This window comes from Sphingopyxis sp., from assembly GCF_025869345.1.
Lineage (GTDB): Bacteria > Pseudomonadota > Alphaproteobacteria > Sphingomonadales > Sphingomonadaceae > Sphingopyxis.
Window position 1 is genome coordinate 11,975 of the sequence record NZ_JAOZVW010000036.1, and the last position, 55,627, is coordinate 67,601.

A 55,627-nucleotide genomic window follows, 5' to 3' on the forward strand; every position below is an offset into this window, starting at 1 on the left:
CATAGCGCTTGGCTGCCTGCGGCCCCCGCCTTCGCGGAGGCGACGACTTGTTCAATGCACGTTGCTTAGTGCACGAAGCGCGCCACCACATCGCGATAGCTGCGGCTGACCTTCACCTGCGCGCCCGAGCCGAGCACGAGGAAGCATTCGCCGTTGGTGTGCGGCTTGACCTGCTTGACCTGCGACAAGTTGACGATCGTCGAGCGGTGGACGCGCTGGAAGTTGCGCGGGTCGAGCCGCTTTTCCAGATCCTTCATCGTCTCGCGCAGGATCAGGCTGTTGTCGGCGGTGTAGATGCACATATAGTCGCCCGCGGCGTCGATGCGTTCGATGCTGTCGACATCGACGCGGAAAATCTGGCCGCGATCCTTGATGTTGATCATCTTTTCATAGCGGTCGGCGGCGTGCGCGTCGGGCTGGACCTCCGCATCATAATCGTCGGCCGCTTCGGGCGCGACCTCGGCAAGCACGGTCTTGAGGCGTTCGACCTCCGCCGCGCCGCGCTTTTCGGCCAGCCGCTGGCGCACGCGGTCGAGCGCGTCGGCAAGCCGTTCGGGTTCGACCGGCTTGACCAGATAATCGACCGCCTGCGCCTCGAAGGCGCGGATCGCATGGTCCGAATAAGCGGTGACAAAGACGACGAGCGGCGGCTCGACCTCCATCAGCCCCTGGATCACCGAAAAGCCGTCGAACCCCGGCATCTGGATGTCGAGGAAGACGAGGTCGGGCTTGTGGGTCTTGATCTTTCTTATGGCCTCGCGGCCGTTCTGGGCGGTGTCGACGATTTCGACATCTCCGTGCGCTTCGAGCCGCAGTTGCAGGCCCTGGGTCGCCAATTTTTCATCATCCACCAGGATGGTTCTGATCGTCATGTGCGTTCGGTTCCAATCGTCACTTGTCCGTCGGGCTGGAACGGAATCTCGATAATCACCGTGAAGCCGCCATCGGCGCCCGACTGCACCTCGAACCGTTGCTGGTCGCCATAAGCCTGCGCCAGCCGGTCCCTGATATTGGCTAAACCCACACCGGTCGATTCCGTTGCAGCGCCCGTCGTGGGATCGACCGCCCCCTCTGACAATCCCGACCCCGTGTCGGACACGGTGATCCGGACGTTTTGACCGGCAAGCTGAGCCGAGAGCGTGATATCGGCGCCTTCCTCCTGCGGGGTGACGGCATATTTGATCGCATTTTCGATCAGCGGCTGGAGCAGCAGCGACGGCAGCCGCGCGCGCTGCGCGGCGGGATCGATGTTGAAATGCGGGCGCAGCCGGTCCTCGAAGCGCATCTTCTCGATATCGAGATAGAGCTTCAGCGTCTCGACCTCCTGCGCCAGCGTCACCTGCGCGGTCGGCTCATTGGCCAGCGTGTAGCGCAGGAAGGCCGACAGGCGCGACAGCATCGCGTTCGCGGGTTCGGACTGTTTGAGCAGCACCAGCGTCGAGATGCTGTTCAGCGTGTTGAACAGGAAATGCGGATTGAGCTGATAGCGCAGCATCGCGAGCTGCGCCGAGGCGGCCTGCGCCTCGAGCCGCAGCATCCGGTCGTTCTGCTCCTCGAGCTGGAGGAAATAGTTGATCGCGAAATAGAGCGCCGACCAGGCGCCGAGCGAGGTCGCGTCGATATAGATGGCGCCGAGCAGCAGGCTGGTGAAGCCCGCCTCGCTCGCCGGATTCTGGATCTGCGAAACCCAGGCGTCGATGAACGCCCAGAGCATCGTCGCCAGCCCCGCGAGGCCGAAGCTGACGCCCCACATCAGGATCGGACGCCGGCTGATCAGCGCGCGATAGCAGACCGACAGGATCAGCGTCAGCGAAAAGCCGGTGATCGCCGAGATCACCTGCGGGATGAGAAAGGTGAAGGATTGACCGTTGGCGAGCCCCGACACCCCGCGCAGGCCGAGCCACGCGGCCCAGCCGAGGAACTGGAGGTTCCAGAACGCCCGCACCTTGTTGCCGAAAAAGGGGCCGGGCGAGGAAAAGCCGAACAGCGGCATCGACGCCGGCTGCGATGCTGGCTGGCTCGCCATGGTCAGCCTCCGGGAGGTAAAATGCGAAGCGTGCGCGCGGCGCCGGGTGTCATTCGGCCGCGACCGGAGCCATCCGTACGCGCGCCTGTCCGAGCGGCTGCAGCTCCGAGCGATGCTTCCACACCAGCTCGCCATAGCCGAGCGGCCGGCCGTCGTGCGCGGTGATCGTCACCGGGCCGATCGGCTGCTCGTCGCTCGTATCGACGAGCACCGGGGTCGAGGCCACGCCGGCGCCCCATTTTTCGCCCCACTGGCGCAGCGCGATCATCGCGGGCAGCAGTTCGACGCCCTTCTGCGTAAGCTGATACAGCACCTTGCGGCGATCCTCGGCCATCACCTCGCGCTCCATGATGCCATGGTCGACGAGTTTCGACAGCCGGTTCGACAATATGTTGCGCGCGATGCTGAGTTCTTGCTGGAACTCCTCGAAATGATGGACGCCGTTGAAGGCGGCGCGAAGGATCATGAACGACCAGCGCTCGCCCATCGCCTCGAGCGCGAGCGGCAGCGCGCAATTATTGCCGTATATGTCGTTCAACGGTTCGCGTAATTTTCCCATGAGCCTAGCCCTAACGTAAAATCGCCCCCCGCACAAAAAATATATGGCGTCCGTTGCAATTTGCAACTCATGTCTTACATCGCATCGTGCAGCGCTTTGCGCTGCCCAGGAAAACAGGAGGACTCCCCATGTCGAAGCTTTCAATAGCGGCGTTTGCGCTGCCCTTTCTCGCTGCCGCTTTTGCGCCGGTTGCCGCCGGCGCGGCGGGCAGCGCCTATTATCGCGCCGAACTCGCCAATCCGGCGCCGAAGGCCAAATTCGTCGCGCGCGATGTCGTATGGGCCTGCGAGGGCGTCCATTGCGTCGCCGGCCGCGGGACGAGCCGCCCGCTGATCATGTGCGCGAGCCTCGCCCGCGCAGCCGGCGAAGTGAAGAGCTTCACGGTCGACGGCGCGGCGATCACGCCCGAAGACCTCGCGCGCTGCAACGGCAAATAACCGTCCGGGCGGGCGCTTCTCCCCTCTATCCCGCCCGGACCATCGAAGGCCGCCCGCTCCGCCCGGAGCCGGCGGCCTTTTCAATGCGTGCGCCGTTGCAGGCGATCACGAACGATGCTTCCAACAGGCTTTGTCAAAATTGCCGGGGTTCGCGAACACGCGACAGCAAATTTCGCATTGCAATTAAGTTCGCATGAACGACATTGATAGCGATGCTGAGGCAATATGAACTTGTCGAGCGCGTGCGCGCCTATGATCCCGACGTCGACGAGGGGCTGCTCAATCGCGCCTATGTCTTCACCGTGCAGAAGCACGGCAGCCAGAAACGCGCCTCGGGCGACCCCTATTTCAGCCATCCGGTCGAGGTTGCGGGCATTTTGACCGATCTTCACCTCGACAGCGAGACGATCGTCACCGCGCTGCTCCACGACACGCTCGAGGACACGCTGACCACGCCCGAGGAGATCGAGCGGCTGTTCGGCAGCGACGTGGGCCGCCTCGTCGACGGCGTCACCAAATTGAGCAAGATCGAGGCGCAGACCGAAAATGAACGCGCGGCCGAGAATCTGCGCAAGTTCCTGCTCGCCATGTCCGACGACATCCGCGTGCTGCTGGTCAAGCTCGCCGACCGGCTGCACAATATGCGCACGCTCCATTTCATCAAGAATCCCGACAAGCGCCGCCGCATCGCCAAGGAGACGATGGACATCTATGCCCCGCTCGCCGAGCGGATCGGCATGTATGAATATATGCGCGAGATGCAGCTCCTCGCCTTTCGCGAGCTCGAGCCCGAGGCCTATGCGACGATCACCGGCCGCCTCGCCAAGCTGACCGCGGGGGGCAAGGATCAGGTCGCCGCGATCAGCCGCGATTTCAAGGAACTGCTCGCGAAGAACGGGATCGAGGCCGAGGTGTCGGGACGCGAGAAGCATCCCTATTCGATCTGGCGCAAGATGCAGGAGCGCCACGTCAGCTTCGAGCAGGTGACCGACATCATCGCCTTTCGCATCGTCACCCCGACGACCGCCGACTGCTATGCCGCGCTGGGGCTGATCCACGGCAAGTGGAAGATGGTGCCGGGGCGCTTCAAGGATTATATCTCGACCCCCAAGCGCAACGGCTACAAGTCGCTGCACACGACGATCATGCACCAGCAGAATATGCGGATCGAGATCCAGATCCGCAGCCTTGGGATGCATCAGCAGTCGGAGTTCGGGCTGGCGGCGCACTGGGCCTATAAGCAGGGCGGCGCGGCGCCCGACGGGCAGGCGGGGTGGATTCGCGACCTGCTCGAAATCCTCGAACAGACCCACGATCCCGACGAGTTCCTCGAGAATACGCGCATCGCGATGTATCAGGACCGCATCTTCGCCTTCACCCCGAAGGGCAGCCTGCATCAGCTCCCCAAGGGCGCGACGCCGGTCGATTTCGCCTATGCCGTCCACACCGGGCTGGGCGACCGCACCGTCGGGGCCAAGGTCAACGGCCGGCTGGTGCCGCTGCGCACCCAGCTCGCGAACGGCGACACGGTCGAGATTCTTTCATCGGACAAGCAGACACCGCAGCCCGCGTGGCTGGGCTTCGCGGTCACCGGCAAGGCGCGCGCCGCGATCCGCCGTCACGTCCGCTCGAAGGAGAAGGTCGAGCTCGCCGCGCTCGGGCGCAAGATGTACGACGAAATCGCCCGCCGCCTGCCCAACAAGGTCGGCGACAAGGCGCGCGCCGCCGCACTGACCCGCCTGAAGCTGGAGGACGACAGCGCGCTCTACGTCGCGATCGCCAAGCAGCGCGTGTCGGACAATGCGCTGCTCGAGGCGCTGGTCCCCGGCATCACCGCCGACATGAAGAGCAAGCCCGGCAAGCTCGTCCAGGGCGCCGCGGTGTCGATCGCGGGGCTGACGCCAGGGGTCGCCTATCAGCTTGCCGACTGCTGCCACCCGGTGCCCGGCGACCGCATCGTCGGCCTGTCGCGTCCCGGCGAGGGGATCGAGGTGCATGTCATCGACTGCCCGAGCCTGGCCGACGGGGTCGATGCCGACTGGATCGACCTCCGCTGGCAGGAGGCCAGCGAGGGCGGCAATGCGCGCCTTTGCGTCGTCATCCTCAACGAGCCCGGAACGCTCGCCGAAATGTCGGGCATTCTCGCCGCCAATTCGGCGAACATCACCAATTTGCGGCTGTCAAACCGCGAGGGCGATTTCCACACCTATGACGTCGTCGTCGAGGTGCGCGACGTCCAGCATGTGATGCGCATTCTGTCGGCGCTGCGCGCGTCGGACAGCGTGGTGCAGGCGGAGCGGTTGTAGGCGGTCAGTTCAGGCAGCTTTGGGGTGGTGGGCGGCCCCTCCCCACCTTCGTCATTCCCGCGAAAGCGGGAACCCAGTGTGGGGTCAGCCGACGCACGCTCTGGGTCCCCGCTTTCGCGGGGATGACAAAGTTAGGAAAGGCCGGGCGACCGCAATCGGTCGTTTCCCGTCATTCACCACAATATGTCATCCCCGCGAAAGCGGGGACCCAGTGTGGGGTATGCCGACGCACGCTCTGGGTTCCCGCTTTCGCGGGAATGACAAAGTGAAGGGATGAAGACTGTCGCTTTCCTGCTGCCTGCAAACTCTCGTCATCCCGGACTTGATCCGGGATGACGATGTAAGATAGGCCGACTTCACGCCGTTAGCTGCTTTCGCCTTCAATTCGGATAAGCCAGCGGCGGGCGCCAGGCGCTCTGGTCGACCGCGTCGCTGACCTTGTAGACCAGCCCCTTGCTGTTCAGGAAGAATTTCTCCATCTCGCTGCGCGTGAAGGGGCGCGAGCCGACGCGGCCGAAGATCGCGATCTGGCCGCCGGTCTCGTCGACCGCGCGGTCGCGGTCGAGCCCCTTCGACAGCGCGAGCGCCGGCGACGGGGTCTTCGCCCAGGCGATCAGTTCGGGGGTCGGTTTCGGCGAGAAGCCGTAGAGGCCCGGATTGTCGGGGCTGGTGAGCTGGAGTACCTTGATGCCGTTCCGCCCGTCGGCGACATAGGCGAAGAGCGAGGCGTTGGTCGATCCGACGATCACATCCTCGGCATCGTTCATCGCGCCGTCGAAGGTCAGCCCCGGCCAGACGATCGGCGCCGCGGGGCGCGTCACGTCGACGATGACGAGCCCGTCCTGCTTCGCCGCAACATACATGTAAGTGCGCGCGACATAGATTTTCCGCGCATCGGCAAGCCGCACCGTCCCGCTCGGCACCGGCACCGGCCGGTCCATATGGGTGATGTCGAACAGGCTGACGCCCTCGGCATCGGTGACCCAGAGGTAGCGGAACTGCACCGCGCTGGCGCGCGCGTCGGTCAGCGGCAATTGCGCCGTGACCTTCGGCTCCAGCGGGGCCGACAGGTCGACGACGACAAGCCCGGCGTCGGTGGTGATATAGGCATAATTGCCCGCGAGCGTGACGTGCCGCGCCCCGGCAAGGACATTGTCGGGGTTCCAGGTCAACGCCCGCGTCAGCCGGTTGTTGCGGAATTCGCCGTCGGCCATCGTGTCGATGTCGACGAGGATCAGCCCTTCGACGCTGTCGGTGATCACCGCGTAGCGATAGAGCGGGTGCAGCGCCTGCTCGTGATTCTCCGGGAAATTCTTTCGGATATTGTCGTTGCGCGCCATGCTGATCGGCTGGTTGGTGCCGATCGCCATGCAGGTCGCGTTGGTGGTCTTCACGTGCGTGTCGTGGCCGAGCGGCGAGAAGGGCGCGCGGACGATGCGTTCGGAGAAGGCCTTGTTGCCGACCGCGGCGACGTCATAGACGCGGAAACCGCCCTTGCCCTCCGCCACGAACATATATTCGCCGCGCTGCTGGAGGCAGTTCACCCTGCCGCCGGTTCCCTGAACGATGTTGCGAAATTCCTCGAGCGCGTTGCTTTCGCCCGACAATTTCTTGTCGAAGGTCTTGCCGCGCACCCAATTCTTGAGCTCGCGCCCGTTCTGGTTGACGTGCAGGCTCCAATAGTCGGGATAGGCATATTTCTGCAGATAACTGCCGATCACCGCCTGCGGCTCTTCCCATTCGGTGACGCGCGTCGCCTGGAAGCTGTCCTCCTGCCCCGACCAGACGTTGAGGCCGACGAAATTGACGAAATTGGTGCCCATCAGCATGAGCTGCGACATGATCGCATTATTGTCGTCGGCCGCCGACAGATGGCAGTCGGTGCACTGCTTGGTTTCCTGGCGGCGCACCGTGTGCGGGAAATGCGGCGCAAACGCCTGGCTGGAGAAGCCGGCGGCCGAAATCGGCGGCTGCTGCACATAGATGCGCTCGCGGTTGATGTTGGTCGACGACAATATCAGCGCCGAGGAGGATCGGACCGGGGTGATGATGCCGCGCGGATTGCCGTCTTCGTCGGGCTCGCCGGGCTTGGTGAGCATATGCCGGCCGAGCTGGAACATCTCGTCGCGCGCGACCTGCGGATTATAGGTCGCGAAATTGCGCGACTCCTCGCCCTCGAAATGATGCGACGTGGTCTTCCAGTTTGCCTCGATCGGCAGATGGCAGCCGCCGCAGCTCGTCGTCCACGACAGGTGGCAGGTGAAGCAGGTCATGCGGTCGTCGCCGTGCGCGCGATCCTCCTTCGCGACCCCCGGCCCCCAGGCGAAGCTGCCGTCGTCGGCGCCCGACCGCGACATCAGCTTGGCGCGCGCCGCCTTGGCGTTGAAATGCGGCCCCGGCGTCACCGACTGCTTGACGAGGCTGACCTGCCATTCGAGCTTCGGGTCGACGATCGATCGCTGGATCAGCCCGGTGACCTCGCCATCGTCATTATACTGGAATTCGAAGCGGCGCCGGCCGTCCATGTTGCGCAGCAGCGCCAGATTGGTGCCCTGCGGCCGTGCCGCGACGTTCGAGGTGAGCAGGTTCGGATAGGCGTCGGCGGTGCCGTGGCAGTCCTTGCAGCTGATCTCGATCGCGTTCGCGACCTCGCCCTGGATATAGCCGTTGCCGTGCGCGTCCTGCGCGAAGTGGCAGTCGGCGCACTGCATCCCCTTTTCGGCATGGATGTCCATCATATGGACCGACTTGCCGGGGTTGAGGCCGGGGGGCACGAACTTGCCCTCGACCCCCGGCTTGCCGGGATCGGCGCTCGACAGGCAGAGCTCGCGTTCCTTTGCACCCTCATAATGGTCGCAACTCTTGCGCCACTTCTCGGGGTCCTTGGGATCGACGATATGCGCAGTATCGGTGCCATAGGTCGACATATTGCCGTCGGCGTCGAGCAGGTTGCCGCTGCGGTCGCGCTTGAAGATGCCGCGGAAGTTCCAGCCGTGGCCGTGATAGTCGGCGAACTGGGTATTCTGGTTGGTGTCGTTGATGTCGTAAACGTCGCGCAGAAATTCGACGTTCGACCACAGGCCGCGCGGATTCGCGCCCTCGGGATTGCGTTCGAGCGCCTGGTGAACCTCGGCCGCGGTCGGATAATGCTGCTGCTTGTAGGTCTTCTGATACTCCTCGTCGCTCATCCCCGGCGGGCGCGGCGCGGTGTTGTTCGGCCCCGGCCACATCTGCGGCGCGTCGGATTCATAATCCCACATCGTGTAGCCGAGGTAGGAGTTCAGGAAGATGTTCGGCTGGTGCATGTGGCAGGTCATGCACTGAGAGGTCGGGATCGCGCGGGTGAAGGCATGGCCGATCGGATGCCCCGATTCGAGGCGTTCCTTGACCGGTTTCACCTGCGGCCCGGCCGCCGCCGCGGCGGGATCGACGAGCGCGCCATGCTCGCTCGCGGCGGGGGCGCGGCTCGCGTCGGGGGCGTGGCTCGCGGCATCGTCGTGGCCGCCGCCGTGCCCGTCCGCATCGGGCTTCCATTTGCGTTCCGCAATCGTCGGGTCGACCGTCGCGGTCTCGCCGTCGCGACCATATTGCGCATAGATCAGGCTGTGCCGCGGTTCGCGGTCGTTGGCGTAGATGACATGGCACCCGGCGCAGCCCGAATGGCGATAGTCGCCCGGCTGGTCGTTGGTGCCCATGAACCACATATAGGGGTCGTTGAGGCGGGTCTTGTGGAGGTTGAGGATCGCGATCGCGACGCGCAGCCCGGTGCCGGGGCCGCGGTTCGACTGCTTGAGGTCGGGGCGTCCCGGCTCCTCGAGCCGCTGGATGCTGCCGGTCGGGTTGGGCAGGCCGATTTCGGAGAATTGGGTGCCGATGTTGCGCCCGCCGCGCTCGAAGACGCGGAAGACGTCGCTGGGCGGCGTCACGTTCCAGCGCGGCAGCGGATAGACTTTGGCGAGCGCGCCGCGCTTCTTTTCGGAATCGGTCAATATCTTGTCGAAGCCGAAGGCCGGGTCGCACGCCTGCTTATATTGTTCGGCGGTCAGCCGCGACGAGGGCGAGAGCAGGCACGCCGCCTTGCCGTCGCGCGTATAGGCCTCGCCGAAGATCGAATTTTTGAAGGGGACGATGCCGTTGTTATAGGCGCCGCCCGCCCAGAACATCGCCGCGGTCGACATCAGCGAGCGCTCGGCCGCCTCGATCACCTCGAGGTGGCAGGAGCCGCACGCCTCGCGCGCGACGCGATAGTCGCTGGGGTTGACGAAGCGGATGAACTCGGGCGCTTCCTTGTTGAGCAACGTATAGCTTCGCTTGGGGTTCGCCGGGCTGTCGCCCCATGCGCCGGGCAGCGTCGGCTGCGGGTGCGCGACCTTTTTCGCGGCGAGATTATAGGGGCTGTCGTAACCGAGTTCGGGCTTGCCGAACGCGGCGGGGGAGGTCGAATCGCCGCCGTGGCAATCGGTGCAGCCGAGCCGCACCGCAGGCGATTTATGCATCGTCGGCAGGTCGGTGCGGACATGGCAGCTATAGCAGCCCTCCGACTTCGTCTGCATGTCCGCCTCGCTCTGCTCCTTGGGCGCGGGCGGGGTGAAGCGATAGGTCACCTGGACCGGCTTTTCCTCTTCGGAGGCGCGGACGCCCTGCGCGCCGAACGCCGCCATCATCAGCACGAAGGCAAGAAGGGCGAAGAGCTTGCGCGCCATGGTCTAAAAACTCACGATCAGGTTGGCGAGGATCGAGACATAGGCCTTGTCGCGTTCCTGGTTGTCGAACAGATCCTTGAACCCCTTGCCGGGCAGCAGGACGGCGGCGCTGAGGCGCCCGACGATATTCTGCGTCGCCTTCGGCCGCCAGATGCTGGCGATCGAGAGGTCCCAGCCGATGTCCTTGGGGATCGAGCCCTCGACGCGCAGATTCTGGAGCACCTTCGTATTGTCGAACCAGAGGTGGTTCGCGTTGACGCTGACGCGCATCTGCGGCGACAGGTCGAAATCGCCGCCCGCCCCGACGAAGACGGTGCCGGGGTTGTTGAAGTTCGACTGCCCCTCCTCCTTCGACGAGCGTAGCGAGTTCAATATGCCGTTGCGGCCGTTGATCGATATGACGCGTCCGCCGCCCGCGAAGGGGATCGTCTGCCTGATCCAGTAGCTGGTGTCGGCGCCGCCGAAGATCGGGTTCTCGAAGATCGCATCGAAGCCGCCCTCGGTGTTGTTATAGGGATTGCGGTCGCCGCTGGCGTAAAGCCCCGACAGGCGGAAGCGCATCCAGTCGTGGTCGTAGCTGAGTTCGGCGGCGGCAAAACCCGCGCGGATCTTCGCCGGCTTGTCGGTGAAGAAGCTGTTCCGGTCCTCGCCCAGCGCGGCGTAGAAGCTGGCGGTGACGTTGATCCGCCCGATCCGCCCGTCGGCGCTGTAGCCGAGATAGGTCACGTCATATTCGCGCCCGCGCAGCGTCCCCAGCAAGGCCGGCCGCACCGGAAAGCCGTTGTGGTCGATCTGCACGTCGTTCTTTTCGCGGTTCATATTATAGGTCACGCTGACCTGGCTGGTCAGCCCGATGAACGGAAAATCCTGGCGATAGAGGTTGGCGGTGAAGATGAAATCGTCGCGCGGCGTCTGGGTGATGTCGTTGAGGCCGCTGTTGGTGTCCTTTTCCAGCCGCCAGAAGGCCGCGAGATTATATTGGAAGCGGTTGTTGTCGCGGTTGCCGAACAGGCGGACGCCGAGCTGGCTGTCGTTGAACAGGAAGCCGCGGAAGTCGCTCTGAAACGGCTGGATGCCGATGCGGATCGAGTGGAAGTCGTAACGGTCGCTGTCGTTGCCGAGATGCTTGTCGACGAAGGCTTCCTGCACGCCGATGAAATGGTCGAAGCGATGGCTCTTCTTCGATGGGCGCACGTCGAGGACGCGCCGTTCGGGCACGTCGACATAATTGGCGTTATAGGCAAGCGTCAGGCGATATTCGACGTCGGGCGGCTTGAAGGCGGTGTTGCCCTTGATCAGCGCCACCCCGCCGATGAAAGTCTGCGACAGCACGAAGCTGCGGTTCTTGCCGAAGACGTCGATGCTGCCCGGCCGCGACGTCGTCTGGACGCCGACGGGAATCGGGAAGGTGCGCGGCTCGAACACCGTGTCCGAAATCGCGTTGAGGACGAAGAACCAGTCGTCACCGTTGATCGGCAGCCATTTGACCTTGCTGCGGTCGATCGGCCGGTCGCCCTTCAGCGTGTTCTGGTGATAGGGATCGAACCAGCGTTCCTTGACCACCCCCAGGCTTTCGATCAGCCGCCAGCGGTCGGGTATCGGAAGCTGATCCTCAATCCCCGGAAAGGCCTGCGGCGGCGGTGGACGCAGCGCGCCGACATTGTCCTGGGTGAGCTGGTCGGGAAGGTCGGGGGTATAGCCGGGGCGGCGGCGACCCTCAATGATCTGGGTGACGAGATCGTCGTTGACCATCAATTGCCAGTCGACCGGCGGCGGGGGCGGGGTCAGTTCCTCGGCCGGCGGCTGGTCGGCAGGCGACGTCGCGGCGCCTTGGTCGGTCGCAGGCGGATCGGCGGCGGGCGGTGCCGGCGGCGCCTCGGCCGCGGGCGCGCCTTGCGCCGCGAGAGTCGCGATAATCGGCCAAAGGCTGACTTCGATGCTCATTTACAGCCCGTCGCAGACATTTTGCTTCGACGTGTCGAGGAAGGGCGCGAAGGGGCAATTGACATAGCGCAGGCGGACCTTCGTATTGTCCGCCAGCGTCACGACGACCGTGTCGGTCCGGATATCCTTCGGCGCATTGCCGATGGCGCCGGGGCCACTGAAACGCGCGCCGCCGTTGTTCGCGCCGAGGAAGCTGATCATGTCGTCCTGGTCGATGCCGTCGCCCGACACGCCGATCCCGCCGACAAGCTTGTCGCCGCGATAGATGGGCACCGATCCGGGGAAGATCTGGATGCCGTTCTGCAGCCGATTCTGCCCCGGCGCGACGTCGGGCAGGGTCGTGCAGCGCGCCGGCGTGTCGGCGTTCTTGTTCTGCAAGAAGCCGACATGCTGGCCGATATTGCCGATGATCAGCGCCGATTGCAGCCCGGTCGAAAAGGGATTGAACTGCGCGATCGGGCGCGAGAAGGGGCCGTTCGGCCGCCCGACCTCGCCATCGGGGAAATAGGGCCGCGACAGATTGCCGCCCGCGCGGTCGGGGAAGGCGAGCGTGCCGGTCAGCACCGTCTGATCATTGAGGAAACTGCGCACCGCGGTGACGAACTGGCGGATGTCGGCGCTCGCATTGGCGCTGAGTTCCGCCCCCGCCTGCGCGTTCGAGAAGAAAGCGGCCGTACGCGCCTTCTGCAAGGACACATCGGAGCCGAAGATCGGCGCATCGGGGGCGCGGACGATGCCGAGCGGGGCGCCGAAGGTGTCGACGACGCTGATCGTCACCTGCGCGCGGCTGTCGAGCGGCTTGCGGATCTGCGCGCGCGCGCGGCTCATCACCGTGAAGGCTTCCTCGAGCAGCGCGCGCACCTCGGCGGCGGTCAGCGGCGTGCTGTTCGCGGCGCCGTCGGTGCCGGCGCGGATCGGATAGCGGTTCGCGCCGCTGCCGTCGGTGAAGACGAAAGCGTCGCGGTTCGAAAATTCGGCGGTGGTCGAGGCGCGAACGCCCGACGCCTCGCTGCCGTAGGTGGCCCCCGCGACGATCGCGGCATTGGCATAGCCAGGAACCGCGACGAGACTGCCCGCGGCGCCGTTCAGCGATGCAAAGCTCGCGCCGCCGCCCGATTTCAGCCCCGCGGCGGTCGCGTCGGAAAAGCGCAGACTGGTCCCGTCGACGCTGATCTTGTCGGCGGTGATCGCCGCCGGCGCCTCGAATCCGCGCGTACCGGCGAGCGCGATAAATTCCTCTGCATCGTCGTCGACGTCGAGGATATTGGTGTCGAGGCCATAGACCCCGTCGCCCATCACCCCGACCGCGCCGACGAGGACGCCATTCTTGTAGAGCGGCAGCCCGCCGGGATCCGCGGCGAGGCCGAGCGGCGAACGTTTCGGCCCGATCATCGCCGCCGCACCCGCTGCGCCGAAGCGCGACGAGAAGTCGCTGCACGGAAGCTGGCTGAACTGCACCCCGAACAAGGGTCCGCTTTCGAGGCCGACGGTGGTCGGCGCAGGCGGGAAATGCTGCTGGACGATCTGGCTCGCGGTGCGGGTCGAAAAAGCGTTGCCGCCGCTGGACAGGTAAGCGCCGGTGATCGCCTTGGCGATCGCGCCGCCCTCGGCAGGGAAAGTGACGTTCTGCGCGTCCATATTGACGCCGTTCGGCGCCGGTGCGGTCGTCGCGGTCGCACGCGCGCCGGTCATGCGGAACACGGCGAGGACGTTGCCGACGCGGTCGGTCACCGCGATCACCGACGGCAGGCCGCGCGCCTGCGCTTCCGAGATCGCGTTGGCGAGCACCGTCTGCACCTCGGCGACGCTCAGCGATTCGGCGGCGGGCGGCGTGTAGAGCCCGCCGGTCGGGGTGGGCGTCGGAGCTGGGGTCGGCGTGGGAGTCGGGGTCGGCGTGCTGCCGCCCCCGCCACCGCCGCACGAGGCGAGGAGCAGCGAGCCGATCGCGGCAACGGCCGCCGAGCGGAAAAGATGGGATTTGCTTTGCATATCGCTTTACCGCAGCGCCCGGATCGCGCTGACCGCGCTGCCGAACGAGGTCTGGAAATCGGTGGGCTTATAGGCGTTGGGGTCCTTGACCGACGTATAGGCGCGGTCGATGTCGGCGCGGATTCCGGCCGCGGCGCCGACGGTGACCCGGCCCGACGAAACCATCGCGTTGAGCAGGGTGTCGATCCCCATCACCGCCTGCTGCGACCCCGCATAATCGGTGAAGCGGTCGCTGGTCGCCTTTGCCGCGATCGCATCGACCAGCGTGAAGGCGTCGGCGCCCGAAAAGCCGCGCGACGCGAAGGCGCTCTTGAGCGCCGACACCGTCTGCCCGAGCTGGGCGGCGGCGGCCACCGCGCTGGCGCGGTCGACGGTCATCGCCTTGTGGAACGCCGCGGTGCGCGCCGACAGCTGTTCGGCAAGCGCGGGCGCGGCGACGCGCGCGGCGGCGGCCAGCATGATCAGATTCTCGTCATTATAGGGCGGCATCCCTTCGGGGATGGCCCCGCGCCCCGGATTGTCGACGCTCGTCTTCACCGGCTTCGCCTGGTCGTAGATGCGGCGGTGGCAACTGTGACAGTCGAGGAAATAAAATTCGGGGAACATCCCCTCGGTCCCGCGCCGCGACTGAAAGAGCGACAGGCTGCGTTCGAGCGCGGTCGCCTGGCCCACCGCCCACATCTGGACATGGTCGGTGCGCGCCCCGCTCGCGCCGAATTTCCGCCAGCCATAATCGCTATCTTCGTGGTGATGCGCCTGGAGCGAAGAGAAGAGATCGAGCTCGAACGAGATGCGCGGGTGCCCCGCCGCCATGATGCGGTGCGTCACGAACTGCCCCTCGCCCGCCGCGCCGAAGTGGCAATCGACGCAGACGCCCGCGCGCACCACCGGGTCCTCGAGCTTGCGAAGCCCCGCGCGCAGGTTGGCGAGATGCTTTTCGCGCATTTCGCGGTCGGGATCGGCGGTGGCGGAAATCCCGGCATAGTGGCTCGCAATCCAGCCGCCCGCCGGGCCGTGGCACGATTCGCAGCCGACGCCGTCCTCGGCGGGCACCGCGCGTGCCGTCCCCGCGGTGCTGTGACAGCCGAGGCACATCGGCGCCCTTGCCGGATCGCCGATGCCGAGGTTGCGCGCGATGAACTGGCTGCGGCTGCCCTGAAGCACCGCCCAGGCGCGGCTATGCGCGCCGCCGGGGGTGGAAGGTTCCTGCCATTTCATCAGCTCGTCCTGGCGGACGACGGTGCCGTCGCCCTCCATCCGGCCGTGGCAGGTCGATCCGGCGCAGGACGCGACCCCGACATAGCGCGCCCCGCCCTCGCCCTGCGAGCGCGCGGGCGGGGCCGAAAGCAGCGCCGCGACGACCAGCGCGAGCAAAAGAAGCGCGAGCGCGCCCATGGCCGCCCATGGTCGCTCGCCGCGCTTCGCTATCGCGTCGGTCGTCATGCCCTGTGTCCCCTTTCCCGCCTGACGCCTTTGCGCCTAGACCGTCATCATACAACCCCGAAAGCGAGCATCGCGTCGGCAACCTTCTTGAAACCCGCGATATTCGCGCCCTTCACATAGTCGATATAACCGTCGCCGCGATCGCCATAGGTCAGGCAGCTCTTGTGGATGCCGTCCATGATGTCCTTGAGCATCTGTTGGAGTTCGCCCTCGCTCCACGCGCGGCGGCCGCTGTTCTGGCTCATTTCGAGGCCCGACACGGCGACGCCGCCGGCATTGGCGGCCTTGCCCGGCGCGAACATGATCTTCGCGTCGCGGAAGTGATGCGCGCCTTCGAGGTTGGTCGGCATGTTGGCGCCCTCGCTCACCGCGATGCAGCCGTTGGCGACGAGCGTCCTGGCATCGTCGCCGAGCAGCTCGTTCTGCGTCGCGCAGGGCAGCGCGACGTCGCACGGGACGCCCCACGGCGTCTTGCCGGCGGTGAAGCTCGCGCCCTTATACTCGGCGCAATAATCCTCGATCCGGCCGCGGCGGTGCGTCTTGTGCGCCTTCACCCAGTCGATCTTGTCCTGGGTGATGCCGTCGGGATCGTGGATGAAGCCGCCCGAATCGGACAGGGTCAGCACCTTGCCGCCAAGCTGGACGATCTTTTCGGCGGCGTGGGTCGCGACATTGCCCGAGCCCGAGATGACCGCGCTCTTGCCGACGAGGTCCTGCCCCTTTGCGCCAAGCATGTTGGCGAGGAAATAGACCGCGCCATAGCCCGTCGCCTCGGTGCGGATCAGCGAGCCGCCCCATTCGAGGCCCTTGCCGGTGAGCACCCCGGTAAATTCGTTGGTGATGCGCTTATACTGACCGAACATATAGCCGATCTCGCGCCCGCCGACGCCGATGTCGCCCGCGGGCACGTCGATGTCGGCGCCGATGTGGCGATAAAGCTCGGTCATGAAGCTCTGGCAAAAGCGCATGATCTCGCGCACGCTCTTGCCCTTGGGGTTGAAGTTCGACCCGCCCTTGCCGCCGCCCATCGGCAGGCCGGTGAGCGCATTCTTGAACGTCTGTTCGAACGCCAGGAATTTGAGGACGCTTTCGGTCACCGACGGGTGAAAGCGGATGCCGCCCTTATAGGGGCCGATGGCATTGTTGTTCTGAACGCGCCAGCCGCGCTGAACGCGGATATTGCCGTTGTCGTCCTCCCAGCAGACGCGGAAGGAGACGACCCGGTCGGGTTCGGCGATGCGCCGCAATATCTGCTGCGCGTGATATTCTTCCTTGTCGGCGATGAAATCGAAAATGTCCTCGGACACTTCCTGAACCGCCTGAACGAACTCGGGTTGCCCCGGGTTGCGCCGCTTCACGCCTTCCATGAACGTCGAAAAGTCGACATGATCCGAAACTGCCATGCACCCCTCCCCCTATTGCCTGGGAAAATCGGCGCGACCCCACTGACGATTTTATCGTTGACCGACCTCGCGGGTGAAAGGCTACACCATCGCGAAGCAAAGGCAAGATGCGAGCGCAGGGCGGCGGTGTTTTTCAGCGCGCCGCCAGGTGGGCAAGGACAGGGACAAAGATGAACGAGAGCAAGAAGATGGCGGGGGGGCTCGGCGGGGTCAACCGGGCGATATTGGTTGCCGCCTTTCTGTTGTTGGCGGGGGCGGTGGGCTATGCAATCTGGCGCGATTCCGCCGCTTCCACGCCATCGGCGCCCGTTGCCGCCGCCGCATCCCCCGACGACCAGCTCGCCGCGCTCGAGGCGCGGATGGTGCGCGAACCGGACAGCGCCGCGGCGTGGACCGCGCTCGGCGCAGCGCGGTTCGACATGAGCGATTATCCCGGCGCCGCCGCCGCTTACGAGAAGGCAACGGCGCTTTCGCCCGAGTCGGCGGGGCTGTGGTCGGCGCTCGGCGAAGCGCGCGTGATGGCGAGCGAACGCGATCCGATGCCCGCCGCCGCGCTCGAAGCCTTTAACAAAGCCATCGCGCTCGACGCCAAGGACCCGCGCGCGCGCTATTTCCTCGCGGTCAAGAAGGACATCGGTGGCGACCACAAGGGCGCGATCGAGGACTGGTTCGCGCTGCTCGCCGACACGCCGCAGGGCGCGCCGTGGGAAGCGGACCTGCGCCGCACGATCGAACAGGTCGCGGCGATCCACAAGATCGACGTCGGCGCGCGGCTGATGAACACGCAGGCGCGGCCGCTGAAGCCCGAGGAGATGCCGGTCGCGGCGCGCGCGATCCCGGGGCCGAGCCGCGCCGACATGGAAGCCGCCTCGCAGCTTCCCAAGGGGCAGCAGGACGCGATGATCGAGGGCATGGTGAGCGGGCTGGAGGCCAAGCTGAAGGCCGATCCGGCGAACGTCGATCGCTGGATCATGCTGATGCGCAGCCGGATGACGCTGGGCGAAACCGCAAAGGCCGCGCAGGCGCTGAAGGACGCCACCGCGGCCAATCCGGGCGCGGCGGCGCGGCTGAAGGCGCAGGCGCAGATGCTGGGGGTGCCGGGCGCGTGATTGTCGTTGGCGAATAGCTTCAAAACGGTTATAATCGCGGGGCTGCTGGGGGAACCATAATAAGAGGTCGCCGCGGCATAAGCCGCGAGACGCTTCGGGCGTATCGCCTGGGACAGCCGTCCACTCTGTATCGGGCCTCGCGGTCTTATAATCCTGCCGGTCCACCGGAGGATTTCACCCTATCCCGCCATCAGCGCCGCATTGCCGCCCGCGGCGGTGATGTCGGTCGAGATCGACTTTTCCTCGGCAAAGCGGTGGAGGTAATGCGGGCCGCCCGCCTTTGGCCCCGTCCCCGACAGGCCGCGCCCGCCGAACGGCTGCGACCCGACGATCGCGCCGATCTGGTTGCGGTTGACATAGACGTTGCCGACCTCGGCCCGCGCCGCGATGTGCGCCGCGACCCCGTCGATGCGGGTGTGGACGCCGAGCGTCAGGCCATAGCCCGAAGCATTGATCGCATCGATCAGCGCGTCGAGCTCGCCGCCCTTCCACGTCGCGACATGCAGCACCGGGCCGAAGATTTCGCGCTTCAAATCGGTGACATGGTCGAGGCGGATCATCACCGGCGGAACGAAATGGCCGCTCGCGGGGAGGTCCGTGCGCACCGCCTCGGCGATCACCCGGCCCGCCGCGCGCGCCTCGACGACATAGGCGGCGATATTGGCCTGCGCCTCGTCGTCGATGATCGGGCCGACATCGGTGGAGAGGATCGACGGATCGCCGACATTGAGCTCGGCCATCGCGCCCGCGACCATCTCGATCATCGTGTCCGCGACATCCTCCTGCACGCAGAGCAGGCGCAGCGCCGAACAGCGCTGGCCCGCCGACTGGAAGGCCGAGGCGACCGCGTCGCGCGCGACCTGTTCGGGAAGCGCGGTCGAATCGACGATCATCGCATTGGCGCCGCCGGTTTCGGCGATCAAGGTCGCGATCGGCCCGTCGCGCCCGGCAAGGCTGCGGTTGATCGCGCGCGCGACTTCGGTGGAGCCGGTGAAGGCGACGCCGATGATGGCGTCATGGCTCGTCAGCGCCGCGCCGACGGTCTCGCCGCGGCCGGGGAGATAGTGGAGGACATCACCCGGCACACCCGCTTCGAGCAACAGCTCGATCGCGGCGTGCGCGATCAGCGGCGTCTGCTCGGCGGGTTTGGCGAGCACCGCATTGCCCGCCGCGAGCGCCGCCGACACCTGCCCCAGGAAGATGGCGAGCGGGAAGTTCCACGGGCTGATGGCGACGAAGACCCCCTTGCCTTCGAGGATCAGTTCGTTGCGCTCGCCGGTCGGGCCGGGGAGCGCGATGGGGTATGTGAAATCGGCGCGCGCCTGCGCGGCATAATAGCGCAGGAAGTCGGTCGCCTCGCGCACCTCTGCGATGGCGTCGACGAGCGTCTTGCCCGCCTCGTCGATCGCGAGGCCGAGGAAGAAGGCATCGCGCTCCTCGAGCAGGTCGGCGGCGCGTTCGAGCCGCTCGGCGCGGAAGGCGCCGCCGGCAAGGCTCCAGTCGCCCTGCGCCTTGCGCGCGGCGACGACGGCTGCGTTCACCGTCTTGGCATCGGCTTCGATCACCCGGCCGACGATGGCGCCGGTCGCGGGATTGCGAACGGGCTCGGCTTGGCCATCCTGTGCCACGCCGCCGACGATCGGCGCCGCGACCAGATCGGCGCGCTTTGCCTTGGCAATCGCGGCGGAGAGCGCGTCGGGCACGCCGGGGTCGCCGAGGTCGTAGCCGCGCGAATTGCGCCGCGTGGGATCGAAGAGCTGAAGGCCGGTGGGAATCTTCGATGGCGTGCTTGCGATGCTGCGCGGATCGATCGCCAGCTCCTCGGCGGTGACGTCGGGGTCGGAGAATTGATGGACGAAGCTGCTGTTCGCGCCGTTTTCGAGCAGGCGGCGGACGAGATAGGCGAGCAGGTCGCGGTGGGTGCCGACCGGCGCATAGACGCGCACCGGGCGCGGCGGCGGCGACAGAGCGACGATCGCGTCGTGCGCGCCTTCGCCCATGCCGTGGAGCCGCTGCAGCTCGTAATCGGCGCCCGCGAACAGTTCGGCGACGAAGGCCAGCGTCATCGCATTGTGGCTGGCGAAGGCGGGGAAGATGCAATCCTGCGCCTCGCGCAACAGCTGCGCGCACTGCATGTAATTGAGGTCGGTGTGGTTCTTCGCGGTGAACACCGGGAAATCGCCGAGGCCGAGCGTCTGCGCGCGCTTGATCTCGGTATCCCAATAGGCGCCCTTGACGAGCCGCATCGACAGCTTAGCGCCACGCTGGCGCGCGCGCGCGGCGACCCAGCGGATCACCTCCGGCGCGCGCTTCTGATAGGCCTGGATGACGATGCCGAGCCCGGTCCAGCCGTCGGCGATCCCGGCGTCGATCAGCGCGCCATAAACGTCCATATGCGGTTCGAGCCGGTCGCTCTCCTCGGCGTCGATCATCAGCGGGATGTTGACGTCGCGCGCGGCGCGGGCAAGCTCGATCACATGCGGGATCAGTTCCTCGCGGACGCGCTGCCCTTGCAGATATTCGTAGCGCGGGTGCAGCGCCGACAGCTTGATCGAGATGCCGTGGTTGGCGAAGGGATCGCCCGCTTTCGCCTTGCGCCCGATGCGCGCGATCGCATTCGCATAGCTGTCGTAATAGCGCGCCGCGTCCGCGGCGGTGCGCGCCGCCTCGCCGAGCATGTCGAAGCTCGCGAGTTCGCTCGCGTCCTTGTCGGCGCGCTTGACTGCGGCGTCGATGGTCTCGCCCATCACGAACTGCTGGCCGAGCATCTTCATCGCCGCGAGCGCCGCCTGGCGGATCACCGGCTCGCCCGAACGGCGGATCATCGCCTTGAGCAGCGTGAGCGGGTTCGCCCTGCTCCCGAGCGCATCGAGCATCAGCGTCGCCGACCCCAGCGACAGCCCGCGCGCCGAGAGCGCGACAATCAGCGGGCTGTCCTCGTCCTCGCCCTCCTTCCAGTGGCGCCCGGCGATCTTGTCGCGGATCAGCGCGTTGGCGGTCGCGCTGTCGGGGACGCGGAGCAACGCTTCGGCGAGGCACATCAGCACGACGCCTTCCTCGGTCGACAGGCGGTAGCGGTTCATGAGCTGCGCGACGAGCGTCTCGCGGTCGCCCTCCGCCTTCGCCTTGCGAATCAGCGCGAGGCCGCGCTCGGTCGTCGCCGCGACGGTCGCGGGCGAGCGGGCGAGGTCGGCGCGCAGGTCGGCGACGATATCGGCTTCGGAGCGGCGGGCAAGGGCGCGGAGCGCGACGCGGTCGGTGGGCTGGGTCATGCTGCCGCCATAGCATATCCCGATCGGTCGATCCGACTTCATATGAGGCTTTAAATTTATACTTTGACCAAATTTTCTGCCCATCTTAGTCTAATCATATGAAAAATGACCGATCTATAGTCGAACTGGACGAGTTCGATCGCAAGATAGTGAGCATATTGGGACGCGACGGGCGGATCACCTACACCGACCTCGCGCAGCGCGTCGGGTTGTCGAAGACGCCGTGTCAGCAGCGGGTCAAGCGGCTGGTCGAGAGCGGGCTGATCACCGGCTTTCGCGCGATCGTCGATCCGGCGAAGGTCGGTCTCGACCATGTCGCCTTCGCCGAAGTAAAATTGTCGGACACGCGCGAGGAGGCGCTGCGGCAATTCAACGCCGCGGTGCGCCGGATTCCCGAGGTCGAGGAATGCCATATGATCGCGAGCAGCTTCGACTATCTGCTCAAGGTCCGCACCCCCGACATCCGCCGCTACCGCATCGTGCTCGGCGAGAAGATTTCGAGCCTGCCGCATGTCGCGAGCACCTCGACCTTCGTCGCGATGGAGACGATCCTGGAGTCGGCGCGCTAGGCGAAGGCTTCGCGCACATAATCGACCGACCCGCGCGGATCGCCGAGGCGCGCGGTGCCGAGCAGGCGGTTCCAATAGCTTTCCGACCCGTCGGCCAATCGTCCTTCGTGGAGGCGGCGGGTATAGAGCTGGAGGTCATATTCCTCGCTGATCCCGATCGCGCCGTGGACCGCGTGCGCGGTCGCGGCGAGGCGGACGGCGGCGGCGCTCGTCACCGATTTGGCGGTCGCGGCGGCGGCAAGGCTCGGCGGGAACGCGCCCGCGCAGCCGAGCTGCGCCGCGATGCGGCACGCGACCATATCCTCGGCCATCACCGCCATCTGCTGCTGGAGCGCCTGCTGCTTGCCGATCGGCTTGCCGAACTGGACGCGCTCGCCGGCATAGGCGGCGGTCATCGCCGTCAGCCGGTCGGCGGCGCCCGCGATCAGCGCGGCGCGAAGGATCGCGGCGAGCGCGCGCAGCCCGCCCGCGGGAGCGGCGCCGATGCTGGCCGCCGGAACCGCATCCCAGCGCATCCGCGCGGCGAGGCTACCCGGCACGCCCGTCGGCTCGCCCGCCGCCTCAACCAGATGAAGCGTTCCGTCGATGTCGAGCAGGACATGGCGCGCGACGCGGCCGAAGGGCACGACGATCCCGGCCCCCGGCTTCGCGGTCGCGAGCGCGATCGGGCCCGCGGGGGCGTCGTCCAGCAGCGCCCGCGCGAGCATCGTCTCGCCGACCGGCAGCGGCACGGCGTGGCGCCCGAGCGCCTGCCACAGCGCGCCGGCCTCGGCGAGCGGCAGGCCCGCGCCGCCGCGCTCCTCGGGAACCAGCGCATCGAGGAAACCCGATGCGGCAAGACCGTCCCACAGCGCATCGGCGCTGCCGCCCGCCTCGACCGCGCGCACCGTCGCGGGCGGCGACAGGCTTTCCAGCATCCGTTCGAAGGGCAGGAGAAATTCGCCCATTATCCCAATCCCCTTACCGAAGCCCCATCCCGCGCGCGATGATGCCGCGCAATATCTCGCGCGTCCCGCCGCGCAGCGAAAAGCTCGGCGCGACGTGGGTGACGTAGAGCAGGGCGCGATAGAGCTCCGCATCGACCGGCTCATCGGGATGCGCCGCCAGATCGTCGCCGATCGCGACCGGCAATTGCTGCTCGAATGCGGTGCCGAGATCCTTGACCAGCGACGCCTCGGTCACCGGGCTTTCGCCCGCCGCGAGCCGCGCGGTGCAGGCGATCGACATCGCGCGCAGCACGCCGAGCCGCGCGGTAAAATCGCCGACGAGCGCCAGCGTCGCCGAATCGTCGCGGCGGCCCGTGCGTTGCAAATGCGCGATCCACGCGTCGAGCAGCACGACGCTCGAATAGATTCGCTCGGGCCCGCTGCGCTCGAAGGCGAGTTCGGCGGTGACCTGTTTCCACCCCTCGCCCTCTTCGCCGATCAGCGCGTCGGCGGGCAGGTCGACATCCTCGAAGAAGACTTCGGCGAAATGTTCGTCGCCGGCGAGATCGCGGATCGGGCGGATGGTGATGCCCGGCGCCTTGAGGTCGATGATGAGCTGCGACAAGCCGGCGTGGCGGTCTTCGGGGCTGCCCGAGGTGCGGAGCAGCGCGATCATATAGTCGCAGTGCGGCGCGCCCGAGGTCCAGATCTTCTGCCCGTTGACGCGCCAGCCGGTTTCGGTCCGCTCGGCGCGCGTTCGCACGCTCGCAAGGTCGGAGCCCGACCCCGGCTCGCTCATTCCGATGCAGAAGAAGATTTCGCCGCGCGCGATGCGCGGCAGATAATATTCGCGCTGCGCTTCGCTCCCGAAATTGAGGATCAGCGGTGCGCTCTGCCGGTCGGCGATCCAGTGCGCCGCGACCGGCGCGCCGACGCCAAGCAATTCCTCGACGACGACGAAGCGCGCGAACGGCCCGCGCTCGTGCCCGCCATAACGCTTGGGCAGAGTGAGGCCGAGGAAGCCCGCTTCGCCAAGGCGGCGGCTGAACTCCGGATCATAGCCCTGCCACGAGCGGACGCGGCGATCGGCACCCGCGGCCGAGGCGGCTTCGGCCGCGAGCGCGCGAATCGCCGGCCGGATCGCCTCGTCGGCGGGCGGCAGGCTGGCGAGGCTGAGCGTATCGAACACCGGCGTCCTTTCCCCTTCTGTCGGTCCCATGTCGCTATTGTGCCCAGCCTGCCATCACAAGCTGGTTTTTGTGAGAGCAACGAAGGATTGACCGGCGCGGCACAAGGCGGCAAAGGCCGGACAGCGCGCGGGTGTAGCTCAATGGTAGAGCAGAAGCTTCCCAAGCTTACGACGAGGGTTCGATTCCCTTCACCCGCTCCAGAACCTCATCCGACATTGTCCGAGTTTGCCTTTGAAAGCCACAGAAAACTGCGGTATATTGCCTTTCATTCTCCGACGATATCCAGCACGATCCGACAGCATCCGAGCGTGTTTGGGGGCCATTTTGCCAATTTTAGCGTCGGGCTTCAATTCGAGTAGCCCCCAGCGTGGGGGCCACTCGGTGGAAAGGCTTGAACCATGCCGCTTTCAGATGTCGCGATCCGCAACGCCAAGCCCCGAGAAAAATCCTATAAGATGGGCGACTCGCTCGGCCTCTTCCTGCTGGTTCAACCGAGCGGCGGAAAGCTTTGGCGCTTCAAATATCGGGTGCTCCGGCGCGAGAAGAAGCTCGCGCTGGGCATCTATCCCGACATCAGCTTGAGCGAAGCGCGCCGCCGCCGCGATGAGGCGCGCCAGATGATTGCCCATGGCCGCGACCCCGCCCGCGAAAAGCAGCTCGAAAAGCACCGCGCGTTCATGGAGGCAGCCAACACCTTTGCCGCCATCGCCGACGAATATTGCCGCAAGCGGCGGCGCGACGGCGCGCGCGCCTGGGCGCCCGCCACCGCGAAACGCAGTGAATACCTGCTTTCGCAGCTCAGCATTTCCATTGGCCGCCTGCCCGTCACCGACATCGGGCCTGCCGATGTTCTCGCCGCCATCCGCAAGATCGAGGCCAAGGGCAATCACGAAAGCGCGCGCCGGACGCTGCAACTCGCCAGCGGTGTGTTTCGCTATGCCGTCGCCACCGTCCGATTGGATTCGGACCCGACGCGCGATTTGCGGGGCGCGCTCATCGTGCCCAAGGTGACGCACTATGGCGCGGTCATCGATCCCAAGGAGGTCGGCGAACTCCTGCTCGCGATCGACGATTATGAGGGGCATGTCGTGACCAAGCTCGCCTTGCAGATCGCCCCGCATGTTTTCGTTCGGCCCGGCGAACTGCGGCACGCCGAATGGGGCGAAATCGACCTTGAGGCCGCTGTATGGACGATCCCGGCGGAAAAGACGAAGATGCGAAAACCCCACCATGTCCCGCTGTCGCTTCAGGTGATCGAGCTATTCCGGTCGCTGCAAATGTTTTCGGGCAACAGCGGCTATGCCTTCCCGTCGATTCGCAGCCGCAAGCGCCCGATGTCGGACAACACGCTCAACGCCGCGCTGCGCCGCCTCGGCTATGCGAGCGACGAAATGACGGGACATGGCTTCCGGGCGATGGCGAGCACCTTGCTCAACGAATCCGGCCTATGGTCGCCCGACGCGATCGAGCGCGCGCTGGCGCACGGCGACACCGACCGGGTCCGCGCCGCCTATCATCGCGGCACGCATTGGAAGGAGCGCGTGAAGATGGCGCAATGGTGGAGCAATCACCTCGACGAGCTGCGCGCGAAGGGAAAGAAGCCCCGTTAGCGGGATTTTTCAAAAACTTTCACCCGGCAATCGGAAGAGTCGTCGCAGCGCATCGTACAATTTAGCCGAGGCGGGCGCGCGCGTGAAGCTGATGGCCGCGTTGGGGGCGCTACTGCGCGAGCGGACAGGTTTATTCACCGAGACGGGCCAGGCCCGTTCGGAACCCGCCAGATCGTCCGTCTTATGATATGAATAACGGACATGAAGATGCGACGGGAACAGGACGGGCGGCGCGATATCGCGGCGATTGCGCTTCGCTACAAGAATGCGGTTCACGCTTTCTTCCTTCGCCGCATCGGCGATGCGGCCGAAGCGGAGGATTTGACGCAGGATGTGTTCACCCGGCTCTCGCAGCGCGCCAACGACGATCCGGTCGAGAATGTCGAAGGCTATGTGTTCCAGGTCGCCGCGAACCTGCTGCGCGATCGTTTCCGGCGCGAGCAGGTTCGCCCCGATATCGGCCTTGAAGGCTTTGCCGATCCGTCCGGGCGGCTCATCGACGAAATCTCTCCCGAACGCGAAGCGATGGGCCGCGAGAACTATCAGCGCTTCGTCGAGGCGATGGATATGCTGCCGGAAAGGCCCCGCATGGTCTTCATCCTCAATCGCTTCGAAGAAATGAGCGGGCGCGAGATCGCCGCCGCGCTCGGCCTCTCGCAACGACAGATCGAAAAGGATATCAGCCGCGTGCTGGCGCATCTAAGGGAGCAGATACCATGAGACTGCTCAGAGCCGAACGGCCGCCCCAGCGGCCCGAAGATGCCGCCATCTGGTGGGCGACGCGCCGCCAGCTCGATCCAGCGCGCTTCGCCGAGGACGCGGACTTCCTCGCCTGGCTGAAGGACGAGGAGAATGCGCGCGCCTGGAACGAGATCGACCGGCGCATCGACCGCGTCGGCGCCTATGCGACCATGCCCGAGGTCCGGGCGATGCGTCAGGCCGCGCTCGACAAGGTGCAGCAGGCGCGGAGGCCGGCGCTGGGCCGATGGTTCCTGGGCGCCGCCATCGCGGCAAGCCTCGTCCTTGCCTTCACCGGGATCGCCGGCCGTGTCGACAGTCCTGTGGCGCCAACCGACATCGCCAAGGTCGAAAGCGTCCACCGATATGCCACCGCCATCGGTGAACGCCGCGACGTCATGCTGCCGGACGGGTCGCGGGTCTCGCTGAACACCGCGTCCCTCGTTGAGGTCGATTATGGCGCGCCCGAGCGCCGCGAAATCCGGCTGTTGCAGGGTCAGGCGATGTTCCATGTCGCTCATAACGAAAATCGCCCGTTCATCGTGCGCGCGGGAAACCGGCAGGTCACGGCACTCGGCACGGCCTTCGATGTCCGGCTCGACGCGAACGGTCAGGTGAAGGTGCTGCTGGTCGAGGGGCGGGTCCGGGTCGATCCGGTCGCGCGCGCGGGGCTGGCGCGCATCCTGCCCAACCTCGCCCGCACCGATCTGTCGCCGGGCCAGCAGCTTGTCGCGCCCGCTGCGGGAGAAGCGGTCGTATCGTCGGGCGACGTCGAGCGCGACACGGCCTGGAACCGGGGCATCCTGATCTTTCGCGACGATAGCGTGAGCGACGCGGTGCGCGAGGTGAACCGCTATTCGACCGTCCAGCTCGTCGTGGACGATCCCCGCGTCGGCGCGCTCAAGGTCTCCGGCGTCTTCCCGACTGCGGACCGCAAGGACTTCCTGGCGGCGATCGAGGCGCTCTATCCGGTGGAAAGCAAGCCGGAGAGCGCCGGGACCGTGCGGCTGCTCTGGCGGGCGGGGGCGGAGCCAAACTGATTGAATTCTGCCTTCGGCCGTTCGGAGCTCTGAAATCTCCTCGTCTTGTTTAGCGAGGGGCGCTCAACAGCCCCGCAAGGGAGGGGTATGAATATGCACAATCATCTGAGTCGCAGACTGGCAGCCGCGGCATTGAGCGGCGCGTCGCTCGCCGCGCTGGTCCTGCCGCTTTCACCGGCCATCGCGCAGACGGCGGAGCGCAAGCCGTTCGACATTCCGGCGCAGGACGCCGCACGGGCGCTCGAACAGTTCGGACGGCAAAGCGGCCGGTCGGTGATGTTCGATCCGGCGCGGCTGACCGGGGCAAAATCGCGGGCCGTGCAAGGGCAATTGACGCCGGAAGAGGCGCTCGACCGCCTGCTGACCGGCACGGGATTCTCTGCGCGCCAGGTCAATGCAACCACGTTCGTGGTGTCTCCGCGCTCAGGGGACGACAGGATCGAGCCCAGTTCGACGGCCGATGGCGATGGCTACCGCGCCAACGAGATCGTCGTCACCGCGCAGAAGCGCGTCGAGTCCATTCAGGACGTGCCGATCGCGATGACCGCGCTGTCTCAAGAGGATTTGGGCGAGCAGAAGATCGAAAGCGGTTCCGACATCATGCGCGCGGTGCCGAACCTGACTTTCTCCAAATCGAACTTCACCAGCTACAACGTCTCGATCCGCGGCATCGGGACCAAGGCGATTTCGGCCTCGACCGATCCCGGCGTTGCGGTCAGCTTCAACAACAGCGGCCTCATCACCAACCGCTTTTTCGAGCAGGAGTTCTTCGACCTCGAACGGCTGGAGGTGCTGCGCGGACCACAAGGCACGTTATATGGCCGCAATGCGACCGGCGGCGTCATCAACCTGATCTCGGCGAAGCCGAAGCTCGATCGCTTCGAGGGCAATATCAAGGGCGAGGTCGGAAATTTCAACAGCCGCCGCATGGTCGGTATGCTCAATATTCCGATCGTTCCCGACCATTTCGGCCTCCGCGTCGCCGGGTCGATGACCGATCGCGACGGCTATGATTATAACTCCATCACGAACAACCGGATCAACGGGCGCGACCTCTGGTCGCTTCGCACCACGCTGGGGTTCGAGAACAATCTGGTGCGTGGCAATTTCATCTGGGAGCGGTTCCGCGAAAAGGACAACCGCTCGCGCACCGGCAAGCAGCTTTGCCATCGCGACGACAGCCCCGAAATGATCGGATCGACGCCGACCGACACCGGAATAACCACTGGTCTGTCTAGTCAGCTGCGTTTTCAGCGAGCTGCTCTTTTCAGCACCGGTTGCAAGGCGGGAAGCCTCTATGACGACGGTGCCTTTGGAACGCCCAATGGCCTTGCCTTGGCCTATGTGGCGGGCCTCAATATCGCGCAGGCCACCTTCAACCGCAACAGCCTGCCGGGCGATCCGTTCGGCGGCACCGGCGGGTTCGCCATAGACCCGCTTGTCGATCCTTATGGCGGCATGATGCAGTCGCGCGATTTGCGGGAAGTCGCGTCGATCCGCGACCCGCGCTATCATGCGAGTTCCGACATATTGGAACTGAACCTCGATATCGATCTGACCGATGGCCTGACCTTCTCCTCCCAATCGGCGGTGTCGTGGGATTCGGTCTATAGCTTTCAGGACTATAACCGCTTCAACACAGTCCCTATATTCCGGGATTCCTCGCAGTGGCTGGTAGGCGTCAACGGTAACGGCCAAGGTGGCACGCCGAGCCCGTGGCGGGGGATGTCGCCCGGCGGCATCTTCTGCGATCCGCAGATCGGCTGTTCGGACCGGCTCGGCGTATTCGACATCTCCTCGGCACATTCCAGACAAATCTCTCAGGAGATTCGGCTGCAATCCAGCTTTGACGGTCCGTTCAACTTCAGCATCGGCGGCAATTACACCAAGTTCAGGACGCAGAACGACTATTATGTAATGAGCAACGTGCTCACAGCAATCGCCATGCTGCCGCCGTTCAACAGCACCGGCACGCAAACCGAATGCGATACCAATTCCTGGCTTACCGCCGGTGCAAACGGTGGATTGCACCTGCCCATCAAGGATAGCTTCTGCCCCTATATCGACCCCAATCCGGTTGAGAGCATCAACGGTGACGGGCATAATTATTTCCGCAGCTCGAATCCCTACAGGCTCAAAAGCTATGCGGCCTTCGGCGAAGCCTATTACAGCATCAATCCCGACCTGAAGCTGACCGCGGGGCTGCGCTATACCCATGATAGCAAACGCTTTACCTTGGTCCCCAGCCAGTTGCTGCTTACCCCCACCTTGGTAGGAGGCGGCCTTGTCGGCACCGGCTATCCGACGGCCGGCGACGTCGTCGTCAAGGGCGGCGAGTTCACGGGCCGGTTCGGCGTCGACTGGCAGCCCGATCTGGCCTTTACCGACGACAGCTTGCTCTATGCCTTCTACAGCCGCGGCTACAAGGCGGGAGGGATCAATCCGCCGACCCCGGGATTTGCCACCAGCGAGCAATGGGTCGAGATGGGCTATGTCACCCAGGCATTTCTCGACCTCTTCACCTTATCCGGATCTTATCGTGACCCTCCGCTGGAACTGACAGCCGTCAATTACGGCGCGACCTTCAAGCCCGAATTCGTCAACGCCTTCGAGATCGGGATGAAGAACACGCTGATGGGCGGTCGCCTGACGCTCAACGCTGGGGCCTTCTATTACGACTATAAAAATTATCAGGTGTCGCAGATTCGCGACCGCACAGCGGTCAACGAGAATTTCGATGCCAAGGTCTGGGGCGCCGAACTGTCCGCGCTGTTCGAGCCGGTTGATCGACTGCGCCTTAACGCCAATGTCGGCTATCTCCGGACGCGCATCGGCAAGGGCATGAAGTCGATCGACCCGATGAACCGGACGCTCGGCAACCCCGACTACGTCGTAACCAAGCCGTGGGTCCAGCTTCCGTCCAACTGCGTTGTTCCCGTGCATGTCGCGGAGCAGTGGCTTCAGGTGCAACCCGATATAGCTTTTAATTATGATATGTGCGGGGGCGTCGGTGGATTCCTCGGCGCGGGTCTTGGCGGCTTCCTGAATGACCCGCGAACGGGTGCGCTCTATGATGTCGCCAATTACCCCGAAATCAATGGCGGCGCGGGCTTTTACACCGACCTTGGCGGCAAAGAGTTGCCGAATTCACCGCACTGGACGGTGAATGTCGGCGCCGAATACACCATCCCGTTTCAGGATGGGTGGAGCGCCACGGTCCGCGGCGACGGCTATTGGCAGGCGAAAAGCTGGGCGCGGGTTTACAATCTCAACCCCTACGACCGGCTCCGCGACTGGACGAACTTCAACATTTCGCTCCGCATCGATGGCCCCGACGACCTGTCCATTGAGGCTTATGTGAAGAATGTCTTCAATTCGACGCCGATCACCGATGCCTTCCTGAACAGTGATGACTCGGGCCTGACCACCAACGTGTTCACGCTCGACCCGCGCATCATCGGGTTCAGCATCGCCAAGAAATTCTAGGGTCCTCTCTCCACTGGGGGAACAACCTTGGGCCGATGCCCGCTTGCTCCCGAGCAAGCATCGGCCCGGTTTTTTGGACCGAACAACAGTCTCTCGCACTCCCTCTCCCCTGAGGGATAACTCGGCCGCCGTCCCGCCAGTCCCGGCATCGGGCGGCGGCCTCATTTGTCCGGCAGCGAAGGGGCCAACATGATGCTCCGCCCCGATGGCAAGCTGGAGGTGAAAGGATGCAAGACGGCGACTTTCTGCCAAACAAAGGTCTGGACGCGGGCACGCTGAGTTTCGGCGAGGCGTTCCTCGCTGAAATCCAGCGGGCGGCCAGCCTCGCCGACGTTGAACGGCTGCTCGAAGCTGCGGCGCGGGAATTGGGCTTCCGTCACTATGCGATGATCCATCACGACGATCACCGCGCCGCCTCGCCCGGCCTCATCAACATGAACAATTATCCGCCCGACTATGCCGCGGCCTATTTCGGCGGCCTCTATCATCGCGACGATCCGGTCGTTCACGCCTGCATCGCCGCCAACGCCTGCTTCGCATGGTGCGAACTCGCCGACCTGATCGACCTCGACCCGCGCCACCACCGATTCCTCGAACGCGGCGCGCGGCACGGCGTCGTTCACGGCCTCACCGTCCCCGCCGTCGTGCTGGGTGAGCGCAGCGGTTCCTGCAACTTTTGCTCGCCTCGCACGCCCGATGTTGCGCAACGTCACATCGCCGCCGCCCAGATCGTCGGCAGCTTCGCCTTCCAGAAAGCCCGCCGCCTCGTCGGCGGTCGCCCACGCAGAGTTCGCACCCCCGGCCTGCAACGCCGCCAACGCGAATGCGCCATCCTCGCCGGTCAGGGCAAAAGCAACACCGACATCGCCACCATCCTCGGCCTGACCCCAGCGACGATCAAATCCTACATCGAAGCCGCCTGCGGGCGTTACGAGGTCCACAACCGCACCCAACTCGTCATCGCCGCCATCCTCGACGGCGAAATCGGCCTCCACGAAATCGCCCCACGTCAATACCGCCACCTGGCAGGGTAAGAACGCGGTCGCCGATCAGGCGCCCGGCAACGGCCTGCCGCCGCCCTTACCTGGGGGGCGGGCGGGGCGGGCGTTGAGCTGAAAGGCATGGCGAATTTCGTCAGGTTTGCGCCCGATGTCGGCCGTTTGCCTTACTACAGTGCAGAAGCCGAAAGCGGACGTTTGCGCCGCATCGATGGCCGAAGGTTGCGCGCTGGATCTAGGCGCTGCCTTGGCACCGGCGCTAATTATGGCCGGGAGAAACTTCTGGTCGATTGAAATTTGCGTGGCCTATCTCGACATTGTGCCGATCCAAAAGCTGCCTGGGCCTCACCGACGTGATAGCGGGGCACGTGGAGGCTCGTCCTTGGCGAGGGCGAAGCGCTCGTTCGATCTGGCTAACGGTCCCGTGCGGGCTGCCAGGGCGGCGGCGAGCTTTTCTTCAGCCTCGGTGCCTTCGCGCCGACGCTCCAGCGCCCGGTTCGCCTGCTTTTGCATGTATTCCCTGAAGTCTATTTCTGACATCTTTTCGTGTCGAGCATCGTAGGTACTGCTCGTTCGGTTGTAGGGTGACGATGTACTGAAGATGACGAAGCTTCCCTTCAGCATCCTATGTAATCTACGTGCGCCATGTGCGTCAGGGTCATCAAGAAACTCGCCATCGTCCCAAGCGTCGAGGCCGGCATATCTGCCCGGCGAAAGCTCCCATACTTCTTCCGAATACCCGCTTTCGCGAACATAGGCACCCTCGGTTCCGGTAGCCGCCAAGGGCGTGGCTTCTAGCCGAAAATAATTCCACTGCGATCCTGCGGCGAAGGATTCAAAGGTCAGTTTCAATGGCTTTAGGATCGTCAGGAATCCGGTTTTGAGCTCAATTAGCTCGGCGTCCGCCGATCTTGAGACACCTGACATCGTCATGCCCCCTCCATCGGGGAAGAACATATGGTTGAGCGACTCGTTCTGACCGGCGAGGCGAAGAACTGAGCAGATGCTGTCAATATCGGTCCATGTTGCCGACTGCGGCGCGCCGCTCGGGAAGAGACGGTTCTGTATCTCGGTCCACTCGCTTAGATTTCTTCTATCGAAGTTCTCGGACATCCGAACCCAGTCGGCAAGCCTGTTGCAAAGGGCCTCAGCGCTCGGCCTGACTTTCGGATCATTATCGGTACATTCGCTGAGCAGCTCATCAAGGGGAGTCATATGCTCATCCGGCCAATAGCGCGCGAGCGCCAGATTGCCTGCCGAAGAATATTGGCCATCAAACCCTAGCTTCTCGCCTGAAAGGGCAATCCAAAGCGTCTTTGCTAGAGAGTAGACATCGACGGGACCTCCTGCGGCCGCGGCTGCGGCCCGGCGCATCTCTGGCGCCATTGTGAATTTTGGCCCGACATCCTGCCGAGCGGGTGTTAAATCTGTTCGCGTAGGGAACTTCACCAGTCCGAAATCGGAGAAACAGAGCCGTTCGCCGAGAACGAGTATATTCTCGGGCTTTATGTCGCGGTGGAATATCTCGAGCTTGTGGAGAGCGGCCAGCGTACCTGCGAGCTTGACGAACTCTTGGACAATTTCGCGGGCTGAGTGTTGGCCGAGCAACGTATTGAAGCGCTTCGCAAGCGGCATTGAGAACCACGGAACTTCCCGACCATGCGTTACTGCCGTTCCACGATCAAGCAACGGCACTACCCCGGCGATCGTTTCGGCTAATTTTAGCGCTGCGGTTTCTGCGTCAAACCTAGCAAGGGCTGTAGGGCCGGTCCTCTTCAAGAATTTAATAGCGATCGGAGTCTGCCCCTGCTGCTGGGCTTCCCACACCTCTCCGTTTCCCCCCTCGCCAAGCCGCCGCACTAGTCGCCAGGCTCCCACCTTCGAACCCGTTCGGGTTTTGAAATTTCCTTTACGTGCCATGTAGATTCTCAACCAAGCTGACAGACGTCACGCTCCTAAATGAAAGAGACTGTGGGTCGGCTGCGAAAATAATCTTCATTGAAAAAGCTATCCCAGCAGCTTCTCGCGTCTTGCCGATTGGCGCTATGAAAAACGGGTCGCAATCGCACACGCGCCTCGATGATGCGATCACGAAGAAACCTCGCCTTCGCGTCGCGACCGGGGCCGTAGAGATATTCATCGCGCATTACGGGGTGCTTGACCGTGCTATCCCACTCGAGCCGTTCGCCGAGCGCCCACACTAAGTGGAGTAGTGCCCGGTCGTCCCTTTCCGGGTAAACACGGTAGCATTCAGCTACAAGCTTGGTGAGCGCGAAGCCACTTGGCATGTATCCCTGCCAGGCCGAGCGCGACTGACACCAGACCTTAAGATAGCGAACCATTCGAGTAAGCTGGCGGTTCGCGCCCCAGCCTGGACTTTTCAGGCTGGCTTCCCGGAACCAGTCGGTCACTGCGGCGGGATTGGAGGGTTTCCAATAGCTTGATGCCAGTTCGATAGTCCGTCCGCCAAAGATGCTGCCGGTCAGCCTGTAAACAGCAAAATCCACATGATAGCCGGCCGCATAATAGACGCGGACGCAATTTGGACGGTATTCCGGGGGATAGGCGAATTGTTCTGAATAGGCAGCCTCCCAGACAAGCTGGCGAGCGGCCAAAGCGCTCATATCTCCACCTTGCGGGCCTTTCAGGGCATTCCGAGAAAAGTATATTCCGTCGTCGATATCGAAGCTTCCATAATATCCTCCGCTTGTGATCGTCTCCATAACCACGCTACCCTGAGCGCGGAACATCACCGGCTGGGGCATATCCATCATGTAAAGTCGCCGCTTGATTCGCTGGCGAACTGTGTCACGCTTGGCACGAAGCTCCCCGTAGACGGGGCGAGGGAGGGCTACAGCAAAGCTATGGTAGGCAATCAAGTCGGCGTGGCAATTTACAACACGTCGTGGAAGGCCGCCAATCATAGTGCGTCCATCCGACTGACGTCATTGCGCGCCGCAGAATTCACGGCGCGCATCCGAGTGCTGTTAAACAACCTGCAGATGGCTTGCCCGACATCATTGAGGGGGTCGTCGCACGCGGCATTGGTCATATTGGCGTCGGAACCCGCCTGTTTTTGCAGCGCCGCGACAGCTTCTGGGCGGCCATCGTCGAGGTCTAGGAACGGAAGAAGACTGGCTGGGGCCGATGCGGCGGGAAAGCGATAGATGCGGCATTCGCGCCGGATATGCTTTGTAAGCATTCGGGCCATATTGTCATAAGCAAACTGTTGTGCATCTATCGACAGGCTGGCGGCTTTGCTTCCGAAACCCCACCCTAAAAGGCCTCGGTTCACGTCGTTTGAAGTAACATGTTCACCGGCAGGGACCGGCACTGTTCCGAGGCAGAAGATTTCGATGCTCTGGTCGCCTTGCGCTAACTCAAGAGCTTCGATGAGGGCGACCAACACCGGATTATTCGCCCAGAGGCCACCATCAACAAAGGCTTGCTCGGCTGATGCCCCGGTGACGGTGTTCTTGATCATGGCAATGGACCTGAAGACTGGCGCTGCGGTCGATGCCAAGCATGCATCGACTAACGTGACCTGATCATCGCGATGACTGGTGTTGGGATGGTGGGGCGTCTTGAAGACCCAGCTACGATGGTTCGCAACCGACACTGACGGGATAGCGAGCGCGATCTTTCGAGTTGAATAAAGCTCGGCAAAGGTCACGTTGCCCAGCTCCAGTTCAAGTGCCGCAGCCAGAGCGGAGCTCCCTTCGCGGATGTAATGCGAACGAAACAGCAGATCTTTGATTAGAGCGAATCCCGCCGACTTGGGAACGCGGGTTGGGAAAATCTTCAGGCCATTCTTTTCGTACAATTCGACGACCCGCTCCATCGGCACGCCGCATGCTAGCGCGCTCGCGACAATCGCGCCGGTGCTGGTTCCGCAAATCAGGTCAAATGCCGATCCAATGTCGAGCGGGCCATCGTCGCGCCGCGTTCCGAAGATTTCGGCTAGACCATTCAAATATGTCGCGGTGTAGACTCCACGCATGCCCCCGCCATCAAGGCATAACGCGCGGAACGGCTCAGTCGAATTCACCGATTTCCCCCATAAATCATCGCGTCATGACTATACTGAGATAGAAACGCAGGAAAAGGGGATACGCGGAATCGAAGCTTACCACCTTATAAGAAGCGAAAGTGCCTACGGGCCACGGTAACGGCTGACATGTGACTGGCTGCTGGTTTCAAGTTTCAAATTCGCGCGCTGGGAGAGCATTGAGTTGATAAAGAAGCCGACCTTGTACCATCAGGTGTTGAGGCGGGCGCGATCAGAATGACATCCAGAAGTAAATGCCGTAGATTCGATTTGTCTTACGCCCAAGGGAACGAATATTTATTGGCCAAGGTAATTGGTACGCCATGTGGTTTCGATGTTCGGTATTCCACGCGGGAGCCAGTGTCAGCCGAATAGCTCGTAGCTTTCGTCCCGCTCCAGTGAAGTAAGGCGAGTGGGGCTCACTCCATTTGGCGATTGGACGCCAGCGAAAAGGTCGCTGCCGCCCGCGATCATGAAAGCCATGGGCCGCCGGCTATGTTTCGCGAGCTTTCGCCAGCTCCGCAGATCGACCGAGGATGGATTGGATGAAGCGAAAGGATGGGTGTGCCACTCGCCAACCCAATCGACCGTCCCTCCCGAGGCCTTCCAAGCGCGGAGTGCGGTCATGCGATGCCCAAGAGCCGAGCGCATGAAGAGGAGGGGCGTCGCCTTGTCCCAACGCGAGGGATAGGTGAGGCGCGTAACCTGAATTGCGTCGGCTTTGCGAAAGCCGAGCAAGAGTCCCCCGGACTCGCAGCGCACGCGTGGGTTACGTGCTCGTTGTTTGATATCTTCTAGGATAGAATTCGGAACGAGGATGCGCATTACCGCGAGGCTCGCAACGCCGCGCACGCCGGACAATTGGCGGCAGGCTCGGGGGAGACCGGCTTGTGGCTTCGGCCTTCGACCAAGTCGACAGCTACAGTGCGCAAGCGCTGCCCGGGTTGGCCACGCGCCCAATCGAGAATGGCACGATTGGCAAGAGCGGCCGCCATCACGGGCGCATCGACGCTAAATGCGGCGTACGTGCCGTCACCGCAGGTGGCGGGCGTGAACTCGGTTTCTACGTCGTGTTGTGCCGCGGGGTAGCGCCATTTCCCGTCGAATTCCGGCTTGAGGCAGCGAAAGCAGGCCTTGTCATCACCGAGATTGAGGAAGCTCTGGACGCCGGCACCGTTCGCGAACACCCAGCTATGAAGCAGCGCGGTCAGATGGAGGCCGCGATCCTCTAGGAACAGCTCGTTTAGATTTGTCTGAACATTCCAATCACCAGTCGCGTCTACGATGATGTCGCAATTCTTGAGGAGCAGCCAGCTCGCGACCGCGTCGGCATCGACCGCCTTGATTTGGACTGAGGGATGAAAACGTTGCAGTTCCGCCGCGAGCGCTTGTGCCTTGTTCTGGCCGAGGTTCTCGAGATTGAGCAGGTGGCGGCCGAGGTTGCCCGGCGCCACATGATCATTGTCGAAAAGATAGAGTGGCTGATCCGACCCTGCGCCTGATTGCATCATCATGCGCGCAAGATGGCTCCCGATCGTCCCGCATCCGACGAGGCCGACCTTCTTGCCCGTGAGACCGGCGAGTTTCGGAACGTTGCGCGATGTGATCCGCTTGAGACTGCAGTCGCTCGCAGACCAGCGCTGCAAACCTAGCTTGTCCTTCACCAATTGCATCATCCTTGGAATTGCTGCCTCTCTGATCCGGCCGCCCTTGACGCCGCTAGAGATCGACCGGGGCGGCGGAATACGAAACCCGATCATCGCGTTCGCGGCGAAAACGAAACACAGCTCGTCAGCGAGGAGCTTCTGCTCGATCGTTTGCCAGTGGACATGGCCAAGGGCTGCTTGCGCCACCCACCATGTGCGCAGGGTCGCGAGGTCCTTGGGTTGCTCAAGCGTCGCGCCCGGCCCTACGCGGCCGTCCGTGTCGACGATGTAGACGCCTCGAACCGGCGCGCCGGCCTCCCATCCGCTGATCATGTTGCTTTCGGAAATGATGGTGATCTTCCGGTCGGACCGGCTTGCCTTGTAAAGGTCAAGCGTTCGCGTGCCTGCGCGACCTAGGCGCGGGACAAGCGACCAGGCATGTCGCTCCGCATGCCAATATTGCTGATACTCGTCAGCCGCCTCCTCAGCGCCGCGGCCCTTGAACGATCTTTCGAGCGTCGTCGCAGCTTCGGCCAGGATGCGCAGGATCGCCTCTCCCGGTCGCATATTGTCGAGCGGCAGGCCCGCACCGGACGCATAGCAGATACCGGTATCGACCTCGACATGCGCGAGGACCTCCGGGTCAATCTGCGTGCGATCGACGAGGTGAACACGGGGGCGCTCAATTAGCCTCGTGTCGGGGACTTCGAGAAGGACATCGACCTTCTTACCGTGGACGCGAATGGCGCCGGCAAAGGTTGGACAGGAACCGTCGGCGATCGTGAAGCCGCGAGCAACCAGCGTCGCATGTATTTCGGCGCGCGCGGCGGCGGGCTTCATCAGCCCGAGGTCGAAGCGATGACTGCAGGTGCGGGATTGCGCGCCGGCTGCGCATGGACCACGGCAGCAATCTGCGGCCCGGCGATTTTTACGGCATCCGGACGGAAAGGAACGCGTTCGCCAAAGATTGCACGCAGTTTTCGCACGACTTCGGTAGCATCGCCGGTGCGTTCGAGTGCGGCAATCATCCGGTCCTTCAGCTGATTGGACCGCGCGACAATGTCACGGCGCATGTCGTCGCTCCAGCTGTTTAGGCAGGCATCGACGAGCACCGGGTTCCGAACCTCCCCAGCCAGAATATCAGGGAGCCGCCGCGCGACTTCTAGGATCAGGAAATCGTCCCGCTCCTCGCCGGGAAGTGCGCCTTGCTCGTTGCAATATTGCTGGAGCGCGACATCGACTGCGCGCATTAGGCAGAGCGAGCTCAGCCCGCAGTCGAGCCATTCATAATCGCGCCAGCCTTTGAAGAAGCGGCAGAGGCGGCGGAAGACCGGACCGTATTGATCGACGCGGCCATCTACCCAATCCTGAAGCCTCTGAGGATCGGATTGGATCCAGCTGCCGTCCTCGCGCGCAAGCATGATCTTGTCCGACGGCAAGCGGTAGCTGTCGAGCATCATTGTGCGGTTCAGTGCCGAGGCAAAGCTCGCCGTAGCGGCTTCCTTGATCTGGGCGAAGCGTTCCCGCGGCACCGAGTAGATCGGAATGTCGAGATGGGCCCCCGGCCAGAGCTTGACCCGCACGCAATTGGGTTTGCTCTCAACCCCGGTCCAGCCCTCGGCCCTCGCCACCGGCTTCAGTGTTTCGACGACAAAATCGAAGAGTAGCTTCGCGACAAGTGCTGGTTCGCCGCTGTCGAGAAATTCGACGGGTACATACATGCCATCGTCCAGATCGATCTCCTGCCGCCACTGCGGCGGGTCGTTAATCGTCTTGTAGGCGAAGCTGCCCTGGGTCATGAACTTGACCTCGACAGGGCCGCGCATCGCACGCCGCGCCGCGGAATGCCATTCGTCGCGCCAATATCGGTCCTCGAACCGGATTTTATCGGCCGCAAGTTTGAGCGCAGCGCGCGCCTTGGCGCGGGCTGCCATGAGATCGGCGCGAGCGGTGTCGCCGATATCGAGGCGTGCGAGATAGCTCGCCTCGAGCTTCAGACCGCAGAAAAGTGCATGGGCATTGGCGAGCGTTTTTGTCATGGATTCCCCCCAAGGAAGTCACCTTTTGTTCTAATATGGGTATCACCCGCCGCGAATTCAACTATGGTGAATCGAATGTACAGGATCATTCCGCACAAGCTGCTCTATACGATCATCGCCTGGCTGATTCTGGGAGTGTATCTCGGAATCAATTCGATCGCACAGTGGCTGCAGGCGGAGCTGCGGCTCTCGTCCGCGATCACGCTTGGTTGGCTGCTTATCTCGGCTCTTCTGATCAATCCGGTCTGGCGCTGGGTGTGGAGAAGAGTTCCAGCGCTGGGCCGTTGGATATTTCCTGATCTCAACGGCGAGTGGGACGTCGAGATCGTGTCGAACCATTCGATTCATCGGCAATTGGCCGATGCTGCCGCGAGGCGGACCGAGAAGTTCGACATCGATCTTTGCCCCGACTGCGACCTGGCGCCTCTCATGGCCGTCCATCTCAAGGCGGAAATTGTCCAGACCTGGTTCAAGTTTGAGATCGTCCTCGAAAACCCGGCGGGCAATACACCGATCCGGCGCTCCGAAGTCGTATCAGTCGATCCTTTTCGCGGGGACGGCCTGAAACGCGGCGGTCTCTACTATTTCTTCGAGCAGGAGAACGAGACAGCGGGGCAATCGGACGAGCGCTATTTTTACGGCGCTGCGCGCGTCGAATATGATCCGCGGTCCGACATTCTCGCAGGATTGTTTTGGACCGAGCGCATGTGGCATCGCGGTCTCAATACCGCGGGCAAGATACGTTACCGACGCGCCAATGCAGCCAGAAACCTCCCGGCTCGTTAAAGCGCGTTAGAAGGCTGATGCAGCTTTTCCCTATCTTACTGCGCATGCGGATGGCCGATTTCGTTAGTTGCAACTGAAAGCTACTAATCCGTACCAGCCACGCTTTGCAAGAAAGCCGCCGACCTCGAACCAATCTAATTAAGCCGAACCACGGTTCGGCGAATGCGCCGGACGGCGGCCATTCAGATCTCTCCGCGCGAAAACCTGAAGTTCGATAGCACCAATCCGGACCGAATAGGAGTAACGATCCAATAAAAATATTGCTCCGAAAGAGCAATTTTCAGCTATGAAGCGCGCAGGGATTTGAAGGGAATTAGGGGGAGGCGAGATTGGCCATAAGTGCTTCTGCGATTGCCGCGGTAACACCGCCGTCTGTCACTTTGTCCTTGCGGCTGCTCAAAAGAACGAAGAGCATCGACGATGCAATACGCGCGACACGCTCGCTGATCGAACATGAAGCAACAGTTGGACGGCTGTTTTCCGAACAAACGGTTAGTAAAGAGCCCACGTGGCTGGGCTTCGTGAATGCCTTTTCGTCCAACGGACCACTCGAGCTTTCGAACCGTAGTTGTTCGGCGCTCCTGTTTCTGGAAATCCCTGATAGCGCGTCTGTCGCACCGTCATTGACCGGCGGCAGCGCGGCGCAAATCCCAGCCGACGCCTCCGTTGCGACTACGGTGCCAGCGGTAACACGTATCTTTGCACTGGCATTTGGCGGCGGACACCATGCGCTCGATCCCGACGCCATCGAGCGCAATTTCGGATTACGGGTTGCGCTCAACTCGATCGCGCGCGAGGATTTGCGCAATATCGATGTTGCCACGCTCGACGCAACGACGTTTCAGAAGCGCTATCAGGCAAGCCGAAAATCCGATCTCCGCGAGTTTGGTATTGACACGCAACAAGAGTTATTTCGCCTCGCCGGCGGTGCGCCGACAGATGCGAGTTTTGCCCGCTCACTTGCAGGGAAGGACGCCCTGACACTGACGGCGAACCTTACGCCTGCCGGCCTCATCGCAAAATGCGCGAAGGCACTCTCACTCTTCACTGCAACTGATTACAAGAAGGACTACGGTTTCATCGACCATATCACGCCGGTCCGCGACAACGATTGCATCGCAAAGCTCGACGAGCGCATCTTCGAGGCCGTCGAAACTTTGCTCGATGGTAAATCGTCAGACCTCCACCTAATGATGCCGGATATCATTGATCCGGAAGCCGTCTATGAAATCGGCTATTTTGGCAAGGGGCTCAACCCCGGAAAAAAGAAGGGGTTCGGCGAGCTCGCCATCGAAGATTATGTCGCCGAGCTCAAGGCCGGAAAGCCGGAGGAGCTCAAGAGCATCGCCGATTTGCGGGGACACGAGGTCCGGCTGGTCAAGAATGGTCAAGGCAACAAGGAGCAAGCCCGCCGCCTATATGATTGTTTCATTTTCGAAACTGATCTCGACAAGGTCACGCACGTTCTTTTCGCCGGCGAATGGTACGCGATTGACACCAAATATCATACCGAGGTCGAAACTGATTTCACCCGGATTCTTGCTAGCACTCCGATCATTGCATCTACAACAAGTGCCAATGAACAGGATTTGATCGCGGAGCTAGACAAGCACGCTCATTTCCTCAATCTCGACAAGGTGAAAGCTTCTCCGTTCGGCGCGGGCGGAGCCAACCTCGAGCCATGCGACTTCCTGTCCAAGAGCAAGGAATTCATTCATCTAAAGGACGGTCACGGCTCAGCCCCGATCAGCCATCTGTGGTCACAAGGTGTAGTCTCGGCCGAAGCATTCGTCCGAGACGAAGTGTTTCGCAAATCGATGCGCGATAGCGCGATCAAGCGGCAGACGAAGGCAAAGAAAAAAGGGTTCGAGACCATCCTTCCCGATGGGCGAACCAAGCCAGTTCCGACGGATTTCAAGGTCGTCTACGGAATCATGCGGCATCGCTACAAGCATTCGAAAAAACTCGGCCTTCCCTTTTTTAGCAAAGTCAGTCTCCGGGCGGCGGCGCGACGCATTGAGCTGATGGGCTTTACGGTCGAGGTCCATCTTATCGAAAAGATCCACGCCTCAACGTTGCCCTGACGGTAAAGTCAGGCCATCAATAACATCATGATGGACGAATATACGCCCGAGGAAGAGCTCGCTGCCGAGAGATCACCGGTCAGCGGAGTGTCAGCTATTTAGAATTCGGCTTTAAAAGCCGACCGTCTTCAATCGGCCAAGTCCACTGCGCTGCGATCTAAACGACGGCCCGCCTGTCGACGGGGCCATTTTGCATTGCTGCGGCCGCGCGATGATTAATTCGAAGCGCCCGTAGCTGTTTTTTCCGTCGCGGTGCCTTCGTCGAGACCCGCAAGCTTTGCGCCGATCACTTTGGCGTTTAATCGCCGAGCACGTTCGCACGCTCACAAGCGCCGGCGAGATAGCCGGGGTCGAGCACTGGCGCGCTATCGCGGCCCGCCTCGATCAGATCGGCACGGCCCAAGTGACAAGAAGGATTCGCTCGAGCTGCGCCCCCAGGACAATCCCATCCGGGAGCTCAGCGATGCTTGACTCGGAAGAATTGGTTTCCGCAGCGTAAACCAAAGCTTGATTGAAGCCTTCCAAAGGCGTCATTATGAGTGTCCGGGGCGGTGGGTAGATCAGATGACGGACAATCGCGAAAGCGGGGGCGGAACGGCGCTCGATCAATTGACGTCAGGTGAGAGAGCCTGTCTCGAACTGGTCGCCGAGCATTTGCAATCAAAAGAAATCGCGAGAAAGCTGGGAATTTCGCGGCATACGGTCGATGCACGATTGAAAGCCGCCTGCGCGAAGCTCGGCACGACCTCGCGCTTTGTCGCCGCGCGGATGCTATCCGGTGCTCCGCTCGAAGCACCCGATGTTACCGTAACGCCTGCTAATACCAATTTGACATATGAACGCTCGGAGCTTCCCCGCCCCGATAGCGATGCCAAAAGAGAGGCATCGACGGGGCAAGGCGACGGACCCGGCGATCTCAAGCAGAAGGACAGCATCGAGCCGGTATCCCATAGGGATTCTGGAAGCGGCAGGTCATGGCTTGAGCCTTCACATCCGCTCGCCAAATTCCTGGGAGCCGAGAACCAGCTTTCGATTGGCAGGCGACTCTTCTACATCTTCGCCATCGCGATCGGCACTGCCATCGCCTTTGGCGCCTTGGTGAACGGACTGGCCGGCATTTCGAGGATGTTCTCGTCCCCATGATAGGAGCCTGCACCGATCCGCAGGCAGGGGGAAGCATGCTTAAAGAACGTCTCGCAATCGCCAATAAGATCGCTCGCGAAGTGCATGAAGCCGAAGCGGCGATCGACAATGCCATCGTGAAGCTTGGCGCGCTAGCCGCTTCGCTTCCGAGCGCCCAAGCATCGGCGAAACTCTCCTCGGTCGTCGGCGACAAGGCTTTCACGCATCTACAGGGGGCGATCGCTGCGGCGTTCGGCAGCCGCACCGATCTGGTGGCGCTCCACAATGAACTCGACGCCCTGAAATCGAAGGTCGGACTGCGCAATGTGATCGTCGGCGTGGGCGGCCTCGCCAAGGGTGTCCCCGACACCGGGGCCTGCCTCGAGAGCGACGAGGTGGCGAAGACCGACCAGAAGCGGGCCGCCTGAATTATGCCCGCCCGGATCGTTGATCGTGCTTCCTGAAGGACGTCACCTATGATCCGGGCGGTCATCTATCTCATTTTACTGCTCGCAGTGCTCGCCTATGTCGAACGCAGCAAATGGCGCGAGCCGCGCATCGCGATATGGACGCTTACCGCCGCATCCTTTCTCACATTGGCGGCGGCGCTGCTGGGAGCAACCTTCTACACCGGCAGTTGGCTGTTCACGCTGGTCGATCTGGTCGCGTTCGCTGTCTTTCTGGCGCATGCGCTCAAGAGCCACTTCTACTGGACCCTGTGCCTGCCGGCCTTTCAGCTCATTCCATGCATGGTCAATCTGGCGAAGTTCGTGGCCCCCGACATCTTGCCGCGCATTTATGCCGATAGCCAAAGCATTTGGGCGTATCCCCAAATGCTCGTGATCCTGCTCGCGGCCATCTGGGCCAATCAGAAATCAAAGGCCGCCAGACGTTCGCCGATGTCGGCCTCCCTGGAATAGATCGACACCGCCATGGCTGATCTCGACGACCGCTTCTATCCGCCCGTCTTCGGCCTTATGGCCCAGGCTATTCTCCTCGCCCTCGACGACAACACGCGAACTTCGACCGAGATCGCGTGCGCGACGGGTTTGCACGCTTCGACCGTGATACGTATCGCGGCAATCCTGCGCGATCTGAAGCTGGTCGACGCCAAACTGGAAGGCGATACGCTTCGCATCGGACCGCCCTGTCCCTGATCGGGATGGGGTGAGTCATTCAGGGGTTCACCTCTTCGAAGCCTTCTGCTAAGCGGCTTCGCCGTTGGGGATCGCCCCGCGGGCGACGCATTTCGCATGGGGCGCGGCGGACATGACCCAGGACTCCGATCATTCACCGATGATGCGCGGCGTGCGCGACACGCTGGTCGAGCAGATCGGCGTTCTGGACCGCATCGGCGAGCTCCGGGTCGCATCGATGCTCGATGCCTGCATCCAGGCGCTCAACGACCGGCTTGGCGAGCCCGCGTCGTCGGCCGAAATCGAACAGATGAAGCGGAACTATTTCAACAACTGACGGCGGCTAATCTTCGAGTTCGTCGAAATAGCGCTCCATCCGGGCGAACGCGTCGTCGCTAAGGCCGACGAAAATGCGCCGCCGGTCATCGGCGTCTTCTCGCCGCAGAAGAATGCCGTCAGCAACCAGCGTCTTGATCCAGCGCAGCGCCGTCGTCGCCGGCACCGCTGCCGCGATGCAGAGACTGGAGACCGAGACCTCCTTTTCCTCGCAAGCCGCCGCATAGAGATCGAGTAGCATGTCCCACGCAGGATCGGCGAACAGATCCGCCGGCCAGCATGTCTCGCGCTTCCGCCGCCGCCGGATCTCATGGCGGACGAGCTTAGCGCGCGTGCGCTTTGCCATTTTGTCGTCCGGAGCAAGCAGGCTCGGCCGCGAATAGCTCGTCGGATGCTGAAAGCGCGGCAGCGGCAGCGGCACCGGCGCGGCGCCATCCCGGCGTCCATTCGCGCCCATTATATCATCCAGTATCGAGCTTATGCGCTGCAACTCGGTTTCGAGTGCCCGGATGCGCGGGTCATGGTCGGCCGTTCGGACGCCCATGGACGGAAGCATTTGTTCCATATCCATCCCCCCTGAAATGGCAGGGGAAAGGATGTCCCAGTTCGGAGCAAAAATCCCGCCTTCTTTTATCCAGTATGGAGAAGAATTGGAACCGATTTGGAAGTTTTCACCACGCTAACACGCTAAGCGGATGTCGCTCGTCAAATGAACTTTTTGTAATGTCGCTGATCGTTCAGGCACCCGATGCGGGCTGTGTTGACGGCGGGCATGTCTGCTTCCTTCAATCGACGAATCAAGGGGGGCCAGCTTTCGGCCAGTTTTACCCGATCGTGGCAGGCGGTCTGCGTAGGCGATTCGCCAGGTCGAGAGATAATTTCGGAGGGAATTGGCGCGGATTCAGGGGCTTACTGATAAGGCAAGATATAAAGCTACGACACTGTCCGACCGCGCGAACAGGACTAAGCTGTTGTCTGCACATCGTTTTATAGGACCCGAAACAGTGCCGCTTTAGCGGCGACAGTGCCAGAAGGCTGAAAAATGGCGGTTTTCCGGCCTATTTAGCGGCACCGATTTTCATGTTTTTTGATCGCGCGCATGGTTGGGGCTTCCCTATCACCGAAGGTGTCAATCATGCGCAGCGAAGACGATTCCAAGTCAGAGTCTGGCCGCCTTGACGACAGGGGCAGCAGGCCGCACCCGCGCAAAATCGGCTCGCATATGAGCGATTCAATCCGGAGCGAGCGAGAGGGTTCGCTTTCTTCCGTTCAGGACGTTTTTGGCATACTGCCCACCGAGCCGATCGGCGTTCGTGTTCCGGTCGCGGTGAAGCTGACCGGCATCAGTCGATCGACGCTCTATGAACTCATCGGAGCCGGTGAAATCGAAGCCGTAAAAGTCGGCCGGTCGACCTTTATCCGTTACGTCAGTCTCAAGCGGCTCTTTGACCGAGAATAGGCTTCGCGGGCATAGTCATGTGGCGATCACGATGGTAAGAGCAGCTCATCGACTCGGAGCGTGAAACGCGCCCAAAAGTCGATTTGCAGCCTTCCCTCTACGGGAACCGAACCCTACCCACGGCGACTGGTGGGGGCCAGATTGGGGGCAGTGCGGCACGGCTGGTCGAAGAAATTCCAATAAATCCAACGCCTAGCAATCGCCTTGGATTCCCTTCACCTCCATAACCTCATCCGACATCGTCCGAGCTTTCCTTTGGAAGCCGCAGAAAACTGCGGCATATTGCCTCTCATTCTCCGACGATGTCCAGCGCGATCCCACAGCATCCGAGCGTGTTTGGCGGCCATTTTGCCGATTCTAGCGTCGGGCTTACCGACCGGGTTCGCGCCGCCTGCCATCGCGGCGCGCATTGGAAGGAGTGCGTGAAGATGGCACAATGATGGAGCGATCACCTCGACGAGTTGTGCGCGCAGGCGAAGAAGCCCCGTTAGCGGGATTTTTCAAAAACTTTCGCTCTGCCATCGGAAAAGTCGCCGCGGTGCATCCTACTATTTAGCCGAGGCGCGAAAGGGACAGGACAGCCAAGGCGAAATCGGGGAGAGGAGGAGTATCGGCTTGGGGCAAAGCCGTGCCGAGATTATCGCGTGGGTGGCCGGCAACGTGATTCCGCACGAGGCCGCGCTGCGCGCGCGTCTGCGGCGCATGGCGGTTGCGGGTGAGGAAATCGACGACATCGTGCAGGAAACCTATTTGAACATCGCCCGGTTGAAGAGCGTCGCGCATATCCGCGACGGGCGCGGCTATCTGTTCACCGCCGCGCGGATGGTGATGCTCCAGCGCATTCGCCGCAACCGGATCGTGCGGATCGACCATCTGACCGACACGCAGGCGCTGGCGCTCGAAGACGACGCCCCCGGCCCGGAGCGGCACGTCGCCGCGCGGCGCGAACTGGCCCGCGTGCGGCGCATGATCGAGGATTTGCCGCCGCGCTGCCGCGAGATATTCGAATTGCGCCGCGTCGAAGGCTTCTCGCAGCGCGAGATCGCCGAGCGGCTCGACCTGCCCGAACACACCATCGAGCAACAGGCCATTCGCGGCCTCAAGCTCATCCTCAAGGCGATTACGACCGAAGATCGCGAAAGCGCGGACCCTTCGGAAACGCGCCACGCGACGCTCAAAGGCACATCGGGCAATGGATGACGACGGCGCGGCGCGCTGGGCCATCCGCCGCGATGCAGGCCCGCTCTCACCCGGCGAACAGCGGGAACTCGACGCCTGGCTCGCCGCCGATGAACGGCGCGAAGGCGCGTTGCTGCGGGCCGAGGCGGCGCTGGTCTATATCGCCCGCGCCCCCGCGCTGATCGACGCGGAGGACTTCCCCGCCGCACCGGAAGAGGAAGCCCCGGCGCCAGCGCGGATCGCCCGCCGTCGCTTCCTTGCCGGCGGCGCCGTCGCGGGCGCGGCGATTGCGGCCGGCGTCGCGGGCGTCCTGCTGATGCCGTCGGGCCAGGAATTTTCGACGACGGTCGGCGAGGTGCGCCGGCTGCCGCTGGCCGATGGCTCGGTCGCCACGGTCAACACCGCCAGCCGCATCGCGGTCGCGCTCGAACCGGAGCAGCGCCATATCACTCTGGAGGAAGGCGAAGCCTGGTTTCAGGTCGCGCACGACGCGCACCGGCCCTTCGTGGTCGATATCGGCAACGTCCGCGTCCGCGCCATCGGCACCGCCTTTTCCGTGCGGCGCAATCCTGAAGGCGTCGACATCCTCGTGACCGAGGGCGTGGTCGAGACATGGACCGAAGGCCAAGAGGCGACCCGCATCCGCATCGCGCAGGGCGAGCGCAGCTTCGTCGCGACGGGCACGGGGGCCATCGTGGCGGTGAAGGCCGCGGACGAGATCGAGCGCGCCCTCGCCTGGCGCGACGGCGGCCTCGCCCTCAATGGCGAGCCCCTGTCCTATGCCGTCGCGGAACTGAACCGCTACAACCACCGCAAGCTGGTGGTCGAGGACCCTGTCCTCGCCCGGATGCCGATCGTCGGCTATTTCCGCACCAACGAACCCGGCGATTTCGCCCGCGCGGTCGCGCCGCTGATCGGCGCGCGCGTGGAAATGCGGTCGGGTAACATGCACCTCGTCGCGACCGGCTCCTGATTTTTTCCGGCGCGAGCATCGGAAACGCGGCGGCGCTGCATCCTACCTTATGAAGGCGCACAACGCGCCTCTTATATGGGAGGGACAAGATGCGGGGAATTTTCGAGTTCAACGGCGCGCGCACGATGGCAAGCGTGACGGCGATCATCGCGGTGGCGGTTGCCAGCCCGGCGATGGCGCAGGAACGCAGCTTCGATGTCGCGGCGCAGGACGCCGCGCGCGCCATTCCCGAATTCGCCCGGCAGGCCGGTATCCAGATCGTTGCGAGCGGCGTTACGACGCGCGGAAAGACGACCAACGCCGTCCACGGCACGATGAGCGTCAGCGAGGGGCTACGGACGCTGCTGGCCGGCACCGGCTTGGTTGCCCGCGGCGACCCGTCCAGCGCCGCCGTCGTCACCATCGTCGCGGCGTCGGATGGACAATCGGCGGCGGCCGATGACAGCTATCGCGGCGAGGAAATCGTCGTCACGGCGCAGAAGCGCGTGGAATCGGCACAGGATGTCCCCATCGCGATTACGGCGCTGTCACAGAAAAATCTGGAAGAGCAGAAGATCGAAAGCGGCGCCGACATCATGCGCGCGGTGCCGAACCTGACGTTCAGCAAGTCGAACTTCACCAGCTACAACATCTCGATCCGTGGCATCGGCACCAAGGCCGTTTCGGCCACGTCCGACCCCGGCGTCGCGGTCAGCTTCAACAATGTCGGCATCATCCACAACCGCTTCTTCGAGCAAGAATTCTTCGACATGGAGCGGCTGGAGGTGCTGCGCGGGCCGCAGGGGACGCTCTACGGTCGCAATGCGACGGGCGGCGTCATCAACCTGATCACTGCGAAGCCGAAGCTGGGCAAGTTCGAGGGCAGCATCAAGGGCGAGGTCGGCAATTACGACAGCCGCCGTATGGTGGGAATGCTCAACATCCCGATCGTCCCCGATAGCTTCGGCCTGCGTATCGCCGGGTCGATGACCGACCGCGATGGCTATGATTATAATTCGGTGACGAAGAACCGCGTCAACGGCCGCGACCTTTATTCGCTACGCGCGACGCTCGGCTTCGAGAATGACTGGCTGCGCGGCAATTTCATCTGGGAGCGCTTTCGCGAGAGCGACAACCGCTCGCGCACCGGAAAACAGCTTTGCCATCGCGACGCCAGCCCGGAGATGGTCGGGTCCGAATCTCTTATCGCAAGGCAGGGCGGCGGTGGCTTTCCTTCGCGATTATTGGCGTTGCGCCAGGCGTTGTTTAGCACCGGCTGCAAGGCAGGCAGCCTTTATGATGACGATGCGTTCGGCACGCCCAATGGCCTCGCTACCGGCTATGTCTTTGGTCTTGGGGTGACGAACTCCATCTATCTTCAAGGATATGCACCGCCTAGTAGTTCAAACCCCAATCCCGCTCTTCGAGGAGGCGAGACACTCATCAAGCTCGTCGATCCCTATGGCGGCCTGATGCAATCGCGCGATCTTCGCGAAATCGCATCCTTCCGGGATCCGATCTATCGCGCCAAATCGGACCTGCTCGAACTCAATCTCGACGCCGATCTGGCCGATGGTCTCACCCTGTCCTCACAGACCGCGTGGAACTGGGACGGCGTTTACAGTTTTCAGGACTATAACCGCTTCAATACACAGCCGATCTTCAATGACACATCTGGTTGGGTGGATTATGCATTTGTCGACGGCAGAGATGCCTATGTTCCGAGCAGGATGCGCGGGATCGCGCCCGGCGGGATATTGTGCGATCCGCAGATCGGTTGTTCCGATACGCTCGGGGTCTTCGATATTTCGTCCGCCGATTCAAAGCAGTTCGCTCAGGAACTGCGGCTTCAGTCCGACTTCAACGGACCGTTCAATTTCAGCATCGGCGGGAATTACACGAAATTTCGGACTCAGAACGATTATTATGTGATGAGCAATTTGTTCACGGCCGTGGCGTCTATGGCGCCATTTAGCCAAGGCACGGACGGGTGCTCCAGAAATAGTATTGGATTTGGAGTTTTCGGCCTCCCTCCGGTGGAAGGGGTTGAATATTGCCCCTATGTCGATCCCAACCCGGTCGAGAATATCGACGGCGAAGGGCATAATTATTTCCGTTCCTCCAATCCCTATAAGCTGGAAAGCTGGGCGGCGTTCGGCGAGGCCTATTATGAGATCAACCCGAGCCTGAAGCTGACGGCGGGCCTGCGCTATACCCGAGATCGTAAGACCTTCACGCCGGTGCCAAGCCAATTGTTTCTGGCCCCCACCGTCGAGGCGGGCGGGTTGGTCGCTAAAGGTTATCCCGCCGGACCCGACATCAAGCTAAGTTGGGGCGAGTTCACCGGCCGCGCCGGCATCGACTGGAAACCGCAGCTCGGCTTCACCGACGATACGCTGATTTATGCCTTCTACAGTCGCGGTTACAAGGCCGGCGGTATGAATCCGCCGACTCCGGGTTTTGCGACGTCTCAGCAACTGGTAGATGCGGGTATTGTGCCGGAGGCATATCAGGCGTTGCTGGAAACACTGAACATCCTCCCTGTTCTGAAGCTTACCGCCGTCAACTATGGTCCGACATTCGAACCGGAGTTCGTCAACGCCTTGGAGATCGGCACCAAGAATGTCCTGATGGGCGGACGGCTGACGCTCAATGCCAGCGCCTTCTATTATGACTATAAAAATTATCAGGTGTCGCAGATTCGCGACCGCACCGCGATCAACGAGAATTTCGACGCCAAGGTGTGGGGCGCCGAACTGTCCGCCATGTTCGAGCCGGTCGATCGCCTGCGCTTCAATGCCAATGTCGGCTATCTACGGACTCGCATCGGCAAGGGCGAAAGATCGATCGACCCGATGAACCGAACCCTCGGCAATCCCGATTACGTCGTAGTGAAGCCGTGGCCGCAACTGCCGTCGAACTGCGTCGTGCCGCTTCACTATGCCGAATCCTGGGTGCGGACCAAGGATCAGCTTGTGGAATATTGGAAGCTGTGCGGCGGGTATGGCGGCATTTTCGGACTTAGTGGGGCTAGTTTGCCCGATCCCGCGACCGGCCAACTTTATGATCCGGTCAATTACCCGGAAATCAACGGCGGCGCTGGTTTCTACACGGACCTCGGCGGCAACGAACTGCCCAACTCGCCGCATTGGACGGTGAACGTCGGCGCGGAATATACGATCCCCTTCGATGGCGACTGGAGCGCCACGATCCGCGGCGACGGCTATTGGCAGGCCAAGAGCTGGGCGCGGGTTTACAATCTCAACCCCTACGATCGGCTGCGCGACTGGACGAACTTCAACATCTCTTTGCGCGTCGATGGTCCCGATGACCTGTCGATCGAAGCCTATGTCAAAAACGTCTTCAACTCGACGCCGATCACCGATGCCTTCCTGAACAGCGACGACAGCGGGCTGACGACCAACGTCTTCACGCTCGACCCGCGCATCATCGGGTTCAGTATCGCCAAGAAATTCTGAGTCCTCTCTCCACTGGGGGAACAACCTTGGGCCGATGCTTCGCTTGCTCCCGGGCAAGCATCGGCCCGGTTTTTTGGACCGGAAAACAGTCTCTCGCACTCCCTCTCCCCTGAGGGACAACTCGGCCGCCGTCCCGCCAGTCCCGGCATCGGGCGGCGGCCTTATTTGCCCGGCAGCGAAGGGCCCAACATGATCCTCCACCCCGACGGCAAGCCGGAGGTGAAAGGATGCAAGGCGGCGATTTTCTACCGAACCAGGGTCTGGACGCGGGCGCGCTGACCTTCGCGTCGGCCTTCCTCGCCGAAATCCAGCAGGCGGCCGGCCTTGCCGACGTCGAACGGCTGCTCGAAGCCGCGGCGCACGAAATGGGTTTTCGCCACTATGCGATGATCCATCACGACGATCACCGCGCCGCGTCGCCTGGCTTCATCAGCATGAACAACTATCCGCCCGACTATGCCGAGGCCTATTTCGGCGGCCTCTATCATCGCGACGCCCCCCAGACCCCAGCCGAACCGTTGCCCCAAGGGTCAGGACCCATCAATTCCCCGTTCGAGGTTTGAAGCGATTTTGTTCAGTGCGAGGAAGAAAGGCGAAAGAATATGTCGATATTTCGAGACTTTCTGACGAAGCAATGGACAAAATCGATCAAATCCCGAAGGGACGCCGAAATGGCTTCGATCTCGGGTCCGCGCGGCCTTGCGGGTAGCGATGCTACCCGCTGCATCCGCCCGAACCCGATATCTTCGCCATTTCGACGCCTCGAACGGGGAATTAATGGGTCCTGACCCTAGACTTTCCAGCCCGATCGATTATATACCGTTCGTTATGGAAAGCGATATCGCTACCCCGGTCAAGGGGCGCCCGCGCGAATTCTGTGTCGACAAGGCACTGGCCGAAGCCCTCCACGTCTTCTGGGCGAAGGGTTATGACGGCGCGTCGATGGCCGACCTGACCGAGGCGATGGGAATCACCAAGCCCAGCCTCTATGCCGCCTTCGGCAACAAGGAAGCGCTGTTTCACAAGGCGCTCGACCTCTACGAGACCGAGAAGCTCGAATATACGCGCGCCGCGCTCGACCAGCCGACCGCGCGCAAGGTCGCCGAATATTATCTCCACGGCGCGCTGATGACGCACGCCGGCACCACCGATCCCAAGGGGTGCATGGGGCTTTTGAGCTCGCTTGCGTGCAGCCCCGAAGCCGAATCGATCAAGGCCGACGTGCTCGGGCGCCGCGCCTCGTCGCAGCGCGCGCTGGTCGAGCGCTTCGAGCGCGCGAAGGCAGAGGGCGACCTGCCCGCCCATGTCGACGCGCAGGGGCTGACCAGCCTGCTCTATGCGCTGCTGCAGGGCATTTCGGTCCAGGCCGGCGCGGGCGCGACGATGGACGAGCTCGAGCGGCTGGTCGACACCGGGCTGGCGCTCTGGCCGAGCGCCTGACGGCGGCCCCTTGCCTCGCGTTCCCGGGTCAGATCGGGGATCGACAAGGGGCGACCGAATTTTTTCATACCGGACGGTATAAAATTCCTTGACAAGATGAACGCCGGGTTTATATACCGTGTGGTACAGATGGTCGGAATGGCCGCCGCGCCGCAAGAAGCGCGGATGCACTCCGTCCCCGCTGTGCCGGCCTGATCCCCGGGCCAACCCAGACAGACATGTTTCGCAGGATCGCGCACCGCCGTCGATGACGGGGGAACGGCTTTCTGCACCCAGACTCTCCCCTCGCCGGGCGCAAGCGTTCCGGGGCGTGCGCCCCCTTGCGCCCGGCCAATATCCACGGAGGACCGACCATGGCCTATCTTGCCCTGACCGACGGAGCCGCCGCCGCCATCGCGCCGGCTTCCGCCTTCTCCCCCGCTCCCGCAGCGCCGAAAGCCGATAGTCCCGCAGGCTTTTCGGCGCTGGAATGGTCGGTCGTGATGCTTGCCCGTCACGACCGGCCATCGAGCCTGCGCGAGCCCGGCCGGGTCGCGATATGGCTCGGCCGGATCTTTGGCGACGCGGTGAACCGCCGCCTCGCCGATCCGCGGCTCGAAGCGCTGCGCCGGATGGCGGTGCTGACCTGGCACCACAGCTATTCGGTGCCGAAGGCCGAACTCAAGGCCTTCTTCGCCGCGGGTTTCAGCACCGATCATTATGAACTGCTGGGCAAGCGCGTCGCCGAAGTCCACGTCGCCCGCCTCTTCCGAAAGTAGACCCATGAACATGCTCTCCCCGATCCGGCCCCTTTTGGAGTCCGAGGAGACGGCGGACGCCGCCCTCACCCCGGCCCGGCCCCCGCGCCGCTGGCGCCGGACCCTGCAGATCGGCCTGCCGGTCGCGCTCGTTCTCGCCGGCGGCTGGGGCCTGACCCACCGCGAGGCGCCGGCCAACGCCGCGCCGCCGATCCCGGTCGTCACCGTCGCGGCGCCGCTGGTGCGCGACATCGACGAATGGGACGATTATGTCGGCCGCTTCGAAGCGAGCCAGGCGGTCGAGGTGCGCCCGCGCGTCTCGGGCCAGCTCGTCGGCGTCCATTTCACCGACGGTCAGATCGTCCGCAAGGGACAGCTTCTCTTCACCATCGACCCGCGCCCCTTCGCCGCCGCGCTCGCCGAAGCGCGCGCCGAGGCGGCGAGCGCACGCAGCGATCTGGCGCTCGCGCAGACCAACCTCGCGCGCGCCAACCGGCTCGTCGCCGACGATGCGGTGTCGCAAAGCGACCTCGACCAGCTCGGCGCCAGGCTGCGCGCGGCGTCGGCCGCGCTTGCCGCCGCCGATGCGCGGGTGCGCTCGCGGGCGCTCGACATGGAGTTCACGCGGGTGCGCGCGCCGATCAGCGGGCGCATCTCGGACCGCCGGGTCGATGCGGGCAACCTCGTCGCCGCGGGCGAAGGCAGCACCGGCAGCCTACTGACGACGATCAACGCGCTCGATCCCATTTATTTCAGCTTCAACGGCTCGGAGGGCCTGTTCCTGAAAGCGAAACGCGCCGAGGAAGCGGGCGCCAGGGGAACCGAGGTGCAGATCAGGCTGCAGGACGAAGCGGACTACAGCCGCACCGGCCGGCTCGATTTCACCGACAACGGCATCGACCCGCGATCGGGGACGATCCGCGGCCGCGCGGTGATCGCCAATCCCGACCTGTTCCTGTCGCCGGGCATGTTCGGCAACATGCGGCTGGCGAGCGGCGCCAGCGAACGCGCGCTGCTCGTCCCCGATGCGGCGGTGCAGACCGACCAGGCGCGCAAGATTTTGCTGGTGGTCGGCAAGGATGGTCAGGTCGCGGCGCGCGAGGTCCGGCTCGGCCCGGTCGTCGACGGGCTGCGCGTCGTGCGCGGCGGCATCGCGCCGGCCGACCGCGTCGTGATCACCGGCACCCAGCTCGCGCAGCCGGGCACGAAGGTGCAGACTCGCGCGGGCAGGATTACGCCGGTCGCGGAGGCCGCCGCGCCGCCGAGTCAGGCGCTGGTCGGGGAGGCCACCTTCGCGCGGTGACCTGATTATGCCCCTCCCCTTCAGGGGAGGGGTTGGGGTGGGGATCATCGGCGCAGAACAAGGCCGATAGCCCCACCCGCTGCGACTAGGCAGCAAGCTGCCAAGTCTCGCTGCCCTCCCCTGAAGGGGAGGG

General features: G+C 63.3%; 42 protein-coding genes and 1 tRNA gene. 25 read left to right on the forward strand and 18 right to left on the reverse strand.

Going from position 1 to position 55,627, the window contains the following annotated elements; all coding sequences use genetic code 11:
* Positions 1-65: 65 nt before the first annotated feature.
* The 3 genes from OJI97_RS04340 to OJI97_RS04350 form a co-directional block, all read right to left on the reverse strand.
* The gene (locus tag OJI97_RS04340) at positions 66-872 is read right to left on the reverse strand and encodes a LytTR family DNA-binding domain-containing protein (protein WP_297661477.1); all 807 of its coding nucleotides are present in this window, start codon (positions 870-872) and stop codon (positions 66-68) included.
* Positions 869-1,993 carry a sensor histidine kinase gene (locus OJI97_RS04345; protein WP_297661546.1) on the reverse strand — a complete coding sequence of 375 codons (1,125 nt, stop codon included), beginning with the start codon at positions 1,991-1,993 and terminating at the stop codon, positions 869-871. Before OJI97_RS04345 ends, OJI97_RS04340 begins: the two co-directional genes overlap by 4 nt.
* A gap of 82 nt (positions 1,994-2,075) precedes the next feature.
* Positions 2,076-2,585, reverse strand: coding sequence for a helix-turn-helix domain-containing protein (locus OJI97_RS04350; protein WP_297661479.1), 510 nt, complete (start codon positions 2,583-2,585; stop codon positions 2,076-2,078).
* 128 nt (positions 2,586-2,713) lie between these two features.
* On the opposite strand from OJI97_RS04350, the gene OJI97_RS04355 reads away from it, so the two are divergent.
* Positions 2,714-3,022, forward strand: coding sequence for a hypothetical protein (locus OJI97_RS04355; protein ID WP_297661481.1), 309 nt, complete (start codon positions 2,714-2,716; stop codon positions 3,020-3,022).
* Between the two features lie 212 nt (positions 3,023-3,234).
* Positions 3,235-5,328: a bifunctional (p)ppGpp synthetase/guanosine-3',5'-bis(diphosphate) 3'-pyrophosphohydrolase gene (locus OJI97_RS04360; RefSeq protein ID WP_297661483.1), complete on the forward strand. Its 2,094-nt coding sequence runs from the start codon at positions 3,235-3,237 to the stop codon at positions 5,326-5,328.
* A gap of 380 nt (positions 5,329-5,708) precedes the next feature.
* Here the strand turns inward: OJI97_RS04360 and OJI97_RS04365 are convergent, their stop codons facing one another.
* The 5 genes from OJI97_RS04365 to gdhA are packed head-to-tail and all read right to left on the reverse strand — an operon-like array spanning position 5,709 to position 16,810.
* Entirely contained in the window at positions 5,709-10,031 is a 4,323-nt protein-coding gene (locus OJI97_RS04365; RefSeq protein ID WP_297661485.1) for a hypothetical protein, read from the reverse strand.
* 3 nt (positions 10,032-10,034) lie between these two features.
* Positions 10,035-11,975 carry a hypothetical protein gene (locus tag OJI97_RS04370; RefSeq protein ID WP_297661487.1) on the reverse strand — a complete coding sequence of 647 codons (1,941 nt, stop codon included), beginning with the start codon at positions 11,973-11,975 and terminating at the stop codon, positions 10,035-10,037.
* Positions 11,976-13,964: a heme-binding protein gene (locus OJI97_RS04375; RefSeq protein ID WP_297661489.1), complete on the reverse strand. Its 1,989-nt coding sequence runs from the start codon at positions 13,962-13,964 to the stop codon at positions 11,976-11,978.
* A 6-nt stretch (positions 13,965-13,970) separates the two neighbouring features.
* The gene (locus OJI97_RS04380; protein ID WP_297661491.1) at positions 13,971-15,407 is read right to left on the reverse strand and encodes a multiheme c-type cytochrome; all 1,437 of its coding nucleotides are present in this window, start codon (positions 15,405-15,407) and stop codon (positions 13,971-13,973) included.
* 47 nt (positions 15,408-15,454) lie between these two features.
* Positions 15,455-16,810, reverse strand: coding sequence for an NADP-specific glutamate dehydrogenase (gdhA, locus tag OJI97_RS04385; RefSeq protein ID WP_297661492.1), 1,356 nt, complete (start codon positions 16,808-16,810; stop codon positions 15,455-15,457).
* A gap of 170 nt (positions 16,811-16,980) precedes the next feature.
* Here gdhA and OJI97_RS04390 point away from each other — a divergent pair, with 170 nt between their 5' ends.
* Positions 16,981-17,919 carry a tetratricopeptide repeat protein gene (locus tag OJI97_RS04390; RefSeq protein ID WP_297661494.1) on the forward strand — a complete coding sequence of 313 codons (939 nt, stop codon included), beginning with the start codon at positions 16,981-16,983 and terminating at the stop codon, positions 17,917-17,919.
* Between the two features lie 179 nt (positions 17,920-18,098).
* On the opposite strand, the gene putA is transcribed toward OJI97_RS04390, so the two are convergent.
* A complete protein-coding gene (gene putA, locus OJI97_RS04395) occupies positions 18,099-21,191 on the reverse strand; it encodes a bifunctional proline dehydrogenase/L-glutamate gamma-semialdehyde dehydrogenase PutA (protein WP_297661496.1) in 3,093 nt (1,030 codons plus the stop codon).
* Positions 21,192-21,289: 98 nt separating this feature from the next.
* Between putA and OJI97_RS04400 the strand changes: the two genes are divergently transcribed.
* Positions 21,290-21,760: an Lrp/AsnC family transcriptional regulator gene (locus OJI97_RS04400; RefSeq protein WP_297661497.1), complete on the forward strand. Its 471-nt coding sequence runs from the start codon at positions 21,290-21,292 to the stop codon at positions 21,758-21,760.
* On the opposite strand, the gene OJI97_RS04405 is transcribed toward OJI97_RS04400, so the two are convergent.
* Both OJI97_RS04405 and OJI97_RS04410 read right to left on the reverse strand, forming a co-directional pair.
* Positions 21,757-22,707 carry an acyl-CoA dehydrogenase gene (locus OJI97_RS04405; RefSeq protein WP_297661499.1) on the reverse strand — a complete coding sequence of 317 codons (951 nt, stop codon included), beginning with the start codon at positions 22,705-22,707 and terminating at the stop codon, positions 21,757-21,759. The two genes, OJI97_RS04400 and OJI97_RS04405, sit on opposite strands and share 4 nt — an antisense overlap.
* 13 nt (positions 22,708-22,720) lie before the next feature.
* On the reverse strand, positions 22,721-23,875 hold the full coding sequence (locus OJI97_RS04410) for an acyl-CoA dehydrogenase family protein (protein ID WP_297661500.1): 1,155 nt from the start codon (positions 23,873-23,875) through the stop codon (positions 22,721-22,723).
* A 127-nt stretch (positions 23,876-24,002) separates the two neighbouring features.
* Here OJI97_RS04410 and OJI97_RS04415 point away from each other — a divergent pair.
* The 6 genes from OJI97_RS04415 to OJI97_RS04440 all read left to right on the forward strand — a co-directional run bounded on the left by OJI97_RS04415 (position 24,003) and on the right by OJI97_RS04440 (position 31,784).
* Positions 24,003-24,076, forward strand: a tRNA-Gly gene (locus OJI97_RS04415).
* 198 nt (positions 24,077-24,274) lie between these two features.
* Positions 24,275-25,486, forward strand: a complete 1,212-nt coding sequence (locus OJI97_RS04420; RefSeq protein ID WP_297661501.1) for an integrase arm-type DNA-binding domain-containing protein — start codon at positions 24,275-24,277, stop codon at positions 25,484-25,486.
* Positions 25,487-25,693: 207 nt separating this feature from the next.
* Positions 25,694-26,206 carry an RNA polymerase sigma factor gene (locus OJI97_RS19005; RefSeq protein ID WP_367184748.1) on the forward strand — a complete coding sequence of 171 codons (513 nt, stop codon included), beginning with the start codon at positions 25,694-25,696 and terminating at the stop codon, positions 26,204-26,206.
* Positions 26,203-27,264 (forward strand): FecR family protein, encoded by a 1,062-nt coding sequence (locus tag OJI97_RS04430; RefSeq protein WP_297661503.1) that lies wholly within the window; start codon positions 26,203-26,205, stop codon positions 27,262-27,264. Before OJI97_RS19005 ends, OJI97_RS04430 begins: the two co-directional genes overlap by 4 nt.
* Before the next feature lie 93 nt (positions 27,265-27,357).
* The gene (locus tag OJI97_RS04435; protein ID WP_297661504.1) at positions 27,358-30,750 is read left to right on the forward strand and encodes a TonB-dependent receptor; all 3,393 of its coding nucleotides are present in this window, start codon (positions 27,358-27,360) and stop codon (positions 30,748-30,750) included.
* Between the two features lie 227 nt (positions 30,751-30,977).
* Entirely contained in the window at positions 30,978-31,784 is an 807-nt protein-coding gene (locus tag OJI97_RS04440) for a LuxR family transcriptional regulator (RefSeq protein ID WP_297661506.1), read from the forward strand.
* A gap of 309 nt (positions 31,785-32,093) precedes the next feature.
* On the opposite strand, the gene OJI97_RS04445 is transcribed toward OJI97_RS04440, so the two are convergent.
* The 6 genes from OJI97_RS04445 to OJI97_RS04465 form a co-directional block, all read right to left on the reverse strand.
* Entirely contained in the window at positions 32,094-33,668 is a 1,575-nt protein-coding gene (locus OJI97_RS04445) for a protein kinase (RefSeq protein ID WP_297661508.1), read from the reverse strand.
* Between the two features lie 35 nt (positions 33,669-33,703).
* On the reverse strand, positions 33,704-34,522 hold the full coding sequence (locus OJI97_RS04450) for a cyclic GMP-AMP synthase DncV-like nucleotidyltransferase (protein WP_297661510.1): 819 nt from the start codon (positions 34,520-34,522) through the stop codon (positions 33,704-33,706).
* A gap of 146 nt (positions 34,523-34,668) precedes the next feature.
* The gene (locus tag OJI97_RS04455) at positions 34,669-35,796 is read right to left on the reverse strand and encodes a CBASS cGAMP-activated phospholipase (protein ID WP_297661511.1); all 1,128 of its coding nucleotides are present in this window, start codon (positions 35,794-35,796) and stop codon (positions 34,669-34,671) included.
* 363 nt (positions 35,797-36,159) lie between these two features.
* Positions 36,160-36,621: a Mov34/MPN/PAD-1 family protein gene (locus OJI97_RS19010; RefSeq protein ID WP_367184749.1), complete on the reverse strand. Its 462-nt coding sequence runs from the start codon at positions 36,619-36,621 to the stop codon at positions 36,160-36,162.
* Complete coding sequence (locus OJI97_RS04460; RefSeq protein ID WP_297661513.1) at positions 36,621-38,282, reverse strand: ThiF family adenylyltransferase; 1,662 nt, start codon at positions 38,280-38,282, stop codon at positions 36,621-36,623. Before OJI97_RS04460 ends, OJI97_RS19010 begins: the two co-directional genes overlap by 1 nt.
* Positions 38,282-39,481, reverse strand: coding sequence for a CBASS cGAMP synthase (locus OJI97_RS04465; RefSeq protein ID WP_297661515.1), 1,200 nt, complete (start codon positions 39,479-39,481; stop codon positions 38,282-38,284). Before OJI97_RS04465 ends, OJI97_RS04460 begins: the two co-directional genes overlap by 1 nt.
* Before the next feature lie 75 nt (positions 39,482-39,556).
* Here OJI97_RS04465 and OJI97_RS04470 point away from each other — a divergent pair, with 75 nt between their 5' ends.
* The 7 genes from OJI97_RS04470 (at position 39,557) to OJI97_RS04500 (ending at position 44,946) form a co-directional block, all read left to right on the forward strand.
* Positions 39,557-40,267 carry a hypothetical protein gene (locus tag OJI97_RS04470; protein ID WP_297661517.1) on the forward strand — a complete coding sequence of 237 codons (711 nt, stop codon included), beginning with the start codon at positions 39,557-39,559 and terminating at the stop codon, positions 40,265-40,267.
* A 386-nt stretch (positions 40,268-40,653) separates the two neighbouring features.
* The gene (locus tag OJI97_RS04475) at positions 40,654-42,351 is read left to right on the forward strand and encodes a DUF6119 family protein (RefSeq protein WP_297661518.1); all 1,698 of its coding nucleotides are present in this window, start codon (positions 40,654-40,656) and stop codon (positions 42,349-42,351) included.
* 564 nt (positions 42,352-42,915) lie between these two features.
* On the forward strand, positions 42,916-43,494 hold the full coding sequence (locus tag OJI97_RS04480) for a helix-turn-helix transcriptional regulator (protein WP_297661520.1): 579 nt from the start codon (positions 42,916-42,918) through the stop codon (positions 43,492-43,494).
* Positions 43,491-43,901 (forward strand): hypothetical protein, encoded by a 411-nt coding sequence (locus OJI97_RS04485; RefSeq protein WP_297661522.1) that lies wholly within the window; start codon positions 43,491-43,493, stop codon positions 43,899-43,901. Before OJI97_RS04480 ends, OJI97_RS04485 begins: the two co-directional genes overlap by 4 nt.
* 48 nt (positions 43,902-43,949) lie before the next feature.
* Positions 43,950-44,393, forward strand: a complete 444-nt coding sequence (locus OJI97_RS04490) for a hypothetical protein (protein WP_297661523.1) — start codon at positions 43,950-43,952, stop codon at positions 44,391-44,393.
* Positions 44,394-44,405: 12 nt separating this feature from the next.
* Entirely contained in the window at positions 44,406-44,630 is a 225-nt protein-coding gene (locus OJI97_RS04495; protein WP_297661524.1) for a hypothetical protein, read from the forward strand.
* A 112-nt stretch (positions 44,631-44,742) separates the two neighbouring features.
* On the forward strand, positions 44,743-44,946 hold the full coding sequence (locus OJI97_RS04500) for a hypothetical protein (protein ID WP_297661526.1): 204 nt from the start codon (positions 44,743-44,745) through the stop codon (positions 44,944-44,946).
* 6 nt (positions 44,947-44,952) lie between these two features.
* Here the strand turns inward: OJI97_RS04500 and OJI97_RS04505 are convergent, their stop codons facing one another.
* On the reverse strand, positions 44,953-45,510 hold the full coding sequence (locus OJI97_RS04505) for a hypothetical protein (RefSeq protein ID WP_297661528.1): 558 nt from the start codon (positions 45,508-45,510) through the stop codon (positions 44,953-44,955).
* A 570-nt stretch (positions 45,511-46,080) separates the two neighbouring features.
* Between OJI97_RS04505 and OJI97_RS04510 the strand changes: the two genes are divergently transcribed.
* The 8 genes from OJI97_RS04510 (at position 46,081) to OJI97_RS04545 (ending at position 55,494) form a co-directional block, all read left to right on the forward strand.
* A complete protein-coding gene (locus OJI97_RS04510; RefSeq protein WP_367184750.1) occupies positions 46,081-46,404 on the forward strand; it encodes a helix-turn-helix domain-containing protein in 324 nt (107 codons plus the stop codon).
* A 615-nt stretch (positions 46,405-47,019) separates the two neighbouring features.
* Positions 47,020-47,604: an RNA polymerase sigma factor gene (locus OJI97_RS04515; protein ID WP_297661530.1), complete on the forward strand. Its 585-nt coding sequence runs from the start codon at positions 47,020-47,022 to the stop codon at positions 47,602-47,604.
* A complete protein-coding gene (locus OJI97_RS04520) occupies positions 47,597-48,556 on the forward strand; it encodes a FecR domain-containing protein (RefSeq protein ID WP_297661532.1) in 960 nt (319 codons plus the stop codon). The genes OJI97_RS04515 and OJI97_RS04520 overlap by 8 nt, the downstream gene beginning before the upstream one ends.
* An 89-nt stretch (positions 48,557-48,645) precedes the next feature.
* The gene (locus tag OJI97_RS04525) at positions 48,646-52,014 is read left to right on the forward strand and encodes a TonB-dependent receptor (protein WP_297661534.1); all 3,369 of its coding nucleotides are present in this window, start codon (positions 48,646-48,648) and stop codon (positions 52,012-52,014) included.
* Between the two features lie 227 nt (positions 52,015-52,241).
* Positions 52,242-52,577, forward strand: a complete 336-nt coding sequence (locus OJI97_RS04530) for an autoinducer binding domain-containing protein (RefSeq protein ID WP_297661537.1) — start codon at positions 52,242-52,244, stop codon at positions 52,575-52,577.
* 265 nt (positions 52,578-52,842) lie between these two features.
* Positions 52,843-53,454, forward strand: a complete 612-nt coding sequence (locus OJI97_RS04535; protein WP_297661539.1) for a TetR/AcrR family transcriptional regulator — start codon at positions 52,843-52,845, stop codon at positions 53,452-53,454.
* Between the two features lie 353 nt (positions 53,455-53,807).
* A complete protein-coding gene (locus OJI97_RS04540) occupies positions 53,808-54,212 on the forward strand; it encodes a hypothetical protein (protein WP_297661541.1) in 405 nt (134 codons plus the stop codon).
* Between the two features lie 4 nt (positions 54,213-54,216).
* Positions 54,217-55,494 carry an efflux RND transporter periplasmic adaptor subunit gene (locus OJI97_RS04545; RefSeq protein WP_297661543.1) on the forward strand — a complete coding sequence of 426 codons (1,278 nt, stop codon included), beginning with the start codon at positions 54,217-54,219 and terminating at the stop codon, positions 55,492-55,494.
* Positions 55,495-55,627: the final 133 nt, after the last annotated feature.

Bases quoted from the DNA above. Each gene is read 5' to 3' on its own strand.
- OJI97_RS04535 (WP_297661539.1), top strand. From the start codon at position 52,843: ATGGAAAGCGATATCGCTACCCCGGTCAAGGGGCGCCCGCGCGAATTC.
- OJI97_RS04525 (WP_297661534.1), top strand. From the start codon at position 48,646: ATGCGGGGAATTTTCGAGTTCAACGGCGCGCGCACGATGGCAAGCGTG.
- OJI97_RS04350 (WP_297661479.1), bottom strand. From the start codon at position 2,585: ATGGGAAAATTACGCGAACCGTTGAACGACATATACGGCAATAATTGC.
- OJI97_RS04340 (WP_297661477.1), bottom strand. From the start codon at position 872: ATGACGATCAGAACCATCCTGGTGGATGATGAAAAATTGGCGACCCAG.
- putA (WP_297661496.1), bottom strand. From the start codon at position 21,191: ATGACCCAGCCCACCGACCGCGTCGCGCTCCGCGCCCTTGCCCGCCGC.
- OJI97_RS04505 (WP_297661528.1), bottom strand. From the start codon at position 45,510: ATGGAACAAATGCTTCCGTCCATGGGCGTCCGAACGGCCGACCATGAC.
- OJI97_RS04445 (WP_297661508.1), bottom strand. From the start codon at position 33,668: ATGGCACGTAAAGGAAATTTCAAAACCCGAACGGGTTCGAAGGTGGGA.
- OJI97_RS04460 (WP_297661513.1), bottom strand. From the start codon at position 38,282: ATGAAGCCCGCCGCCGCGCGCGCCGAAATACATGCGACGCTGGTTGCT.
- gdhA (WP_297661492.1), bottom strand. From the start codon at position 16,810: ATGGCAGTTTCGGATCATGTCGACTTTTCGACGTTCATGGAAGGCGTG.
- OJI97_RS04430 (WP_297661503.1), top strand. From the start codon at position 26,203: ATGAGACTGCTCAGAGCCGAACGGCCGCCCCAGCGGCCCGAAGATGCC.
- OJI97_RS04465 (WP_297661515.1), bottom strand. From the start codon at position 39,481: ATGACAAAAACGCTCGCCAATGCCCATGCACTTTTCTGCGGTCTGAAG.
- OJI97_RS04490 (WP_297661523.1), top strand. From the start codon at position 43,950: ATGATCCGGGCGGTCATCTATCTCATTTTACTGCTCGCAGTGCTCGCC.
- OJI97_RS04485 (WP_297661522.1), top strand. From the start codon at position 43,491: ATGATAGGAGCCTGCACCGATCCGCAGGCAGGGGGAAGCATGCTTAAA.
- OJI97_RS04450 (WP_297661510.1), bottom strand. From the start codon at position 34,522: ATGATGGATATGCCCCAGCCGGTGATGTTCCGCGCTCAGGGTAGCGTG.
- OJI97_RS19010 (WP_367184749.1), bottom strand. From the start codon at position 36,621: ATGCGCATCCTCGTTCCGAATTCTATCCTAGAAGATATCAAACAACGA.
- OJI97_RS19005 (WP_367184748.1), top strand. From the start codon at position 25,694: ATGCGACGGGAACAGGACGGGCGGCGCGATATCGCGGCGATTGCGCTT.
- OJI97_RS04365 (WP_297661485.1), bottom strand. From the start codon at position 10,031: ATGGCGCGCAAGCTCTTCGCCCTTCTTGCCTTCGTGCTGATGATGGCG.
- OJI97_RS04400 (WP_297661497.1), top strand. From the start codon at position 21,290: ATGAAAAATGACCGATCTATAGTCGAACTGGACGAGTTCGATCGCAAG.
- OJI97_RS04375 (WP_297661489.1), bottom strand. From the start codon at position 13,964: ATGCAAAGCAAATCCCATCTTTTCCGCTCGGCGGCCGTTGCCGCGATC.
- OJI97_RS04500 (WP_297661526.1), top strand. From the start codon at position 44,743: ATGACCCAGGACTCCGATCATTCACCGATGATGCGCGGCGTGCGCGAC.
- OJI97_RS04495 (WP_297661524.1), top strand. From the start codon at position 44,406: ATGGCTGATCTCGACGACCGCTTCTATCCGCCCGTCTTCGGCCTTATG.
- OJI97_RS04355 (WP_297661481.1), top strand. From the start codon at position 2,714: ATGTCGAAGCTTTCAATAGCGGCGTTTGCGCTGCCCTTTCTCGCTGCC.
- OJI97_RS04510 (WP_367184750.1), top strand. From the start codon at position 46,081: ATGCGCAGCGAAGACGATTCCAAGTCAGAGTCTGGCCGCCTTGACGAC.
- OJI97_RS04470 (WP_297661517.1), top strand. From the start codon at position 39,557: ATGTACAGGATCATTCCGCACAAGCTGCTCTATACGATCATCGCCTGG.
- OJI97_RS04345 (WP_297661546.1), bottom strand. From the start codon at position 1,993: ATGCCGCTGTTCGGCTTTTCCTCGCCCGGCCCCTTTTTCGGCAACAAG.
- OJI97_RS04545 (WP_297661543.1), top strand. From the start codon at position 54,217: ATGAACATGCTCTCCCCGATCCGGCCCCTTTTGGAGTCCGAGGAGACG.
- OJI97_RS04540 (WP_297661541.1), top strand. From the start codon at position 53,808: ATGGCCTATCTTGCCCTGACCGACGGAGCCGCCGCCGCCATCGCGCCG.
- OJI97_RS04360 (WP_297661483.1), top strand. From the start codon at position 3,235: ATGCTGAGGCAATATGAACTTGTCGAGCGCGTGCGCGCCTATGATCCC.
- OJI97_RS04405 (WP_297661499.1), bottom strand. From the start codon at position 22,707: ATGGGCGAATTTCTCCTGCCCTTCGAACGGATGCTGGAAAGCCTGTCG.
- OJI97_RS04390 (WP_297661494.1), top strand. From the start codon at position 16,981: ATGAACGAGAGCAAGAAGATGGCGGGGGGGCTCGGCGGGGTCAACCGG.
- OJI97_RS04380 (WP_297661491.1), bottom strand. From the start codon at position 15,407: ATGACGACCGACGCGATAGCGAAGCGCGGCGAGCGACCATGGGCGGCC.
- OJI97_RS04435 (WP_297661504.1), top strand. From the start codon at position 27,358: ATGCACAATCATCTGAGTCGCAGACTGGCAGCCGCGGCATTGAGCGGC.
- OJI97_RS04520 (WP_297661532.1), top strand. From the start codon at position 47,597: ATGGATGACGACGGCGCGGCGCGCTGGGCCATCCGCCGCGATGCAGGC.
- OJI97_RS04480 (WP_297661520.1), top strand. From the start codon at position 42,916: ATGACGGACAATCGCGAAAGCGGGGGCGGAACGGCGCTCGATCAATTG.
- OJI97_RS04440 (WP_297661506.1), top strand. From the start codon at position 30,978: ATGCAAGACGGCGACTTTCTGCCAAACAAAGGTCTGGACGCGGGCACG.
- OJI97_RS04370 (WP_297661487.1), bottom strand. From the start codon at position 11,975: ATGAGCATCGAAGTCAGCCTTTGGCCGATTATCGCGACTCTCGCGGCG.
- OJI97_RS04530 (WP_297661537.1), top strand. From the start codon at position 52,242: ATGCAAGGCGGCGATTTTCTACCGAACCAGGGTCTGGACGCGGGCGCG.
- OJI97_RS04420 (WP_297661501.1), top strand. From the start codon at position 24,275: ATGCCGCTTTCAGATGTCGCGATCCGCAACGCCAAGCCCCGAGAAAAA.